49 protein-coding genes (1 of these 49 running past the window's edge) are annotated in these 55,505 nt (G+C 64.8%); 10 read left to right on the plus strand and 39 right to left on the minus strand.

Translation table 11 applies throughout. The features are described from left to right. The 9 genes from AC1RKI_RS26110 to AC1RKI_RS26150 all read right to left on the minus strand — a co-directional run. Positions 1-530 carry the 5' portion of a DNA-3-methyladenine glycosylase I gene (locus AC1RKI_RS26110; protein ID WP_061953551.1) on the minus strand. It extends 94 nt beyond the left edge of the window, so only the first 530 of its 624 coding nucleotides appear in the window; its start codon is at positions 528-530; its stop codon lies off the left edge, out of view. Positions 531-654: 124 nt separating this feature from the next. Beyond that, positions 655-2,457 carry a zinc-dependent metalloprotease family protein gene (locus AC1RKI_RS26115; protein ID WP_492797868.1) on the minus strand — a complete coding sequence of 601 codons (1,803 nt, stop codon included), beginning with the start codon at positions 2,455-2,457 and terminating at the stop codon, positions 655-657. A gap of 251 nt (positions 2,458-2,708) precedes the next feature. Next, positions 2,709-4,346, minus strand: coding sequence for a zinc-dependent metalloprotease family protein (locus tag AC1RKI_RS26120; protein WP_492797866.1), 1,638 nt, complete (start codon positions 4,344-4,346; stop codon positions 2,709-2,711). 404 nt (positions 4,347-4,750) lie between these two features. After that, a complete protein-coding gene (locus AC1RKI_RS26125; protein WP_492797865.1) occupies positions 4,751-6,388 on the minus strand; it encodes a carbohydrate-binding protein in 1,638 nt (545 codons plus the stop codon). Between the two features lie 77 nt (positions 6,389-6,465). Further along, a complete protein-coding gene (locus AC1RKI_RS26130) occupies positions 6,466-6,717 on the minus strand; it encodes a hypothetical protein (RefSeq protein ID WP_492797863.1) in 252 nt (83 codons plus the stop codon). A gap of 30 nt (positions 6,718-6,747) precedes the next feature. Further along, positions 6,748-8,499 carry a zinc-dependent metalloprotease family protein gene (locus tag AC1RKI_RS26135; RefSeq protein WP_492797861.1) on the minus strand — a complete coding sequence of 584 codons (1,752 nt, stop codon included), beginning with the start codon at positions 8,497-8,499 and terminating at the stop codon, positions 6,748-6,750. A gap of 244 nt (positions 8,500-8,743) precedes the next feature. Next, a complete protein-coding gene (locus AC1RKI_RS26140) occupies positions 8,744-10,606 on the minus strand; it encodes a M12 family metallo-peptidase (RefSeq protein ID WP_492797859.1) in 1,863 nt (620 codons plus the stop codon). A 326-nt stretch (positions 10,607-10,932) separates the two neighbouring features. Next, entirely contained in the window at positions 10,933-12,243 is a 1,311-nt protein-coding gene (locus AC1RKI_RS26145) for an MFS transporter (RefSeq protein ID WP_061953565.1), read from the minus strand. 121 nt (positions 12,244-12,364) lie between these two features. After that, complete coding sequence (locus tag AC1RKI_RS26150; RefSeq protein WP_492797944.1) at positions 12,365-12,646, minus strand: hypothetical protein; 282 nt, start codon at positions 12,644-12,646, stop codon at positions 12,365-12,367. Positions 12,647-12,961: 315 nt separating this feature from the next. Between AC1RKI_RS26150 and AC1RKI_RS26155 the strand changes: the two genes are divergently transcribed. Further along, positions 12,962-13,843 carry a DODA-type extradiol aromatic ring-opening family dioxygenase gene (locus tag AC1RKI_RS26155; RefSeq protein WP_492797942.1) on the plus strand — a complete coding sequence of 294 codons (882 nt, stop codon included), beginning with the start codon at positions 12,962-12,964 and terminating at the stop codon, positions 13,841-13,843. Between the two features lie 78 nt (positions 13,844-13,921). Here AC1RKI_RS26155 and AC1RKI_RS26160 read toward each other — a convergent pair whose 3' ends face one another. The 6 genes from AC1RKI_RS26160 to AC1RKI_RS26185 all read right to left on the minus strand — a co-directional run bounded on the left by AC1RKI_RS26160 (position 13,922) and on the right by AC1RKI_RS26185 (position 21,441). Next, positions 13,922-15,037 (minus strand): MFS transporter, encoded by a 1,116-nt coding sequence (locus AC1RKI_RS26160; RefSeq protein WP_492797940.1) that lies wholly within the window; start codon positions 15,035-15,037, stop codon positions 13,922-13,924. 133 nt (positions 15,038-15,170) lie between these two features. Continuing rightward, on the minus strand, positions 15,171-16,424 hold the full coding sequence (locus AC1RKI_RS26165; RefSeq protein WP_492797857.1) for an MFS transporter: 1,254 nt from the start codon (positions 16,422-16,424) through the stop codon (positions 15,171-15,173). A gap of 94 nt (positions 16,425-16,518) precedes the next feature. Next, positions 16,519-16,929, minus strand: a complete 411-nt coding sequence (locus AC1RKI_RS26170) for a VOC family protein (RefSeq protein ID WP_492797855.1) — start codon at positions 16,927-16,929, stop codon at positions 16,519-16,521. 19 nt (positions 16,930-16,948) lie between these two features. Next, positions 16,949-17,299, minus strand: coding sequence for a GFA family protein (locus AC1RKI_RS26175; protein WP_150982537.1), 351 nt, complete (start codon positions 17,297-17,299; stop codon positions 16,949-16,951). Between the two features lie 38 nt (positions 17,300-17,337). Next, positions 17,338-17,757 carry a GNAT family acetyltransferase gene (locus AC1RKI_RS26180; RefSeq protein WP_150982542.1) on the minus strand — a complete coding sequence of 140 codons (420 nt, stop codon included), beginning with the start codon at positions 17,755-17,757 and terminating at the stop codon, positions 17,338-17,340. Positions 17,758-17,847: 90 nt separating this feature from the next. Further along, positions 17,848-21,441, minus strand: coding sequence for an indolepyruvate ferredoxin oxidoreductase family protein (locus AC1RKI_RS26185; RefSeq protein ID WP_222156962.1), 3,594 nt, complete (start codon positions 21,439-21,441; stop codon positions 17,848-17,850). Positions 21,442-21,756: 315 nt separating this feature from the next. Between AC1RKI_RS26185 and AC1RKI_RS26190 the strand changes: the two genes are divergently transcribed. Then, positions 21,757-23,142: an NYN domain-containing protein gene (locus AC1RKI_RS26190; RefSeq protein ID WP_492797852.1), complete on the plus strand. Its 1,386-nt coding sequence runs from the start codon at positions 21,757-21,759 to the stop codon at positions 23,140-23,142. Positions 23,143-23,190: 48 nt separating this feature from the next. On the opposite strand, the gene gspF is transcribed toward AC1RKI_RS26190, so the two are convergent. The 11 genes from gspF to gspG all read right to left on the minus strand — a co-directional run bounded on the left by gspF (position 23,191) and on the right by gspG (position 34,784). Then, positions 23,191-24,408, minus strand: a complete 1,218-nt coding sequence (gene gspF, locus AC1RKI_RS26195; protein WP_492797850.1) for a type II secretion system inner membrane protein GspF — start codon at positions 24,406-24,408, stop codon at positions 23,191-23,193. A 22-nt stretch (positions 24,409-24,430) separates the two neighbouring features. Continuing rightward, entirely contained in the window at positions 24,431-25,906 is a 1,476-nt protein-coding gene (gene gspE / locus AC1RKI_RS26200; protein WP_061953610.1) for a type II secretion system ATPase GspE, read from the minus strand. 88 nt (positions 25,907-25,994) lie between these two features. Next, complete coding sequence (gene gspD, locus AC1RKI_RS26205) at positions 25,995-28,379, minus strand: type II secretion system secretin GspD (protein ID WP_150982533.1); 2,385 nt, start codon at positions 28,377-28,379, stop codon at positions 25,995-25,997. Positions 28,380-28,408: 29 nt separating this feature from the next. Continuing rightward, positions 28,409-29,215, minus strand: coding sequence for a type II secretion system protein N (locus tag AC1RKI_RS26210; RefSeq protein WP_061953612.1), 807 nt, complete (start codon positions 29,213-29,215; stop codon positions 28,409-28,411). Beyond that, positions 29,215-29,796, minus strand: coding sequence for a type II secretion system protein M (locus AC1RKI_RS26215; RefSeq protein WP_061953614.1), 582 nt, complete (start codon positions 29,794-29,796; stop codon positions 29,215-29,217). Before AC1RKI_RS26215 ends, AC1RKI_RS26210 begins: the two co-directional genes overlap by 1 nt. Further along, the gene (gene gspL, locus AC1RKI_RS26220) at positions 29,793-31,403 is read right to left on the minus strand and encodes a type II secretion system protein GspL (RefSeq protein ID WP_492797847.1); all 1,611 of its coding nucleotides are present in this window, start codon (positions 31,401-31,403) and stop codon (positions 29,793-29,795) included. Before gspL ends, AC1RKI_RS26215 begins: the two co-directional genes overlap by 4 nt. A 248-nt stretch (positions 31,404-31,651) precedes the next feature. After that, on the minus strand, positions 31,652-32,635 hold the full coding sequence (gene gspK / locus AC1RKI_RS26225; protein ID WP_411800739.1) for a type II secretion system minor pseudopilin GspK: 984 nt from the start codon (positions 32,633-32,635) through the stop codon (positions 31,652-31,654). 68 nt (positions 32,636-32,703) lie between these two features. Continuing rightward, positions 32,704-33,429 (minus strand): PulJ/GspJ family protein, encoded by a 726-nt coding sequence (locus tag AC1RKI_RS26230; RefSeq protein WP_061953620.1) that lies wholly within the window; start codon positions 33,427-33,429, stop codon positions 32,704-32,706. Beyond that, the gene (gene gspI, locus AC1RKI_RS26235; RefSeq protein ID WP_492797845.1) at positions 33,407-33,805 is read right to left on the minus strand and encodes a type II secretion system minor pseudopilin GspI; all 399 of its coding nucleotides are present in this window, start codon (positions 33,803-33,805) and stop codon (positions 33,407-33,409) included. Before gspI ends, AC1RKI_RS26230 begins: the two co-directional genes overlap by 23 nt. Further along, entirely contained in the window at positions 33,805-34,317 is a 513-nt protein-coding gene (locus AC1RKI_RS26240; RefSeq protein ID WP_061953624.1) for a prepilin-type N-terminal cleavage/methylation domain-containing protein, read from the minus strand. Before AC1RKI_RS26240 ends, gspI begins: the two co-directional genes overlap by 1 nt. A gap of 14 nt (positions 34,318-34,331) precedes the next feature. Beyond that, complete coding sequence (gene gspG / locus AC1RKI_RS26245; RefSeq protein ID WP_061953626.1) at positions 34,332-34,784, minus strand: type II secretion system major pseudopilin GspG; 453 nt, start codon at positions 34,782-34,784, stop codon at positions 34,332-34,334. 161 nt (positions 34,785-34,945) lie between these two features. Here gspG and AC1RKI_RS26250 point away from each other — a divergent pair, with 161 nt between their 5' ends. The 5 genes from AC1RKI_RS26250 to AC1RKI_RS26270 all read left to right on the plus strand — a co-directional run bounded on the left by AC1RKI_RS26250 (position 34,946) and on the right by AC1RKI_RS26270 (position 39,023). Then, positions 34,946-35,398, plus strand: coding sequence for an Rrf2 family transcriptional regulator (locus tag AC1RKI_RS26250; protein WP_061953628.1), 453 nt, complete (start codon positions 34,946-34,948; stop codon positions 35,396-35,398). A gap of 93 nt (positions 35,399-35,491) precedes the next feature. Then, entirely contained in the window at positions 35,492-36,712 is a 1,221-nt protein-coding gene (hmpA, locus tag AC1RKI_RS26255; RefSeq protein ID WP_492797843.1) for an NO-inducible flavohemoprotein, read from the plus strand. A 96-nt stretch (positions 36,713-36,808) separates the two neighbouring features. Beyond that, on the plus strand, positions 36,809-37,498 hold the full coding sequence (locus tag AC1RKI_RS26260; protein ID WP_227458804.1) for a general secretion pathway protein: 690 nt from the start codon (positions 36,809-36,811) through the stop codon (positions 37,496-37,498). Between the two features lie 175 nt (positions 37,499-37,673). Continuing rightward, positions 37,674-38,276: an EF-hand domain-containing protein gene (locus AC1RKI_RS26265; protein ID WP_492797841.1), complete on the plus strand. Its 603-nt coding sequence runs from the start codon at positions 37,674-37,676 to the stop codon at positions 38,274-38,276. Positions 38,277-38,528: 252 nt separating this feature from the next. Then, a complete protein-coding gene (locus tag AC1RKI_RS26270; protein ID WP_061953669.1) occupies positions 38,529-39,023 on the plus strand; it encodes an Lrp/AsnC family transcriptional regulator in 495 nt (164 codons plus the stop codon). 105 nt (positions 39,024-39,128) lie between these two features. On the opposite strand, the gene AC1RKI_RS26275 is transcribed toward AC1RKI_RS26270, so the two are convergent. Further along, positions 39,129-39,827, minus strand: coding sequence for a GNAT family N-acetyltransferase (locus tag AC1RKI_RS26275; protein WP_061953633.1), 699 nt, complete (start codon positions 39,825-39,827; stop codon positions 39,129-39,131). Positions 39,828-40,154: 327 nt separating this feature from the next. On the opposite strand from AC1RKI_RS26275, the gene kefF reads away from it, so the two are divergent. Together kefF and kefC are read left to right on the plus strand one after the other, a co-directional pair. Continuing rightward, positions 40,155-40,745: a glutathione-regulated potassium-efflux system oxidoreductase KefF gene (gene kefF / locus AC1RKI_RS26280; protein ID WP_200898987.1), complete on the plus strand. Its 591-nt coding sequence runs from the start codon at positions 40,155-40,157 to the stop codon at positions 40,743-40,745. After that, positions 40,742-42,556: a glutathione-regulated potassium-efflux system protein KefC gene (gene kefC / locus AC1RKI_RS26285; protein WP_150982525.1), complete on the plus strand. Its 1,815-nt coding sequence runs from the start codon at positions 40,742-40,744 to the stop codon at positions 42,554-42,556. The genes kefF and kefC overlap by 4 nt, the downstream gene beginning before the upstream one ends. On the opposite strand, the gene AC1RKI_RS26290 is transcribed toward kefC, so the two are convergent. The 7 genes from AC1RKI_RS26290 to paaA form a co-directional block, all read right to left on the minus strand. Continuing rightward, on the minus strand, positions 42,553-43,173 hold the full coding sequence (locus tag AC1RKI_RS26290) for a TetR/AcrR family transcriptional regulator (protein WP_150982524.1): 621 nt from the start codon (positions 43,171-43,173) through the stop codon (positions 42,553-42,555). The genes kefC and AC1RKI_RS26290 overlap by 4 nt on opposite strands. A gap of 39 nt (positions 43,174-43,212) precedes the next feature. Beyond that, the gene (locus tag AC1RKI_RS26295; RefSeq protein ID WP_061953671.1) at positions 43,213-44,010 is read right to left on the minus strand and encodes a DUF1835 domain-containing protein; all 798 of its coding nucleotides are present in this window, start codon (positions 44,008-44,010) and stop codon (positions 43,213-43,215) included. A gap of 234 nt (positions 44,011-44,244) precedes the next feature. Continuing rightward, a complete protein-coding gene (paaE, locus tag AC1RKI_RS26300) occupies positions 44,245-45,330 on the minus strand; it encodes a 1,2-phenylacetyl-CoA epoxidase subunit PaaE (RefSeq protein ID WP_341249250.1) in 1,086 nt (361 codons plus the stop codon). A gap of 12 nt (positions 45,331-45,342) precedes the next feature. Further along, entirely contained in the window at positions 45,343-46,032 is a 690-nt protein-coding gene (paaD, locus tag AC1RKI_RS26305) for a 1,2-phenylacetyl-CoA epoxidase subunit PaaD (RefSeq protein WP_492797837.1), read from the minus strand. Between the two features lie 5 nt (positions 46,033-46,037). Beyond that, complete coding sequence (gene paaC / locus AC1RKI_RS26310) at positions 46,038-46,898, minus strand: 1,2-phenylacetyl-CoA epoxidase subunit PaaC (RefSeq protein ID WP_492797835.1); 861 nt, start codon at positions 46,896-46,898, stop codon at positions 46,038-46,040. Positions 46,899-46,909: 11 nt separating this feature from the next. Then, positions 46,910-47,200, minus strand: coding sequence for a 1,2-phenylacetyl-CoA epoxidase subunit PaaB (gene paaB, locus AC1RKI_RS26315; protein ID WP_061953645.1), 291 nt, complete (start codon positions 47,198-47,200; stop codon positions 46,910-46,912). Positions 47,201-47,217: 17 nt separating this feature from the next. After that, the gene (paaA, locus tag AC1RKI_RS26320) at positions 47,218-48,225 is read right to left on the minus strand and encodes a 1,2-phenylacetyl-CoA epoxidase subunit PaaA (protein WP_061953647.1); all 1,008 of its coding nucleotides are present in this window, start codon (positions 48,223-48,225) and stop codon (positions 47,218-47,220) included. 216 nt (positions 48,226-48,441) lie between these two features. On the opposite strand from paaA, the gene AC1RKI_RS26325 reads away from it, so the two are divergent. Beyond that, a complete protein-coding gene (locus AC1RKI_RS26325; RefSeq protein WP_150982518.1) occupies positions 48,442-48,912 on the plus strand; it encodes a universal stress protein in 471 nt (156 codons plus the stop codon). Positions 48,913-48,963: 51 nt separating this feature from the next. On the opposite strand, the gene AC1RKI_RS26330 is transcribed toward AC1RKI_RS26325, so the two are convergent. The 5 genes from AC1RKI_RS26330 to AC1RKI_RS26350 form a co-directional block, all read right to left on the minus strand. Further along, complete coding sequence (locus AC1RKI_RS26330) at positions 48,964-49,242, minus strand: DUF1488 family protein (protein WP_061953651.1); 279 nt, start codon at positions 49,240-49,242, stop codon at positions 48,964-48,966. A gap of 123 nt (positions 49,243-49,365) precedes the next feature. Beyond that, positions 49,366-51,480, minus strand: coding sequence for an FUSC family protein (locus AC1RKI_RS26335; RefSeq protein ID WP_492797831.1), 2,115 nt, complete (start codon positions 51,478-51,480; stop codon positions 49,366-49,368). Between the two features lie 377 nt (positions 51,481-51,857). Next, positions 51,858-53,102: a nucleoside recognition domain-containing protein gene (locus AC1RKI_RS26340; protein WP_492797829.1), complete on the minus strand. Its 1,245-nt coding sequence runs from the start codon at positions 53,100-53,102 to the stop codon at positions 51,858-51,860. A 73-nt stretch (positions 53,103-53,175) separates the two neighbouring features. Then, the gene (locus tag AC1RKI_RS26345; RefSeq protein ID WP_061953657.1) at positions 53,176-53,562 is read right to left on the minus strand and encodes a DUF488 domain-containing protein; all 387 of its coding nucleotides are present in this window, start codon (positions 53,560-53,562) and stop codon (positions 53,176-53,178) included. A 16-nt stretch (positions 53,563-53,578) separates the two neighbouring features. After that, entirely contained in the window at positions 53,579-55,270 is a 1,692-nt protein-coding gene (locus AC1RKI_RS26350) for an AMP-binding protein (RefSeq protein ID WP_492797827.1), read from the minus strand. Positions 55,271-55,505: the final 235 nt, after the last annotated feature.

Here is a 55,505-nt window from a genome sequence, read left to right on the forward strand (position 1 = left end):
ATCAGCGCATACATCGTGGTCGGGCCTACGAACTTCCAGCCGCGCTTTTTCAGATCCTTCGACAATGCCGTCGATTCGGGACTGATCGCCATCGTGCGTAACACCTCGGGCGTCAGCGTTTTCGGCCGGGTCTTGGGATCGGGCTCGAACTTCCAGAAATAGGCGGCCAGCGACGATTCGGTTTCGAGCAGTTCCTGCGCGCGTTTGGCGTTATTGATGGCTGCTTCGATCTTGCCGCGATGGCGCACGATGCCGGCATCGCCGAGTAGCCGTTGCACATCGCGTTCGGTGAAGCGCGCGACCTTGTCGATCTCGAAATTGTGGAAGGCCTTGCGGAACGCCTCCCGCTTGCGCAGGATGGTCAGCCAGCTCAGGCCGGACTGGAATCCTTCCAGGCAGAGTTTCTCGAACAGCCTCCGATCGTCGTCGACCGGAAAGCCCCACTCGTTATCGTGATAGTGGCAATAGTCTTCCAGGTCGCCACACCAGCCGCAGCGTACCTGGGTCTGCGGCGCGGACTTCGTTGTCATTGGTCTGGGCTCCGTGCAAACGTGGTTTCAATGCACGACAGCATAACGGAGCCCAGGCGCCAACGATGGCAGGAGTCATGGCAGCAGGCCCAAAGATGCTGCGGCAGACTCCGGATCGTCCCGACTATCGCCAGGTGGCGGCGGTTCCGCGCCGCTCCTCAAGCACGCGCGCGTTGTCGTGGAGGCTGTCACCGGTCGCTCGTCCCTGATAGAAGATGTTTGGCGACGACCAGTAGTTCACCCGCGGGCACTTGCCGCCAGAACTGCATTCGCCTGCCATGATCGTGCGCCACTTGCCCGGCACGATATAGCCGTACCCATAATCGAAGTACGGGTTTGTTTCTTGGCGCTCAGGGTTGTGCATGGCGCCCAGCAGATGGCCGATTTCATGGACGAAGGACAGTGTGCCTGTCGCACAGATGTTCCCCACGGTGGCAAACGCCCGTTCCGCATTCGCCTTAAGATATGCCCGGCCGCAGAGTTCCCGCGCATTCAGCAGCAGCACCACGATGTTGGCGTTGGTGTTTGCGCGTACCGTGTGCAGGTCGTCCATATAGCCGTCGCTCTTGTCGATGGCACGGAGCAGGTCGGTCAGGTACGAACCGGTTTCGGTGTAGTTCTTGACGACGTAGGTGCCTGCCAGTTCGAAGCGGATCTTGATCTTGCTGTTCTCGAAACCCTGGTTGGATTCCGCGATGGCCACCTGTGCGAGGCCGTCCAGATCGGCGATGTTGGCCTTGGCTTCCGGCGTGGCGGTGACCAGTATCCTGAGCGTGGTCAGATCTGATGAAGGCGAAGGCGCAGGCGCAGGCGCAGGCGAAGGCGAAGGCGAAGGCGAAGGCGAAGGCGAAGGCGAAGGCGAAGGCGAAGGCGAAGGCGCCGGGGTGGGCGACGGCGATGGCGATGGCGATGGTGCAGGCGCAGGTGCAGGCGCGGGGCTGGGCGCGCTGCACGCGCCGATATCCTTCCACGCGCCATATGGCCCGGCCTTGGACGGGTCGTCGCCGCGCGTCCACCATTTGCTCTCATAGTTCCGATTGCCCTGCGTCACCTTGATGCCCGCGCTGGCATAGGTCTGGCTGGACGACCACGCGCCGTAACACGATGCCGCTGGGGCTGGCGAAGGAGCTGGTGATGGCGATGGCGATGGCGATGGCGATGGTACAGGTGCCGGTGTTGGCGCAGGTGTCGGAGCCGGAGCTGGAGCTGGAGCTGGAGCCCCACCGGAGCACGGGCCCAGATCCTTCCAGGCGCCATACGGCTTGGTCGGATCCGGCGTCTCGCCGCGCGTCCACCACTTGTTCTCGAATTTGCGGCCGTTGTGGGTCACCTTGTTGCCCGGCTTGTCGTAGATCGTCGACGAAGACCACGCCGCAAAGCAGGCGTCGGTGCTGTTGGCATCCGCCTCTTCAATCGGCGGGCCGTCGGCAGGCAGCTTGGATTCGTCGATTTCGATCACGGCGTGATCGCCGTCGACCAGCGGCTGGATGGCGTAAAGCTTGGCGTTCAGGCGCACTGTTCCGGTCACGCGATTGCCGTTACGCACCAGAAACACCGCGTTGGCTGGATCGTCGGCCGGCGCATCCGCATCCTGCCCGGCGCGCAGCAGCTGCGGCCGGAAATTGCCGGTCCACGTCTGGGTGCCGTCGGCATTGGTTTGGAAGCGTGTGCGCCGCGCGGTGGCAACCACCCCTTTCGGAAGGTCCAGCGTGATCTGGTCGGAATCGGCGGATACGACATCGCTTTGTGCCGCCGCGACGCTGAAATCCTCGGTGGCGGGGTTTTCCGTAATCTGACTGACTGCGGGCGATGCTTTCAGAAGCGTTCGCTTTACAAACAGTCGATTTTCAGCGCAATAGGCGTGGGTAGAAACAGAGAATGCAATGACGCCCGAAATCACACGTAGCCTGCCGTATTTTTTTGCCATGGAATTTCCCCTTCTGCCGCAAGGCCGTGCTCGCGATGGCATCCAGATAAGGAAAATAGCGTTTTGATTTCAAGGGTCTCCATATTGGATTGGCGCATTCTGAAATAAACATGGCGGCTCGGAATTATCTCGTCGATAAAATTAAAAGAGTCGGTGAATGAAACTGGAAATAAAAAAAGCCAGCGCGATGGCTGGCTTTTGCGATGTGGCGGATCGCCGCGAGGCGGGGTCCTTGTTGGTGGCGCCGGCGGTTATCGCCAGGTGGCGGCAGTTTCTCGGCGCTCGTTCAGCACGCGCGCGTTGTCGTGGCCGCTGTCGCCTGTCGCGCGCCCCTGATAGAAGACGTTTGGCGACGACCAGTAATTGATGGTCGGGCACTTGCCGCCGGAGGTGCATTGATAGGACATGATCGTGCGCCACTTGCCCGGCACGATGGTGCCGTACCCGTAGGGGAAGTTCGGGTTTCTGCTGATCTCAGTGTTGTGCGTGGCGCCCAGCAGATGGCCGATCTCATGGGCGAACGAGTAATTGCCGACGGCGCAGGTGCGCCCCACGGTGGCAAACGCCGTTGCCGCGTCCGCTTTGAGGTACGCCAGCCCGCAGTATTGCCGCGAAGCCAGCAGCACGACGACGATATTGGCGTTGGTGTTTGCCCGGACGGTGTGCAGGTCGTCCATATAGCCGTCGTCCTTGACGCGGGCACGGTCCAGCTCGGTGTCGTACGATTCGGTTGCGGTGTAGTTCTTGACGACATAGGTGCCTGCCAGTTCGAGGCGGATATTGACCTTGCTGTTCTCGAAACCCTGGTTGGATTCCGCGATGGACAATTGCGCCAGGCCGTCCAGATCGGCGATGTTGGCCTTGGCATCCGGCGTGGCCGCGACCAGTATCCTGAGCGTGGTCACCGCTGACGAAGGCGCAGGAGCCGGCGCAGGAGCGGGCGAGGGCGAAGGCGAAGGCGAAGGCGATGGTGCAGGTGCAGGTGCAGGTGCAGGGCTGGGCGCGCTGCATGCGCCGATGTCCTTCCACGCGCCATATGGCCCGGCCTTGGACGGGTCGTCGCCCCGCGTCCACCATTTGCTCTCATAGTTCCGATTGCCATGCGTCACCTGGATGCCGGCCTTGGCATAGGTCTGGCTGGACGACCAAGCGCCGTAACACGATGCCGCTGGTGCTGGTGCTGGTGTTGGCGCTGGTGTTGGTGTTGGAGTTGGTGTTGGTGCTGGCGACGGCGACGGCGACGGCGACGGCGACGGCGACGGACCGGGCGCGGGAGCTGGAGCCGGAGCACCCCCGGAGCACGGGCCCAGGTCCTTCCAGGCGCCATACGGCTTGGTCGGATCAGGCGTTTCGCCGCGCGTCCACCACTTGTTCTCAAACTTGCGGCCGTTGTGGCTCACCTGCTTGCCCGGCTTGTCGTAGATCGTCGACGAGGACCACGCCGCATAGCAGGCATTGGCGCTATCGGCTTCCGCCGCCTCAATTGGCGCGCCACCGAGAGGCAGCTTTGATTCATCGATTTCGATCACGGCGTGATCGCCGTCGACCAGCGGCTGGATGGCGTACAGCTTGGAGTTCAGGCGCACCGACCCGGTCACACGGTTACCATTGCGCACCAGGAACACGGCGTTGGCCGGATCGTCGGCCGGTGCATCCGCATCCTGCCCGGCGCGCAGCAGCTGCGGCCGGAAATTGCCGGTCCACGTCTGGGTGCCGTCGGCATTGGTTTGAAAACGGGTGCGCCGCGCGGTGGCGACCACGCCTTTCGGGAGGTCCAGCGTGATCTGGTCGGAATCGGCGGATACGACATCGCTTTGTGCCGCCGCGACGCTGAAATCCTCGGTGGCGGGATTTTCCGTAATCTGACTGACTGCGGGCGATGCTTTCAAAAGCGTTCGCTTTACAAACAGTCGATTTTCAGCGCAATAGGCGTGGGCAGAGACAGAGAATGCAATGACGCCCGAAATCACACGTAGCCTGCCGTATTTTTTTGCCATGGAGTTTCCCCTTCTGCCGCGAGGCCGTCCTCGCGATGGCATCCAGATAAGGAAAATAGCGTTTTGATTTCAAGGGTATCCATATTGGATTGGCGTATTCTGAAATAAGCATGGCGGCTCGGAATTATCTCGTCGATAAAATAAAAGCGTCGGTGAATGAAACTGGAAATAAAAAAAGCCAGCGCGTTGGCTGGCTTTTGCGATGTTGCGGATCGCCGCGAGGCGGGGTCCTTGTTGGCAAGGAGTCTATGGCAGCCGTCCCGACGACGCCTGCGCGGGATTCCCGGTGGTTCCGGCTATCGCCAAGTGGCGGCGGTGCCGCGGCGCTCGTTCAGCACGCGCGCATTGTCATGGAGACTGTCTCCGGTTGCGCGTCCCTGATATAAGACGTTTGGCGACGACCAGAAATTGACGCGCGGACAACTGCCGCCGGAGGTGCACTCATACGCCATGATCGTGCGCCACTTGCCAGGCACCGCGTAAGCGTACCCATATTCGTAGTAGTAGTTTTTGCTGACCCCATCGTTGTGCGTGGCGCCCAGCAGATGGCCGATCTCGTGGGCGAACGAAAGATTACCAGTCGCACAGGTGTGCCCCACGACGGCAAACGCCGTTGGCGAGCTTGCCCTGAGTCCCGCCATGCCGCAGTATTCCCGCGAGTCCAGCAGCAGGACGACGACGTTGGCGCTGGTGTTTGCCCGCACCGTGTGCAGGTCGTCCATATAGCCGTCGTCCTTGACGCGGGCGTTGTACAGGTCGGTGTTGTACGAACCGCTTTCGTGGTAGTCCTTGACGACGTAGGTGCCTGCCAGTTCGAAGCGGATTTTGACCTTGCTGTTCTCGAAGCCCTGGTTGGATTCGGCGATGGCCAGTTGCGCCAGCCCGTCCAGATCGGCGATCTTGCCCATGGTTTCCGGCGTGGCCGCGACCAGTATCCTGAGCGTGGTCAGATCCGACGAAGGCGCAGGCGCAGGCGAAGGCGCAGGCGAAGGCGAAGGCGAAGGCGAAGGCGAAGGCGAAGGCGAAGGCGAAGGGGTGGGCGCAGGTGCGGGGCTGGGCGCGCCACATGCGCCAATGTCCTTCCACGCGCCGTATGGCCCGGCCTTGGACGGGTCGTCGCCCCGCGTCCACCATTTGCTCTCATAGTTCCGATTGCCATGCGTCACCTTGAGGCCCGCGCTGGCATAGGTCTGGCTGGACGACCACGCGCCGTAACACGATGCCGCTGGTGCTGGTGCTGGTGCTGGTGCTGGTGCTGGCGATGGCGATGGCGATGGCGATGGCGATGGTACAGGTGCCGGTGTTGGCGCAGGTGTCGGAGCCGGAGCTGGCGCACTCCCGGAGCACGGGCCCAGATCCTTCCAGGCGCCATACGGCTTGGACGGATCCGGCGTTTCGCCGCGCGTCCACCACTTGTTCTCGAACTTGCGGCCGTTGTGGGTCACCTTGTTGCCCGGCTTGTCGTAGATCGTCGACGAAGACCAGGCGGCATAGCAGGCGTCGGCGCTGTTGGCATCCGCCTCTTCAATCGGCGGGGCGTCGGGAGGCAGCTTGGATTCGTCGATTTCGATCACGGCATGATCGCCGCCGGCCAGCGGCTGGATGGCGTAAAGCTTGGCATTCAGGCGGACCGTTCCGGTCACGCGATTGCCATTGCGCACCAGGAACACGGCGTTCTCCGGATCGTCGGCCGGTGCATCCGCATCGTGCCCGGCGCGCAGCAGTTGCGGGCGGAAATTGCCGGTCCACGTCTCGGTGCCATCGGCGTTGGTTTGAAAGCGTGTGCGCCGCGCGGTGGCGACCACGCCTTTCGGGAGGTCGAGCGTGATCTGGTCGGAATCGTTGGATACCACATCGCTTTGTGCCGCCGCGACGCTGAAATCCTCGGTGGCCGGATTTTCCGTAATCTGACTGACTGCGGGCGATGCTTTCAAAAGCGTTCGCTTTACAAACAGTCGATTTTCAGCGCAATAGGCGTGGGTAGAAACAGAGAATGCAATGACGCCCGAAATCACACGTAGCCTACCGTATTTTTTTGCCATGGAATTTCCCCTTCTGCCGCAAGGCCGTGCTCGCGATGGCATCCAGATAAGGAAAATAGCGTTTTGATTTCAAGGGTCTCCATATTGGATTGGCGCATTCTGAAATAAGCATGGCGGCTCGGAATTATCTCGTCGATAAAATTAAAAGCGTCGATAACTGAAACGGGAAACAAAAAAGCCAGCGCGATGGCTGGCTTTTGCGATGTAGCGGGTAACCGCAAAGGCGCGGTTCTTATTGGTGACGCTGGCGCCTATCGCCAGGTGGCGGCGGTTTCTCGGCGTTCGTTCAGCACGCGCGCGTTGTCATGGAGGCTATCTCCGGTCGCGCGTCCTTGATAGAAGACGTTTGGCGATGACCAGAAATTGATGCGAGGGCAGCTGCCGCCGGAAGTGCACTCATACGCCATGACAGTGCGCCACTTGCCCGGCACGATGGTGCCGTACCCGTAGGGGAAGTTCGGATTTGTGCTGATCTCATTGTTGTGCGTGGCGCCCAGCAGATGGCCGATCTCGTGGGCGAACGTCAGTACGCCGGTCGCACAGTTGCGCCCCACGGTGGCAAACGCCGATGCCGCGTTCGCCTTGACGTACGCCATGCCGCAGTATTCCCGCGAGTTCAGCAGCACGACGACGATGTTGGCGCTGGTGTTTGCCCGTACCGTGTGCAGGTCATCCATATAGCCGTCGCCCTTGACGCGGGCGCGGCTCAGCTCGGTACTGTACGAACCGGTTTCGGTGTAGTTCTTGACGACATAGGTGCCTGCCAGTTCGAAGCGGATCTTGATCTTGCTGTTCTCGAAACCCTGATTGGATTCCGCGATGGCCAATTGCGCCATGCCGTCCAGATCGGCGATGTTGGCCTTGGCTTGCGGCGTGGCCGTGACCAGTATCCTGAGCGTGGTCAGATCCGACGCAGGTGCAGGTGCAGGTGCAGGTGCGGGGGTGGGCGATGGCGATGGTGCCGGTGCCGGCGCGGGGCTGGGCGCGCTACATGCGCCAATATCCTTCCACGCGCCATATGGCCCGGCCTTGGACGGGTCGTCGCCGCGCGTCCACCATTTGCTCTCATAGTTCCGATTGCCATGCGTCACCTTGAGGCCCGCGCTGGCATAGGTCTGGCTGGACGACCACGCGCCGTAACACGATGCCGCTGGTGCTGGTGCTGGTGCTGGCGATGGCGATGGCGATGGCGATGGCGATGGCGATGGCGATGGCGATGGCGATGGCGATGGCGATGGCGATGGCGATGGTACAGGTGCCGGTGTTGGCGCAGGTGTCGGAGCCGGAGCTGGCGCACTCCCGGAGCACGGGCCCAGATCCTTCCAGGCGCCATACGGCTTGGTCGGATCCGGCGTCTCGCCGCGCGTCCACCACTTGTTCTCGAATTTGCGGCCGTTGTGGCTCACCTGCTTGCCCGGCTTGTCGTAGATCGTCGACGAGGACCACGCCGCATAGCAGGCGTCCGCGCTGTCGGTGTCCGCCTCTTCAAGCGGCGCGGCGTCGGCAGGCAGCTTGGATTCGTCGATTTCGATCACGGCGTGATCGCCGTCGGCCAGCGGCTGGATCGCGTAAAGCTTGGCGTTCAGGCGCACTGTTCCGGTCACGCGATTGCCGTTACGCACCAGAAACACCGCGTTGGCCGGATCGTCGGCCGGTGCATCCGCATCCTGCCCGGCGCGCAGCAGCTGCGGCCGGAAATTGCCGGTCCACGTCTGGGTGCCGTCGGCATTGGTTTGAAAACGGGTGCGCCGCGCCGTGGCAACCACGCCTTTCGGGAGGTCCAGCGTGATCTGGTCGGAATCGGCGGATACGACATCGCTTTGTGCCGCCGCGACGCTGAAATCCTCGGTGGCGGGATTTTCCGTAATCTGACTGACTGCCGGCGATGCTTTCAGAAGCGTCCGCTTTACAAACAGTCGATTTTCAGCGCAATAGGCGTGGGTAGAAACAGAGAATGCAATGACGCCCGAAATCACACGTAGCCTGCCGTATTTTTTTGCCATGGAATTTCCCCTTCTGCCGCGAGGCCGTGCTCGCGATGGCATTCAGATAAGGAAAATGGCGTTTTGATTTCAAGGGTCTCCATATTGGATTGGCGCATTCTGAAATAAGCATGGCGGCTCTGAATTATCTCGTCGATAAAATTAAAAGCGTCGGTGAATGAAATCGAAAATAAAAAAGCCAGCGCGTTGGCTGGCTTTTGCGATGTTGCGGATCGGTGCGCGGCGAGGGCCTTATTGTTCCCGGCTATTGCCAGGTTGCCGCGGTCTTGCGGCGTTGGTCCAGCACCCGCCGGTTATCGTGCTTGGTCGCGTCGCCCAGTGGCACGCCCCGGAAGCTCAGTGTTGGCGAGGACCAGTAATTCAAACGCGGGCAGTCTCCACCACTGGAGCAGGAATACGCCATGATCGTGCGCCATTTGCCCGGCAGCTTGTAGCCATAGCCGTATGGATAGTTCTTGTTGGTGCTGGTCTGCTCGTCATGCGTGGCGCCAAGCAGGTGGCCGATCTCGTGCGCGAACGTGTAGTTGCCGATGGCGCACGTGCGGCCGACGGCGGTGAAGGCCGTGCTTGCCGTGGCATTGACGGCAGCGAGGCCGCATTCGCCGCTTGAATTCAGGAGCACGGTGACGATGTTGGCTCTGGTGCTGGCGCGGACAGCGTGCAGATCGTCCATGGCGCCATCGTTCTTGCTCCTGGCACGGGCTAGCTGATCGTGGAAGGTGCCGCTTTCGACGTAGTCGGGAATGACATAGGTGCCCGCCAGTTCAAACCGGATCGGCAGGTTGCTGTTCTCGAAGCCCTGGTTGGATTCGGCGATGGCCAGTTGCGCCATGCCATCCAGATCGGCGATGTTGGCTTTTGCCTGCTTCGTCGCAGCCACCAGAACGCGTAGCGTGGTCATATCCGATACGGGCGCGGGAGCTGGCGTTGGAGTCGGAGCCGGAGCCGGAGCCGGAGCTGGCGTTGGTGTCGGAGTCGGAACGGGAACCGGCGATGGTGTCGGAGCGGGAGCTGGCGTTGGTGTCGGAGTCGGAACGGGAGCCGGCGATGGTGTCGGAGCGGGAGCTGGCGTTGGTGTCGGAGCCGGAGCGGGAGCTGGAGTTGGTGCCGGAGTCGGAGTCGGAGTCGGAGTCGGAGTCGGAGCCGGAGCCGGAGCCGGAGCCGGAGTCGGAGTCGGAGTCGGAGTCGGAGTCGGAGTCGGAGTCGGAGCGGGCGATGGTGTCGGAGCCGGAGTGGGCGCTGGGGATGGTGTCGGCGCCGGAACGGGAGCCGGAGCCGGGGGGGCCTCGCAGGCGCCGATATCCTTCCACGCGCCATAGGGCCCGGCCTGGGACGGATCGTCGCCGCGCGTCCACCATTTGCTCTGGTAGTTTCTGCCGGCATGCGTGACCTTGATTCCGGCCGTCGCATAGGTCTGGGTCTTCGACCATGCGGCGTTGCACGTCGCGGCCGAAGGGGATGGCGACGGCGACGGCGACGGTGAGGGCGATGGCGATGGCGATGGCGAGCCGCATGCCCCCAGGTCTTTCCATGCGCCGTACGGCTTGGTCGGGTCCGGCGTTTCGCCGCGCGTCCACCACTTGTTTTCGAAGCTGCGGCCGCCGTGCGACACCTTCGCTCCTGGCTTGGCGTATATCTCCGAGGCCGACCAGGCCGTGTAGCACGAGGCATCCGACGCTTCCTCGTCATTCGCTACTTCGGGCTCGGATTCTGGCGGAAGACTGGACTCGTCGACTTCGATCACGACGTGATCGCCACCTTCCAGCGGCTGGATCGTGTAGAGCTTGCTGTTCAGGCGCACCGACCCGGTGACCTGATTGCCATTGCGCAGCAGGATCACGGAATTGGCAGGGTCCTCGGTGGCCTCGCCAGAATCCTGTCCGGCTTTGAGCAGCTTGGGACGGAACGAGCCTTTCCAGATCTGCGTGCCGTCAGGGTTGGTCTCGAACTGAACGCGCCGCGCCGTAGCCACCACGCCCTTGGGCAATTCCAGCGTGATGCTGTCCGATTCTTGCGCGACGATGTTGCTCTGCACTGCCGTGACGCTAAGGTCTCCGGTGCCGGGGGATTGCAGCATCGCGCCAACCGTGGGGGAGGCTTTCAGCAAGGAGCGTTTGACGAATAGTCGATTATCTTCGCTGTGAGCATGTGCCGAAACCGATAAAAGAATGGCACTGGAAATAACGCGTAGTATCCCGATTTTTCTTGCCATGGAGATTCCCCTTCTTCTGCGGGAAACATCCCGCAGTCGCAATCCAGAAAAGAAAAATAACCTGTGCAATACAAGGGTGTTATTTTTTTAATATGCAGTACTGCAATGTATCGAATGACCGAGTGTTTTCGCAAATAACAATCGCGATTATTTGAATCGGCGGACCATATAAAAAAGCCAGCCCGGAGGCTGGCTTTTTTTGCTGGCGGAGGGATTGTCGCTCAGGCCAGTTTCTTGCCGGTGCGGTCGTGCATGAAAAGCAGCGCGACAAAGCTGATGGCGGCGGCGGCAATCACATAGAACGCCGGCGCCAGCTTGTTATGCGTCGACTCGATCAGCCACGTCACGATCAGCGGAGCGAAGCCGCCGAAAATGGTCACCGCGAAGTTGTACGCCAGCGACAAGCCGGTGGAGCGCACTTCGGTCGGGAACTGCTCTGCCAACACGGCCGGCGCCGGTCCCGTAAATGCAGCCAGCAGAATGCCCAGCACGATCTGCACCTGCAGCAGCGTCGATGTGGTCGGCGATACGTTGAGCCAGTGGAACAGCGGGTAAGCCAACGCCAGGATCAGTAGCGCCACGACGCTGAGCATGCGCTTGCGGCCGACGCGGTCAGACAGCATGCCCATCAGCGGGCACAGCACCAGGATGATGGCGCCGCAGATCGCGGTCGACTGGAACGTTGCACCCAGTGGCAGTCCCAGTTGCTGCTTGGCGTACGACGGCATGTAGAACACCAGCACGTAGGTGCAGACGGTCCACAGGATGGTGACGCCCAGGCCAGCCAGCACTTCGCGCGGATGGTCGCGCAGCACTTGCGACAGCGGCGAGAACTTGACCTTGCTGGCGCGGCGTTCGGCTTGGCGCGCCTCGAACTCGGGCGGCTCTTCCAGGTGGGATCGGATATACATGCCGACCGGGCCGATCAACAGCCCGAACAGGAACGGGATGCGCCAGCCCCATGCGTCGATCTGGGCCTGGTCGAGGCCGTTGGTCACCAGTGCGCCCATCGCGGCGCCCAGCATGAAAGAAATCCCCTGGCTGGCCTGCTGCCAGCTTGCGTAGGCGCCGCGTTCGGCGTCAGGGGCGTGCTCGATCAGGAAGGCGGTCGCGCCGCCGACTTCGCCGCCGGCCGAAAAACCCTGGATCAGGCGGGCCAGCACGATCAGCGCCGGGGCCCACAGGCCGATCGACTGATAAGTGGGCGCCAGGCCGATGATCGCGGTACCCAGCGCCATCAGCAGAATCGTCAGCGTCAGCGCCGCCTTGCGGCCGACGCGGTCGGCATAAACGCCCAGCACGATTGCGCCGACCGGGCGCATGAAAAAGCCTACGCCAAAGGTGGCGACGGTCAGCAGGAACGAAGTCAGATCATCGCCGGTGGGAAAGAAAAGCTTGGCGATAATGACGGCAAAGAAGCTGTAGACGGTGAAGTCGAACCACTCCAGGCCATTGCCGATGGTGGCGGCGATGATCGCGCGTCGTCGGGTGGCTCTGGAGAGATCGTTGGCAGTTGTTGCGGTAACGGACATGAGGCGAGAACAACGAGGAAAGAACCGGTGGATGCCCCCGCCGATGTGTCCCGGCGGTGACGCAAGCCGCCATATTAAGCGATTCCTTACAGATGGGACGAAAGCGGCGGACGGGTCCGGCCTAGCTCTGGCCGACGTTGGACTGCGATTCGGCGGGCGCGCCCATGTCGAGCGGCTGGAGCGCTTCAAGCGTCTTGCGCGGGGGCGGCCGCTTGCGCGTGAACCAGAGCCACGCGCCGCTGGCGAGCCAGCCGGTCATGAAAACCGTGTCGCCCGCGTGATTGATCAATGCCGAGGCACCGGGATGGCCAACCACTTCGGCCAGCATGTCGGCTGGCAGCCGGGCCACGATCCACAGCAGCAGGGCAGGGCCGCTCCCATAGACGCCGGGCTGCCACCACAGCGCGTGGGGCAGGGCGTGCAAGGGATCGAAACGCTTCGACACAGGGCTCTCCGGCTGGATGCATTCATGGCATCCGAGCCAATATCATAGGCCGATTCGCCTTGCGGCTGTCGTCGCCGTGGACAAACGGCCATGCCAGTGTGTGCCGGATCCCACGCTTGCGCATCGCGGACGCTGGGCCCGGTGTGAAGTAAGCGTCCGAGGTTCAAGTTTTTTGCACGAGGTGTCCGCAAATGGCTACGCCCACGGCGCGCCATCGTTGCCAGACTGATGTCATTGCATAAAACAGCTGAACGGCTTGCCGCCATGACTACCCTGCTTCCCGCCATTTATGTGTCCCACGGATCGCCCATGCTGGCGATCGACCCCGGCCCGACCGGCGCCGCGTTCGATGCGCTCGGCGCACGCCTGCGCGCGCTCAAGCCGAAGGCCGTGCTGATCGTGTCCGCGCACTGGATCTACAGCACGCTGGCGGTCGGCACGCGCGCGCGACAGGAAGCGTGGCACGACTTCGGCGGTTTTCCGCGCGAGCTCTACATGCTGCGCTACGACGCGCCGGGATCGCCGGAACTGGCCGTGCGGGTCAAGACGTTGATCGAGGCGGCGGCAATCCCCGGCGCGGGCTTCGTCGCCGAGGACGAAGAGCGTCCGCTGGACCACGGCGCGTGGATGCCGATGCGGCATTTCTTTCCGGACGCCGATATGCCGGTGGTGCAACTGGCCTTCAATCCGTATCTGACCCCAGCCACGCAGATCGACATCGGCCGCGCGCTGGGGCCGTTGCGCGAGGAAGGCGTGCTTGTGATCGGCTCGGGCAGCTTTACGCACAACCTCCAGGAAGTGTTCGGCGGCGGCGAGCGCCGCGCGCAACACGGTCCGGCAACCGAGCCCTATGTCGATGCGTTCCGCAACTGGATGATCGACGCGCTCGACGAGACGCTGGCCACGGGCGATGTCGGTCGCATTGCCGATTACCGCGCGCAGGCGCCGTATGCGCGCCGCGCGCATCCGACCGACGAGCATCTGCTGCCGTTCTACGTCACGCTGGGTGCGGCGCTGGGACCGGCCGCCACGCCGGGCGAGGCGGCCCGCGTCACGCGCGTGGCCGACGAGGTGACGTACGGCGTACTGGCGATGGATACCTTCGTCTTCGACGGCATGGGCGCCGGGCGCGCAGCGGCGTCGCGCGCGGCATAGGCCGCGGGATTGGCGCGACATCGGCGCCGGTGCGCAACCATCGCGGCCGGCTCAGCCGTCGGGCGGACCCGATGGTGATCAGGTCGTGAGATAGCGGCGCGCGGCGCGTGCGCCGAACAGCGCGATATAGCCCATCGTCAACGCCACCAAGGCAATGCCGAGGCGCAGGTCGGACAGGTGGGCCACACCGCCGATCAGCACCGGCCCCAGCAGAAGTCCCACATAGCCAAAGCGCGCCACGCGCGAGATCGCTTCGGCCGCGCTGACGCCGGGCAGCCGCGAGGCGGCCACGAAGAAGATCGGCACCATATTTGCGGCGCCGAGCCCCATCAGCGCAAAGCCGACCAGCACCGCCAGCGGCAGCGGCGCGGCGATGGCCAGCGCGATGCCGGTGAAACCCAGCCACGCGCTGCCGGTGAGCGTGCGCGCATCGCCAAACCGCGCGCGCAGTCGGTCGCCGCCGAAACGGCCGCACGCCATGCCGCCCGAGAACGCCGCGTAGCCAAAGCTGGCCCAGTCCAGCGGCGCCATGGCCACGTCGCGCATGTAGACCGCCGTCCAGTCGTACATCGCGCCTTCGCCGATCAGTCCCAGGAAAGCCAACAGGCCAAGCAGCCACAGCGCGCGCGTGGCTTGGTCGCGATGATGCGCGGCCGACGGCGACACTGGATGGTCGGCCAACAGTCCGCGCGTCGTGCCCGCAGCGACGGCGGCCGTCATCGCCGCGATCATCGCCGCGTGCGCCAGTGGCGGCACGCCCAGCGACAACATCAGGCCGCCGAACGCTGCCCCGATCATGCCGCCCAGGCTGAACATGCCGTGCAGCGCCGACATCACGGGCCGTGTGCTGCGGCTGGCTTCTACAGTGGCTGCCTGCGCATTCATGGCGACGTCGAACAGGGCGTTGGCCATGCCGAAGATCAGCAAGGTGGGCAGCAGCAGCGCAAAGCTGGGAATCGCCAGGATGGCCAGCGTCATGGCCGCAAAGGCCACGCCGCCGATCATCGACGCCCGCGCGCTGCCCAGCCTGGCCACCCATCGGCCCACCGGGCCCATGGCGACGATGGCGCCCCCGGCCACGGCCAGCATCGCCAGCGACAACATGGCGTCGGACAGCTCGAAGCGCGCCTTGATGGTGGGAATGTGCACGCCCCAGGTGGCGAAGGTTGCGCCATTGGCGAAGAACAGCGCCATGGTGCCGCGCGTGGCGCGCGAAACCGCCGTCGGCGACGGCGCAGCAAGAACGGTAGAGGAATCGGTTTCGATCGAATATTCAGACATCAAGTACAGCCAGACAACGATTCAGGGACGGACTTCGTGGCGCCGATCAGGCGGGCACCGGCGCGTGCCGCAGCAGTCCGCGGCGATGCAGCGCGAAAGCGAATGCGCCAAGCGCGCCCACGGCCAGCGCCACCATGACCCACAGCATCAACCAATAGCCGCCGGCGGCGCGCCACAGCAGCGCGCCGAACCACGGCGCGGCGGCCTGCATCAGCAGCACCGGCGTCATCATTAACCCATTGAGCGTTGCATAGTGATGACGCGAAATCAGTTCCGGCATCGCCATCGCGCGCAGCATCGTGTTCACGCCGTTGGCGCAACCGTAGCAAATGGCCGCAACCATCAGCCAGTAGCCGTGGCCCAGGGTCAGGCACAGCAGGCCGATGCTCATGACGATATACACGGGCAGCGACAGCCGCACGGGATGACTGATCGGCAGGCGCGCCATCGCCAGCCGTCCGGCCACCTGCGCCGGACCGATCAGCGCGGCCACCGCCAGCTGCTGCGCCACCGGCATGCCTTTCTCGGTCAGCATCGGAATCAGATGCGCACCGAGCAGCGACGCGATCACGGCCGTCGCGGTGAACGCGATCACCACGGCCCAGAACACCGGCTGGCGCAGCGTGCTGCGCGCGATGCCCGACGACGCCGCGCCGGCAGGCGACGCACTGGCATGCGCGCTGGCCTGCAGGTACGTGGGATGCACCGCGTAGCGCAGGCGCGCATGCAGCGGCGCGCAGACAAACAGGTTCAGCGCGGCAAATATCAGCAGCGTCTCGCGCCATCCCAGATGAAGCGCGAGCCATTGGCCCAACGGGATGAAGATGGTACTGGCAAAGCCCGCCAGCAGCGTCACCTGCACGATCGGCTTCTGATAGCTGTCGCCATAGGCCTGGCGCAGCACGACGAAAGCGGGCTCGTAGAGCGTGGACGCCATGGCCAGCCCCAGCGGTATCCACATCAGCAGGAACATTGCCGGCGATGGGCACCACGCCCACAACACCAGTCCGATCGCCGCCAGCACGGACCCGCTGCTCATCACCTTGTACGCCGGCACGCGATCGAGCAGCCGACCCACCGCGAACGAGCACATCGCCCACACCAGCAGCCCCAGCGAAAAACCGCCCGCCAGGAACGGCTTGCCGAAGCCGAGCGACTGCTGCATCGGGTCGATAAAAACGGTGAATGTGAAATACAGCGTGCCCCAGCTGATCACTTCGGTTACGCCGAGTGTCCAGACAATGTGACGGGGCGGCAACGCGGCGGAGGGCGGACAGTGGGGGGCGGCGGAGGCGGTCATGGCGCGCCCGGCGCGAAGGGGGGCGCCGGCAGCGAGGCTTGGTCGAGGAAGCACAAATTGTATCGGCCTCGCCCCGCCTGCGGAAATGCGTACTTCAGGGGGTGTTTGGCGGCCCCTTCAATTCCACGGTGTTGCCGTCGGGGTCCTTCAGATAGACCGATGGGCCTTGGCCTTCGGCGCCGTAACGTTGCTCCACGGGCCCGATATCGATGCGATGAATATCAAAATGCGATCGTAGCGAGTGGATATCGAACGGATCGATGCGAAGGCAAAAATGGTCGAGATTTCGGCCTTCGGCGCCCGGGCCCGCGCCGCCCGCACGTCCAAGCGGGCCGTCGAGCGACACGAGGTCGATCAGCGCGCTGCCCGCGCGCAGTTGGGTCAGCCCAAAGGCGGGCTGTTCCTTTTCGACCACGCAGCCGAGCACATCGACATAAAAGCGCACCATCCTGCCGACGTCGGCGGTGCGCAGCACGAGATGATCGATTCCGCGAATGGCGAACATGATGGGCGCGGTGATTGGGTTACCTGTGCAGGCCGTCGTACTCGATCACCTTCAGGCTTGCGAGGTCGATGTCGTCGACGCAGCGCACGTTGACCGCCGCGGTCGGATTGCCTTGGGGGTCGCTGGCCTCGGCATAGGGACCGCAGCCACAGACCGGGCAGAAGCGGTGCGCGATTTTCATGGTGTGGAAGCGATAGGTGGACGCGTTTTCATCGGGCGTCTTCAGCCGGAACTGGGCTTTGGGCACAAACCAGAGCAGGTGGCCGCGCCGGCGGCAGATCGTGCAATTGCATTGCAGCACCTGCGTGATCTCGCCGTCGGCCTCGAAGGCGATGCGGCCGCAGTGACAGCTTCCGTGATAGGTCGTCATGGCGTCTCTTGTCGGGTTGAGTGTCTTGCCGCCGGCTGCTACTGGTCCGGGATCAGCCGCTTGCCCAGACTGACCGCCGCGTCGCGGCCGTAGCCGAGTCTGTCGTAGAAAGCCAGCACGGCGTCGTTAGTGTCGCGTACCAACAGGTTGATCTTCGGGCAGCCGCGTTCGATCAGCAACGCCTCGGCGCGGGCCATCAGCATACGCCCGTAGCCGCGCCCCTGGTACTGCGGATCGACGGCCAGGTAATAGACCCAGCCGCGGTGCCCGTCGTAGCCGATCATCGCCGTCGCCATCAGCCGGCCGTCGATCTCGCCAACCTGGAACAGCTCGGGCTGCGTGGTCAGCTTGCGGGCGATGTCCTTGTGCGGATCGTTCCACGGACGTGTCAGGCCGCAGGCTTGCCACAAATCCACAACGGCGGTTTCGTCAGCGGGGCGATAGGGGCGCAATAGCATGGCTACCTTGTGGGTTGAGAGGTCCACAGTGTAGCCATGCGGGGGCCGATGATGAAGCGCCCGGCCCGGCGATCGCAATGCCTCGGCTGGTCAGGCGGCCTGCTGCCCACTATGCGGATGCCGGAACTGCTCCAGCAGTTTCGACCACCTGCCGCGCGCCGCCTTGAGATTGTTTTCCTTGACGTGACCGAAGCCGCGGATGTCGTCAGGCACATTGGCCAGCGCAATCGCCGTCTCGTGGTTGGCGGCGGTGAGGCCCGCCGACAATTCGTCGAGCAGCGCGCGATATTCGCCGATCAGTGCGCGTTCGGTGCGCCGTTCCTCGGTCCTGCCGAAGACATCGAGCGGGCCGCCGCGCAATCCCTTCAGCCTGGCAAGCAAGCGGAACAGCGTCATCGTCGACGGACCGAAACGGCGCTTGACCAGATGGCCCTTGCTGTCGCGCTTTGCCGTGGCGGGCGGCGCGAGCCAGAAATTGAGCTGGTAGTCGCGTCCCGGTTCGCCTTCGAATTGGGCGCGCAGCTTGTCGAGAAAAACCGGATCGGTGTACAGACGCGCCACTTCGTATTCGTCCTTGTACGCCATCAACTTGGCCAGGTTGCGCGCGGCGGCTTCGGTCAGCGGCAGCGGCTTGCCCGCGCCCACCAGCGCGCTTTCGGCGGTGCGCACGCGATTGACGGCCTGGCGATACTGTTCGGCGTAGGCGGCGTTCTGGTACTGCGTCAGCAATTCCGCACGATTGGCGATCAGCTTTTCCAGCAGCGCGCCGCTCGATGTCGGCAGCTTGACCACGTCGGCGCCCTGCATCTGCGTCTTCAGCTTGCCGGTCAGCGACAGCACATGCTCGGGATCGTGCGCCATGTGCCGGCCCCACTCGAACGCGGCGCGGTTCTTGTCGACGGCCACGCCATTGAGTTCGATCGCGCGCTCCAGCGCCTGCAGCGACAGCGGGATCCAGCCTTTCTGCCATGCGTAGCCGAGCACCAGCGGATTGGTGTAGATCGTGTCGCCGAGCAGCGCCACCGCCAGCGCGCTGGCGTTGATGAAATCGCACGCCTCGCCCACCGCGTTGCGGATGTCCGTTTCGGCCGAAAGACCCGGGAACTGCCATTTCGGGTCCTTGATGAACGCGGCCGTCGGCGTCTGCGCGGTGTTGACCACGGCGCGGGTGCGGCCCGGCTGGGTCTTGGAAATTACCTCGTCGGTGGCCGACACAATGGCGTCGCAACCAATCACCAGATCGGCTTCGCCGATGGCGATGCGCGTGGCGTGAAGGTCGTCGGGCTTCTCCGCAATCTGCACGTGCGACAGCACGGCGCCGCCTTTCTGCGCCAGGCCGGCCATATCGAGCACGGTGACGCCCTTGTTTTCAAGGTGCGCGGCCATGCCGAGCAGTCCGCCGATCGTCACTACGCCGGTGCCGCCCACGCCGGTGACCAGGATGCCGTAGGCGCGGCGGATGGCTGGCAACGCGGGATCGGGCAGGGCAGGCAGGCCATTCATGGCGATGCCCAGCGCCTGCGGCTTGCGCACCTGCGCGCCTTCGGCCGTCACGAAGCTCGGGCAGAAACCGTTCAGGCAGGAGAAATCCTTGTTGCACGACGACTGGTTGATCTGGCGTTTGGTGCCCAGTTCGGTTTCCAGTGGTTCCACCGACAGGCAGTTCGACTTGACCGAGCAATCGCCGCAGCCTTCGCAGACCGCGTCGTTGATAAACGCGCGGCGTGCCGGATCGGGGAACGTGCCGCGCTTGCGGCGCCGACGCTTTTCCGTGGCGCAGGTCTGGTCGTAGATCAGGATCGTGCAGCCCGGCACTTCGCGCAGCTCGCGCTGGATGTCGTCAAGCTGTTCGCGCGGATGTACGGTCAGCCCCTCGGGCAACTTGATCGCGCTGTTGTACTTCTCGGGCTGGTCGGTGACGATGACGATCTTCTTCGCGCCCTCGGCGGCCACCTGATACGCGATGTCCTGCACCGACAGCTGGCCGTCGACCGGCTGACCACCGGTCATCGCCACCGCATCGTTGTAGAGGATCTTGTAGGTGATGTTCACGCCGGCGGCGATCGACGCGCGGATCGCCAGCAGGCCGGAATGGAAATAGGTGCCGTCGCCCAGATTGGCGAACACGTGCTTGTCGCCCGCAAACGGCGCCTGGCCGATCCACGCCACGCCTTCGCCGCCCATCTGGCTGAAGGTGCTGGTGTTGCGGTCCATCCAGACCGTCATGTAGTGGCAGCCGATGCCGGCCAGCGCGCGCGATCCTTCGGGCACGTTGGTCGATGTGTTGTGCGGGCAGCCGGAGCAGAACCACGGCTTGCGCTCGGCCGTCACGCGCGGCGTGGCCAGCGCCTTTTCCTTGGCATCGATGATGGCCAGGCGCGCCGCGATGCGCGCGCGCGCATCGGCAGGCAGGTCGAATTTTTCCAGCCGCGTGGCGATGGCGCGGGCGATCAGCGCCGGCGACAGTTCGTAGTGTGCGGGCAGTAGCCAGTTGTTCTGCGGGATCGACCATTCGCCGCCCGCGTTGTCGCGCTCGTCGAACTTGCCGTAGACCTTGGGACGGACGTCGTCGCGCCAGTTGTACAGCTCTTCCTTGAGCGCGTACTCCATGATCTGGCGCTTTTCCTCGACCACGAGGATTTCCTGCAGCCCTTCAGCAAAGGCGCGCGCGCCGTGCGCTTCCAGCGGCCACACGCAGCCCACCTTGTACAGGCGGATGCCAAGCTGCGCGCAGGTCTGGTCGTCCAGGCCAAGGTCGGACAGCGCCTGGCGCGTGTCGAGATACGCCTTGCCGGCGGTCATGATGCCGAAGCGCGCGTGCGGCGAATCGATCTCGATGCGGTCGATGCCATTGGCGCGCACGTAGGCCAGGCCCGCGTACCACTTGTAGTCGAGCAGCCGCGCTTCCTGTTCCAGCGGCGGATCGGGCCAGCGAATGTTGAGGCCGCCCGGCGGCAATGCGAAATCGTCGGGGATCACGATGCGCACGCGGTGCGGATCGAGTTCCACCGATGCGGACGATTCCACCACATCGGTCACGCACTTCATCGCCACCCAGAGGCCCGAGTAGCGGCTCATGGCCCAGCCGTGCAGACCGTAGTCGAGATATTCCTGCACGTTGGACGGATACAGCACCGGCAGCCCGCATGCCTTGAAGATGTGTTCGGACTGGTGCGCCAGCGTCGAGGATTTGGCCGAGTGGTCGTCGCCGGCCAGCACCAGCACGCCGCCGTGCTGGCTCGATCCTGCCGAATTGGCGTGCTTGAACACATCGCCGGTGCGATCGACGCCCGGGCCCTTGCCGTACCACATGCCGAACACGCCATCGAACTTCGCATCCGGATACATGTTCACCTGCTGCGAGCCCCACACCGCCGTGGCGGCGAGATCTTCGTTCAGCCCGGCCTGGAACACGACGTTGTGCGCGGCAAGATGCTTCTTGGCCTTCCAGAGCGACTGGTCCAGCGCGCCGAGCGGCGAGCCGCGATAGCCGGAAATGAAACCGGCGGTATTCAGTCCCGCGGCGCGGTCGCGTTCCTGCTGCAGCATCGGAAGCCGAACCAGCGCCTGCGTGCCGCTGATGTAGATGCGGCCACGCTCCAGCGTGTATTTGTCTTCCAGGGAAACGTTTTCGAGCGCGCGGCGGATGGCGTCGCTGACCGGTGGGGTCAGGGGGGCGTTCATGGGGGCTCCTCTAGGGGCATGCTGTCGGGATCACCGACACATCTGTTTTGGGCAGTCGTTCCGGCAACCTCTTGTGGAGGCGCTGGAGGACTGTGTCTCTGCGCGGCATGGTAGCACCGGCGTGCAGACCGCGGTACCGTGCGATGCAGCATAAAACGCGCCAGATACCCCCGTGATTTCCCGTATACAGTGGCGCGGCGCGTGTACACTGCGGTGCATCCAAATGGCGCACGCGACCGGTTCGCGGCGTCCCACGCAGCACACGCCCGGGGCATCGAGATGGTGCAACCGGCATCCATCCAACCTGATCCGACCATGACCAATTCCCCTCGCCAGGGCGCAACCCTGGCCGTGCTGATCGACGCCGACAACGCCGCTCCGGCCATCGTCGAAGGCCTGCTGGCCGAAGTGGCGAAATACGGCGTCGCCGCCGTCAAGCGCATCTACGGCGACTGGACGCGCCCGAACCTGTCGGGCTGGAAGGACCGCCTGCTGGCGCATTCGATCCAGCCGATCCAGCAGTTCCGCTACACCGTCGGCAAGAACGCGACCGACAGCGCGATGATCATCGACGCGATGGATCTGCTCTACACGGGCCGCTTCGACGGCTTCTGCATCGTATCCAGCGACAGCGACTTCACGCGCCTCGCCTCGCGCATCCGCGAGCAAGGCCTGACCGTCTACGGTTTCGGCGAGCGCAAGACGCCCAAGCCTTTCGTCACCGCATGCGACAAGTTCATCTATTCCGATGTGCTGCGCGCCGCAGAAGGCGACGGTGAAGGCGACGGCGACACCGATGCGGAAACCGGTGCCGCGCCGGCGCGACGCCGCAGCTCGCAGGAATTGCGGCAGGATTCGCGCCTGGTGCGGCTGCTGCAAAGCGCCTCGCAGGCGGTGTCCGACGAAGACGGCTGGTCCACGCTCGGCGGCATCGGCAACTACATCGCCAAGCAGGCGCCCGAATTCGATTCGCGCAATTACGGCTACGGCAAGCTTTCCGAGCTGGTGGCGGCGACCAACCTGTTCGAAGTCGAAACGCGCAACGGCGGCAACAACAAGACCATCTGGGTGCGGCTGAAGAAGCGCCGGAGCGAGGGCGGCCAGCCGCAGCAACCGCAGCAACCGCCGGCGCCGCAATCGTCGCAACAGTCGTCGCAACAGTCGTCGCAGCGCCCCGCGCCGGCAAGGCCGTCGCCTGCGCCGCAGCCCGCGCATACGGTCGCGCAAGCGGTGCCGCCGGTGGAGACCCCCGCGCCGGTGGTTGACCTCGATGCTATCGACGAACCCGCGCCGGCGTTGTCGGCCGCGCTGGAAGATGAATCGGCCGGCACGGCTTCGACGCTGATCTCCGAAACCGTGGACATGGACGCGGACGACGCGCCGAAGAACCGGGGCCGACGCACGCGGCGTCCCGACGTGAAGCTCAGCGAAACGCCGTGGCCGATCGATCAGTCGGTATTTGCTGCGCCGGGCTCGACGGTGCTGTCTGCGCAAGTGACGCAGGACACCGCGCCGGCCGCCGCCCGCGCGACGGCGAATCCGGTTGCTGAGCCGACCGCAGAGGCGGTTGCCGAACCCGTGACCGAAGCGTCCGCCGAAGCCGATGCCGCGCCCGCCGCGAAACCGGCCGCCAGGAAAAAGCCCGCCGCCAAGAAGGCCGCGCCGCGCAAGCGTGCGCCGGCCAAGAAGGCGAGCGCCTGAGCCGCGCGCGGCCGGCTTGCGGGCCGGGTGCGTTGGCGCGCGATTGCGCTAGCGCACCAGCTGGTTGATCTCGATGATCGGCATCAGCACGGCCAGCACGATCATCAGCACCACTACACCCATCGTCAGGATCAGCAGCGGCTCCAGCAGGCTGGTCAGGAACAGCGTGCGGCGTTCCAGTTCCTGGCCTTCGCCGGTGGCTGCGCGTTCCAGCATGACGGGCAGGTTGCCCGTCGCTTCGCCGGAGCGGATCAGGTGCACCAGCACCGGTGGAAACTGGTTCTGCGCGGCCAGCGCGCGCGCCAGCGAGGCGCCTTCGCGCACGCGCGTGGTGGCGTCGTCGACATTGGTCTTGAGCGCGACGTTGGTCAGCGTTTCGCCGGCCGCCTGCAGGCTGCGCAGGATCGGCACGCCGGCCGATACGAGAATCGCCAGCGTGCTGGCAAAGCGCGCGGTGTTGTAGCCGCGGATCAGCTTGCCCACCAGCGGCGCGGTCAGCAGCCAGCGATGCCACGAGAGCCGGATGTCGGGCTGCTTGAGCAGGCTGCGCAGGATCGCGACGATTATGCCGATCAGGATCAGCCCGGCCCACCACCAGTTGCGCACGAAATCCGACAGCCACAGCATCACGATGGTCAGTGTCGGCAGCTTCTGCTTGGTGTTGGCGAACACACTAACCACCTGCGGCACCACATACGACAGCAGGAAGATCACGATCGCAAACGCCACCACGGTCACGATGGCCGGATAAGTGAAGGCGAGGCGGATCTTGGACGTCAGCGCGTTGCGCGTTTCGATATACGTGGCCAGACGCTCCAGCACCACGCCCAGATGGCCGGAATGTTCGCCGGCCGAGACCAGCGCGCGATAGATATCGGGAAAGTCCTTCGGATGCTGGGCCAGCGCCACCGATAGCGAACTGCCGCCCATCACCTCGGCGCGAATACCGGCCAGCAGTTCATGCACGTACTGGCGTTCGGCCTGGTCGGCCAGCGCGCCCAATGCTTCGTCCAGCGGCAGTCCCGAGACGATCAGGCTGGCCAGCTGGCGCGTGAACAGCGCCTGTTCCTGCGTGGACAGCCGGCGCACGAACATGCTTCTGCCGCTGCGCTGGGCCAGTCCCGCGCCAGCCAGCGTATCGACCGTGATGGGCGTCAGACCCCGTGCGCGCAATTGCGAGCGCGCCTGCTTCGGACTGTCGGCTTCGATCACGCCGCGGTCGACGCGGCCTGCGGCGTCGGCGGCTTCGTAGCGATAGGCGGGCATGCTGCGTCAGGTTCCTTGCTTCTTACTCGCGCGTGACGCGCAGGACTTCTTCAAGCGCCGTGGCGCCACTGTCGATCCAGCGCTGTGCGTCGGCGCGCATCGTGTGCATGCCCTTGGACAGCGCCACCTGCTTGATCTCGGATTCCGGCTGCTGGCGGTGGATCATCGTCTGGATGTCGCTGTCGACGGTCAGCAGTTCGTACACGCCCATGCGCCCCTGATAGCCCGAATGGCCGCATTTGTCGCAGCCCACCGCGTGCCAGACGCGCTGCAGCGGCTTGCCCTGCGCGTGCAGCACTTCGGCTTCGGCGGCGGTCACCTCGATCACTTCCTCGCGTTTGCAATGCGGACACAGGCGGCGTACCAGCCGCTGCGCCAGCACGCCGAGCAGCGACGACGACAGCAGGAACGGCTCGATCCCCATATCGACGAGCCGCGTCACGGCCGACGCCGAATCGTTGGTGTGCAGCGTGGCCAGCACCAGGTGACCGGTCAGCGACGCCTGCACCGCGATCTGCGCGGTTTCGAGATCGCGGATTTCGCCGATCATCACCACGTCCGGGTCTTGCCGCAGGATGGCGCGCAGCGCCTTGCCGAACGTCATGTCGATGCGCGGATTCACCTGCGTCTGGCCGATGCCGTCGAGGTCGTACTCGATCGGATCTTCCACGGTCATGATGTTGGTGGTGTGCGAATCGAGCCGCGACAGCGCCGCGTAGAGCGTGGTGGTCTTGCCCGAACCGGTCGGGCCGGTCACCAGCACGATGCCGTGCGGCTGCCGGATCAGGTGGTCGAAGCCGGCCAGCGTGCCGGGCGCCATGCCCAGCTTGGCCAGATCGAGCCGGCCCGCTTCCTTGTCGAGCAGCCGCAGCACGGCGCGCTCGCCATGGCCGGTCGGCAGCGTCGACACCCGCACATCGACGGGACGCCCGCCCACGCGCAGCGTGATGCGGCCGTCCTGCGGCAGACGCTTTTCGGCGATATCGAGCTGCGCCATGATCTTGATCCGCGAAATCAACGCGCCGTGCAGCGCCTTCTTCGGACGCACCACATCGCGCAGCGTGCCATCCACGCGGAAGCGCACCACCGATGCGGATTCGAACGGTTCGATGTGGATGTCCGATGCCTGCTCGCGCGCGGCCTGCGTGAGCAGCGCGTTGATCATGCGGATGATCGGCGCGTCGTCCTCGGATTCGAGCAAGTCTTCCACGGCGGGAATGTCCTGCATCAGCCGCGACAGGTCGACTTCGCCCTCGACTTCGCCCACCACCTGCGCGGCCGAGCCGTCCTGGCGGTTGTAAGCGTCGGACATGGCCGCCTCCAGCGCCGCCGATTCCAGCACGCGCAGGTGCAGCGCGCCGTGCACGCGCGCCACTTCGGCCAGCGCCGCCGGCGAGGTCTTGCGGCTCACCCACACCTCGAGACCGTCGGGGCGCTGGTGGGCGATCAGCAGCGGCGCTTCGCGCGAGAACGAATAGGACACCAGCCGAGCCGCCATCGGCGACGGCGGCTCGAGCGGGGCGTCGGGCCCGGGGGCGGGATGGGCGAGAGTTTCGATTGCCATGGCGATGCGTGTGTCCTGCGCGTCAGCTCTGCGGCGCCTGGCGCTTGCCAAACGACTGGTCATCGAGCGACAGCGGCCGAGGCGCGGTCGATCGCGGCGCGCCTTGCGGCGCTGGGGCAGGCGTGGCCGGCGGCGTTGGATCGAGCGGCAGCGGCGATTGCACCGGCCCGTTGTAGCGCGGATCGACAAACGGCGCGCCCGGCGAATCGGCCGGCGGCAGCACCGGCGTGTCCTTGTCCCGCACGATCATGTTAGGCGACACGAAGCCCTGCTGCTGGCCGCGGATGAATTCGTAACGGTCCTGCGTGAGGCGGTCGGTCGCGCTCGCCGTACGCATCACGTACGGACGCAGGAACACCAGCAGATTGGTCTTCTTGCGATTCTTGTTCTCGTAACGGAACAGGGATCCGAGGTAGGGAATGTCGCCCAGCAGCGGCACCTTCTGCACGCCGTCGCCATAGCTGTCTTCGATCAGCCCGCCGAGCACGATGATCTGGCCGTCGTCGACCAGCACGTTGGTTTCGATCGATCGCACGTTGGTGGTCGGCCCCTGGATCAGGTTGGCCGTGTTGGCCACCACCGACGACGATTCCTGGTAGATCTGCATCTTCACCAGGCCGCCTTCGGTGATCTGAGGGCGCACGCGCAGCGTGATGCCGACGTCCTTGCGGTCGAAGGTCTGGAACGGCGAGACGGTCGACGTGTTGCCGGTCTGCGCGTACGAACCGGTCGTGATCGGGATGTTCTGGCCGATCAGGATCTTCGCTTCCTCGTTTTCGAGCGTGATCAGGTTCGGCGTCGACAACAGGTTCACGCTGTCGTTGGAGCCCAGCGCGCTGAGCAGCGCGCCCAGTCCGGCCGACTTGTTGACCACGCCGATATTGAGGCCGCCCAGGTCCGGCACCAGTTGCTGCGCGGCGGCGATACCAGCCGTGTTGTTGTTCCGGTACAGCAGGCCCGCCAGCGTCAGGTTCAGGATGTTCTGGCCGCCCGTGCCGAAGTTGGTGCCGATCACGCCGAGCGTGTTGCCCGCCTGGTTGACGATGCCCTGCCACTGGATGCCGAGCTGCTCGGCCTGCGATGCCGTGACTTCGACGATCATCGACTCGATATACACCTGCGCGCGGCGCGCATCGAGATCGTCGATCACGCCGCGCAGGTTGCGGTACACCGGCTCGCTGGCCGTGATGATCAGCGAATTGGTGGACGGATCGGCCTGGATGGTGCCGCCGGTGGTGGGCTGCTGGTTCACGGCAAACGATGCGGAAAACGCGTTGGAGCCGCTCGTGCCGCCAAAGCCGCCCGAGCTTGAGCCGCCGCGGTTGTAGCCGGCGCTGCTGCCGCCGGTGTACTGCCCGCTCTGCGGCAGCGTGGTGTTCTGCGCCGCGGTGCCCGCGGCGACACCCGGTTGTCCGCCGGGCTGGGTGGTGCTGGCAAACGAGGCGTCGGCGGCGACGATGGCGCGCAACGTGGCCGCCAGCTTGACGGCATCGGCATTCTTCAGCGGCACTACCCAGATATTGCCGGGCCGTGCAAACGGCTGGTCGATCTTCTCGATCAACTGGCGCGCCTGCTGCACACGCGCGCGGCTTGAGGCGCGAACCATCAGCGAGTTGCTGCGCGGCTCGGCCACCACGGTGGTGCGCAGCGTGGCGTCGCCAGGCGCGCCACCGCCGGCCCCGCCCGCCGCGGACGGGTCGAGCAGCTTTTGCAGCACCACGGCGGCGTCGCTGGCCACGGCGTTCTTGAGCGGAATCAGTTCCACCTCGCCCGAAGCCGGCGCGTCGACGGCAGCGATGATGCGGGCCAGCCTGCGCAGGTTGTCGGCATAGTCAGTGATCACCAGCGTGTTGTTGGCCGGGTATGCCGTGATGGTGTTGTTCGGCGCGATCATCGGGCGCAGCACCGGCACCAGGTTGTTGGCCGATTCATAGTTCAGGCGGAACACCTGCGTCACGACCTGATCGCCGCGGCTGCTTCCCGCGCCGATCACGGTCGGCGATCCCTGGAGCTTGGCGTCGGCCTCGGGCACCACCTTGGTGAAGCCGTTGGATTCGACCATCGCGTAGCCCTGCATGCGCAGCACGGACCCGAGCGTTTCCAGCGCCTGCGCGCGCGACACCGGCTGCTCGGTCACGAGGTTGACGGTGCCCTTCACGCGCGGATCGATCACGAAGTTCTTGCCCGTGGCCTGTCCCACCGCCTTGACCACCGATTCGAGGTCGGCATTGACGAAGTTCAGCACCACCTGGTCGCGATTGCGCGGCGTGATGTCGTTGGGCTGTGGCGCCTGCTGTTGCGGCTGCGCCCACAAGGTGGCGGGCGCCAGCAGCGACAGGCTGCACAACAGCGCCGTGGCGCGGGCGCAGGCGGTACGGTAGAAGTGGTGGTGTGCTTGCGTTTTCATCATCGGTTCCAAGCGTGCGGCTTCGCGTTTCAGAAGCGCAGCCTCGTAACGTTGTTTTCTGTTCGTCCCAGCAGGCTTAGCAGGCCTGCCAGCTGGGTGGCGGCATCGGGCGCGGCATGCGCCGTGCCTTCAAAGCGCGCCTGTCGGCCCAAGGTGCCGCTGCCCTCCAGGTACAGCGGCCCCGCCGTGGTTTTCAACTGCAGTTTGCCGCCGGCGCCGGTGAGGTCGACGTCCGCGCGATAGCTGCCCAGCGGGCGCAGGCGGCTGACCGCGGCGGACATCTGGTCGAGCTGCACGCTCAGATGTCCGTACTTCTGATTGCCGGCGAAACGGCCTTGCAGCGCGGTCCAGTCGATGCGCATCGTGCCGTCCGGGCGCAGCGTGTTGAACGGCGCGCCGACGCCTTCCAGCAGCGATGCCGGCAGACGCATGCTGCCGGGCTGCACGGTCCAGCCGGCGGGCGACACCGACACGGTGACGGGCGCGGCCATGGTGGCGTCCTGTTCCAGCACCACGCGCAGCGTTCCGCCAAGCAACGGCCAGAACGCCACGTTCCAGGACAGTCGGCCGGGCAGGACAGTGGCCGTCTGGCTGCCCGCCCCCGCCGACAGCGCCAGCGTGGCACTGCCTTGCCACATCGTGCCGGCCGCATCCGCCAGGAGGACGCGGCGCTGCGTTTCGGCGGCGACGCGATCGGCCATCCAGGCGGCAGGCAGCGAAGCGACAATCGTCACGATGACCGTGACGATGCCCAGCAACGCCCAGCGCAGCCGCTGCCAGCCGCGCGGCGTACGCGCGCGGCGGCGGGGCAGGCGCAGTGCTTCGAGGCGCGCCATCAGTTGCGGCCGCCAGCGCCGGGACCTTGCAGCGTCGCCGTGACATTGACCAGCGCGGTGGCGCCGACGTAGCTGATGCGTGCGTCCGTGACCTTCAGCCGCTGCTGGGCGCGCACATCCTGCAGCCAGCCCGCGACGGCGCCGAACGCCGCCTTGTCGAGCTGGACCTGGATGGCGTTGTCGCCGGTGGCGGCCAGCCGGGTGGCCTTCAGGCCGTGCTGGCCAAGGCTGTCCTGCAGCGCCTGCGTCAGCGCTTCACCACGCAGCGAGGGCGCCGGACTGGCCTGCAGCCCGCGCGCCTCTTGCGCCAGCGTTTCCATTTCGGCCAGGTCCGCGCGTTGCGCGGGCAGGTTGCGCATCAGGCGATCGCGGCCGCTGGCGGCCGGCTCCCACAGCACCAGATAGCCGAATACGAGTACCAGAATCAGCGTGCCGCCGCCCAGAATGGCCTGCTCGCGCGGATTGCGCGCGCTCCAGAATGCGCTGAAGCGCTCGCGCCATGGCTCGGGAATGCGCGGACGCAGGCGGCTCAGGCGCGCCGAAAGCGGGCTGGCGGAAGCGGAGCGGATGACGGGTTTCATGCGCCGGCCCTGCCTTGCGCCTTGCCGTCGGCGCGCGATTCCGCCTTGACCGTCCAGCGCGATCCCGGTGGTGTGGCGGCGCCGCCGGCGCGTACCGCCGCGTCGGGTGGGTTCTTGTCTTCGTCCATCTGCAGACCAGCCTGTCGCACGCTATCGCGCAGCGCATTGGTGTTGGTGCCGGGTTTGAGGGTGACGTACAGCGTGCCGGCGCGGTAGTCGAGCTGCTGCAGCGCGTCCGGCGCAAGGTCGCGCGCGGCGTGAGCGAACGTATCGGCCAGCGGCAGGAAGTCGCTGGGCGTGCTGCGTCCGCTGGCGGTGCGCAGCTGTTCCATCTGGCGGCGCATCAGCAGCGCCGGCTCGGCCACGGGCGGCACATTGGGAAACGCGGCGTGCAGCACATCGATCTGGGCCTGTTCCAGGCGCTTCGATTCCTGGCGCAGCATCAGCCATTGCACGTTCATGCCGATGATCTGCACCAGCACGATCGCCACGGCCAGTGCCGCGGGCGCGCGCCAGGCGAGCACGTTCCAGCGATCCATGCGGCCCTGGGCAAACTCGAACTGGGCCAGGTCGATCTGCGGTTCGCGCAGGCAGGCTTCGGCGCCCGCCAGCCATACGCGCCAGTCGTCGGAGATGCGCGAGGCAGAGGGCACCGGGCGTTGCGTACGCAAGGCCTCGATCGGCGCATGGCGCAACGCGGCCTTGTCGCCGTGCCACTGGCCGGCCGGCGCCAGCACCTGCCACGCCGCCAGCGCCTGATCGTTGAGCAGCAGGCCGTAGCCATCGTAAGGGCCGGTGCGCACGGTCAGTTGCCAGAGCCGGGCCGATTCGGCCGAGGTGGGCGGCGGCGCGACGGCGTCAAGCAGCGATGCCGATTGCGCCAGCGCCGAAGCGGCCAGTTCCACCATCAGCGTCGCGGGCTGGGCCTGCTCGTCGGCCGTGGCCGGGGCGGCCGGAATCGACGGCGCTGGCGCGGCAGCCATGTCGGCGGCAGCGGCAGGCACGTCGGCAGCATCGGCAGCATCGGTGGCAGCGGCCAGCGCAGGCTCGGCGGCGGGCGTCTGGTGCGCGGGCGTAAGCGGGGCCGGCGCAGGCGCCGCGGCGGCATCCACCAGCGGCAGGCACAACTGCGCGGGAACGACGTTGCGGCGACGGTGTTTGTGTTCGGCGAATTGGTCGAGCGCCGCGCGCAGCCAGGCGCGATCGGTGACCATCAGCAGGCGGCGGCGCGGCCCGCGTGGCAGGGCCGCGCTATCGAGCGCCGGGCCGAGCGCGATGTGGCACGGTGCCGCGTCCGTGGCCAGCATGTCTTCCACGAGATTCGGCAGCGCCAGGCGCAGGCGGGCGGGCGGCAGCGGCGGCACCATGGCGGCCGTCAGCAGCACGTCGCTGGCTGCGACGATCAGCACAAGACGATCCGCCGCGGGCATTGCCGCGGGCAGTGCGTGGCCTTCGCGCAACAGCTCGGGCGCGTGCGGCAGGCCTGCACGGCGGTTCTTTTCCCCGACGGACGCGCGTACCAGCGCAAAGGGCATCTCGCCAAATTGCCACGGTTGCGGCTGGTCATGCGGCCGGTGCGGCAGGCGGACGTAGAGCGTGGTACTCAAGATTTCCCTGTTTTCATCAAGAATGTCGCGTCGAACGCGCGTGGCGGGCTTGGCATCGCCAGCCGGTCTTTCCGGAGCGGCCTGCTGGCGGAGGGCGCAGTGAAACCAGCCCGCAGCCTGCCGGGCTGGCACAGCAGCATACCTTGCCTGTGTGACTTACATGCGTCAATAGGCGTCACATCCGATTCTGTGAGAGCGTTTGTCCGACACGCGATCCAGTCGGCAACGGCTTGCGGTGCCGCGATTTTTCAGCGTTGTTCCGGCATTGCGTCGGTATCGCGCGTCCAGAGGATCCGCGTGGTGTTGCCACTGCCGAGCACATCGGCGCGCTTCACCAGCGACACCTTGAGGCGTCGCGCGCGGTCGTGCCGGACCAATCCATAGATCAGGAAATAGTGGGTCAGCACATCGAGCGAATTGGGCGTTACCGACGCCTGGGGCGCGATGCTCTGCAGCTGCGAAGTGAGATCGCCGACATTGTTGAAATACGAGCGGTCGCGCTGGCGCACCAGTTCGCGCGCGCGATCGACCGGCAGCTTGTCGATCACGGCGGACAGCACTTCGGCGTCGGCCGTGTTGGCGTTGACCGCCGTGCGCTCGGGTAGCACCGTGACGAATGGTTCCAGCACCGCGACCATGGCGGGCGTGTAGCCCGGGATCGCCAGCAGGTCGTCGGCGCTGTCGGGCGGACGCGGCGCGGGCTGGCCGTTGGTCGGCACGCCCCGGGCGGCGCGCAGGAAATACTGCGCGGTCGGTTCGGCCAGTCCGGCATCGAGGCCCAGCGTTTGAAGCAGACGCCTGTACGCCGTTTGCCACTGCACGTCGATATTGGCTGCACGGCCGGCGCCGTCGGCCTGCCAGGCATAGAGGTTGGTCAGGTTGAAGCGCGCCTGGGCATCGAGGATGCGGCCGGAAACGAACGAGGTCTCGCCGGATTGATCGGTACTGACGCCGGCGCCCAGAAAATCGGACAGACGTGTTTCGGCCACCGGCACCGACCACGGCTCGCCCAGGTAATCGACGCGCGAGCGCCGCTGGTCATCGCGCAGGATCAGGCGCGACCAGTCCACGGCGGCACGTTCGATCCACGCCGCCTGCGCCACCAGCCGCTGGTTTTCGATCGAGCGGATCTGCACCTGCTGACGCCACAGCATGCCCGATACCACCACGACGGCCAGCGCCACGATCAGCAGCGCCGTGACCACGGCGGCGCCGCGCTGCCGCCGCGACAGGCGGGCGGCCAGCAAACGAGAAGCCGGGGAGGGCAAACGCGAGAGAGCGGGGCGGGCGTGGCGATGCATCACATCCCCGTCATGCAGATTTTCTGGAACTGGCGCGGCGCGTCGCCGTCGCCCATACGGGCCAGCACGTTCAGCTCCACGGCGCGGATGGCCGCTGACGAGCTGATGTTGTTGCTGGCCTGCGCGTCGCTGGCGCCGGCGGATTCGATCGCGTTGATCATGGCGCCGCCTTGCGCGAGGGCCACGCGCACGCGGCCCGAATCGATCAGCCAGCCGGCAGGCTCCACCCACGCGCGCGCGGCAAGGCGCTCGGCATCGTTTAGCAACGGACGCACCTGCACGCTCTGGCCGCTCGGGTTGCCGCTCTGGCGCAGCGCGACGAGCGCATTCTGTACGTCGTTGCGCGTCATGGCGGGCCGGCTGGCCAGACGGACCAGGGTGTTGCCGTCCAGGCGATAGGCGACCACCTGCCAGGCAGGCGGCTGGCCCTCGTTGCGGCGATCGCGCACCATCAGCAACTGGTTCGCGGCGAATTCCACGGGACTGGCCTGCAATTGGCCCGGCAGCGCCAGATGTTCGCAATCGGACTGGAACTGGCCGTACAGCACTTTTAGCGCATCGAGCCGTGCATCGTGGTCAGTCAGCCGCTCGCGCGTGCGCGTCAGCGAGTCGAGCGCGCGCCAGCCGATCACGGCCATGACCGCCAGCAGCGTGATGGCTACGAGCATTTCCAGCAGCGTGAAGCCGGCGCGCGCGTGGCGCTTAGAGGGCGTTGCGCGTTTCATTGGGTACCAGGGTGACCAGCCACGCCAGGCGCACGGATTTGTTCGTGGCCGACGGGTAGACCGCAATTTCCACGCGGCGGAATGTCGGATTGGGCGTGCCGGAAACCGATTCCTCGCACCACAGCGGCACGCCGCCCTGCGGGCAGTCGTAGCCGCGCGAGCCCGATTCGGGCCATGTCTTCGACAGGCGCAGCGTGGCCAGATGGTTTTCGGCGCTGAATTCGGCCAGCATGCGTTGCTGTAGCGATGCGCTCGACTCGGTCATCGATCCCATCGCGCGCATGGCGGCGGTCAGCGCCACGGCGAGGATCGTCAGGGCGACCAGTACCTCGATCAGCGTGAAGCCGATCTCGAGGCGGCGGGGGACAGTGCGCATTATGGCGTCACCGTCGCCACGTAGCGGCCGCTGCCGTCGCCTACGATATCGACGCGGATGTCGCCGCGCGTGAGCACCAGCCGCTGCGGCTCATCGATCAGCTCGCGTCCAAAGATCAGTCGCACGGGGCCGGTGCCGAGCTGGCGTCCGCCCTGCACGATTGCGGCGCCGTCGAGCGGCAGCCGCCATTGGCCGGGCGCAAACACGTCGGTGCGGATCGGTAACCAGCCCTGCGGCGTCGATTCCAGGAAGCGCCAGCCGCTGGCGTCGCCCTCCCATGCCAGCGGGCGGGCGCCAAGTTGCGCATCTTCCTGGGCGAGTTCGAACAGGCGGGCAATGCGCTGGCCGTCGTCGAGCACGCGACCGCGGTCGTTTGGCGTGGCGTTGACCGCCACCAGTGAGATAACGATGCCGGCGATCACCATGACCACCAGCAGTTCCAGCAGCGTGAAACCGGCGCGCCGGCGACGCGCGGGCAGGGCGGCCATGCCGCGCAACGTCGCCGGATTCATGGGATCAGGTCGCCTTATTCCCAGTTGCCGATATCGGCATCGTTGCCGCTGCCACCGGCCTGGCCGTCCGCGCCGAAGCTGAACACGTCGATTTCGCCGCGTACGCCCGGGTTCAGATATTGGTAAGGATTGCCCCACGGATCCTTGGGCAGTTTTTCCAGGTAACCGCCGCCCTTCCAGTTGTTGGGGATCGGCTCGGTGGTGGGCTTGTTGACCAGCGCGGCCAGGCCCTGCTCCGTGGTGGGATAGCGGCCGTTGTCCAGGCGATAGAGCTTGAGCGCCTGCATCACCGACGAGATGTCCTGACGCGCCGCGACAATGCGCGCTTCGTCGGGCCGGCTCATGATTTTGGGCACCACCAGCGCAGCCAGCACGCCAAGAATCACGATCACCACCATGATTTCGATCAGCGTGAAGCCGCGAGTGCGGCGGCGAAGGGTTTCGGGCTGCTTGGCGAGTCTGCGCATCGTGTTTGTGCCTGGAGTCTGGGTATGGCCGGAAAGTATAACTCTCGCGGCGTGACTGTTTCGTGTGCAGCACTCTTGGTCGATTCTGACTGGCGACTGATATGTGCGACGCAACAAAAATATTGCATTAGAAATGCACCTTATCTATCATCCGACTCACGATGCAACTGACACGATTTTCCGACTACGCGCTGCGCCTGCTGATGTACGTATCGCGAGGCGACGGCAGCCGGCCGATCACGATTGCCGAGGTCGGCCAGCAATTCGACATCTCGCACAACCATCTTGTGAAAGTGGCGGCGCGTCTGTCGAGGCTTGGCTGGATTGCGGCCACGCGTGGCCGCAATGGCGGACTGCAGCTCGGTCCCGGTGCGGCGCAATTGTCGATCGGCACCATTCTGCGCGAGTTGGAAGGGCACAAATCCATCATCGATTGCGCCGATCCGCCGTGCGCGCTGAACGGCAATTGCCGCCTGAAGCGCGCACTCGATGACGCGGAAGAGGCGTTTTATCGCGCACTCGATGGGATTACCCTGGCCGATGTAGCAGGCAGCCGCACGGCCGAGTCGATCATCCGTCTGCATCGCGATTTCCTGAGCCGGCGAGCGGCTTGAGGTGCGAAGCACACTGCTTCGCCCAAAGGCCGTGCCGGCTTTTTCATGCCCTAAAACATGCATTTAATATGCATTAAAACAGGAGTTTCATTCATGTTGTCCGCTGCTTCCCGCCCCTACATCGATGCCAGCGTACCCGTGCTGCGCGAGCACGGTCTTGCCATCACGACGCATTTCTACCGGGAAATGTTCGCCGCGCGCCCGGAACTGAAGCAACTGTTCAATATGGGCAACCAGGCCAATGGATCGCAGCAGCAATCGCTCGCTTCGGCCGTGTTCGCTTACGCCGCCAATATCGACCGCGCCGATGCGCTGGCCCCGGTGATCGAGCGCATCGTCCACAAGCACGTGGCCGTGGGACTGACGCCGGCGCACTATCCGATCGTCGGCAAATACCTGCTCGAAGCGATCGCCGCGGTGCTGGGCCAAGCCGCCACGCCGCCGCTGCTAGCCGCCTGGGATGAAGCGTACTGGCTGCTGGCCGGCGACCTGATTGCCGCCGAGGCGCGGCTTTACGAGCGCCATGGCGTGGCCGCCGGCCAGTTGCTGCGCGTGCGGGTGGTCAATCGCGAACAGGAGAGCGAACAAGTAGTGGCGCTGTCGCTAGCGGCCGACGACGGATCGCCGCTGCGGGACTTCAAGCCGGGGCAGTACATCAGCGTCGAGGCAATCTTTGCCGACGGCCATCGCCAGTTGCGTCAGTACTCGCTGTCGCAGGAGCGCGGCCTGCCGACGTGGCGCATATCGGTCAAGCGCGAGGCCGGCAATGCGCAGACGCCGGCCGGCGCGGTGTCGAACTGGCTGCACGACAACGCCCATGTGGGCGCCACGCTCAAAGTCAGCACGCCGTGGGGGGAATTCGCGCCCAGTCTCGATGATCGGCGCCCTATCGTGCTGATGTCGGCAGGCATTGGCGTGACGCCGATGGTGTCGGTGCTGCGTACACTGGCGCGTGAAAATCCGCATCGCCCGGTGCTGTTCGCCCACGCCGCGCGCCATGGCGGCCATCACGCGCATCGCCGCGACGTTGCCTGGGCGCGCGAGCGGATGCCCAACCTTCATACGCATGTCAGTTACCAAACGCCCCAGGCCGACGACGTGGCCGGCCGCGATTTCGACCACGCCGGCGAGATGCCGATCGACGCCTTGCTGAAGGCCGAGCGGACCGCCGGGTTCAACGACGCGCAGTTCTACCTGTGCGGCCCGATCGGCTTCATGCAGGCGCAGCGCCGGGCGCTGATTTCCGCCGGCATTCCGGTCAGTCATATCCACCGCGAAGTGTTCGGTCCCGACCTGCTCGACGATCTGCTCTGATCGGTATCGCCGCGGGGTGGCGCGACTGACAGACAATCGACGCATGCGTCTGGTACGCTAGGCGATCCTTGTTCAAGCCGCCTGGCGTACCCGTCCGTGCCCACCCTGATTCGGCCCGCTTTTCGCTTCGATCTTTCCGCCGCCTGGCTGCCGCGCGTGGCCAGCCTCGTGTTGTTTGTGGCGCTGTGCGCGCTGGTCACCCATTGGTTTCTGGTGTTCAGCGCCATGCGCACGATCCCCGTGCCGAAATCCGCGCGCGTGGCCCAGACCGATGCGGTCGAAACCGGGGCCGTTGCCACGTTGTTCGGCGGCAGCGCGCAGGCCGGCGTACGCGACGTGCAGTTGATCGGCGTGGTGGCGGATCTGGACGGCGTCGGCCCGGCCGCGGCCATCCTCTCGCTCGACGGGGGGCCGCCGAAGGCAGTGCGCGCGGGCGCGTCGCTGTCGCCGCAAATCCGGCTCAAGGAAATCCACGGCCGCAATATCGTGATTGAACGAAACGGCGTGCGTCAGGAAATCGCGCTGCCGTTGCAGAACGCTGTCTCGCTGGCGCGCCCTGGCGCGTTGCCGGCCACGCCGCCTGCGGGCGCGGCCGCGCCTTTGTCGACGCCCATGCCGGCGCCGGTGCAAGCCGCGCCGCCGCCGGTCGCCAGCAATCCCGACACGGCGCAGCATGACGAGCCGCCGGGCTTTCCGGCGCCGAATGGCCAGCCGCAGCAGCAATTCCAGCCCGCGCAGCAGGGGCAGCCGCGTCCGATTGGCGAGAATCTTCCGCCGAAACAATGATCCAATCGACGAAACGTGTGTTGCAAACCGTTGCGCAATATTTGACTGTCTTGCGCATGTTTACGCCCCAAGTCGAATCTGTGAGCCCCGTAACATCGTATTAAAAGTGCCAACTTTGAGCGGTTGCCTGCGTTCTAATCCGTACATGCCCAACGTGATGAAAAGGAGCACAGACATGCAACGCAATCACAAGTCGCAGATCTTCAAGAGCTTTATCGCAGCTTCGGCCGCTTTCCTGATGGTGGGCGGCGCCTTCGCCCAGACCGCGGCGCCAGCGCCCACGCCGGCACCGAAAGCCGGCATGCCGGGGCCGCACCATCATATGGGCGGTCCGGGTGAACGGGGCGAACATGGCATGGGCTGGCTGAAGTCGGTCGACACCGACAACGACGGCTCGGTCTCGAAGGCGGAATTCGACGCGCTGTTCAACAAGATCGACAGCAATCACGACGGCAAGCTCGACAAGTCGGAAATGGCGGCCTACCGCAAGACGATGTGGGAGCAACGCCGCACCGAGATGAAGGCCGAATTCGAAGCCAAGTTCAAGGCAGCGGACAAGAATAACGACGGTGCGCTGACGCGCGACGAGTTCAAGGCGGCGTTCCCGCGCATGGCCGATCGCTTCGACAAGCTGGACGCCAACCGCGACGGAAAGGTGACCATGGCCGAGATCCAGGCCGGCATGGAGAAGATGCACAAGGAGCGTGGTGACCGCATGCATCGTCGCGGTCCGGACGGCGCATCGACGCCCGCCGTGCCCTCGCCGAGCGGCAACTGAGTCGGCCACTGATCGCCAACTCAGCCGCAGTCACTACGGCGGCGCGGGGATCCACTCGCAAACAGAACGCGGCTTTCGGGCCGCGTTTTTTATTGGGGCTGGCACCATCCTTGCCTGTGCAACGTGATGCATGCGTCCGCTGCATTCCGTCGCCACACCCGTCTCTAGATGAAATAAATTGCGGAGTTGTGCACGACTTGATAAATTTGCGCAAAAAAATTGCTGACAAACTTATTGCGGAGCAACAAAAACGTGAGCAAGGTGGAGCTGGACAAGATCGACCGAAAAATTCTCGAGGTCCTGCAGACCAACGGGCGGTTGACCAACCTGGAAGTTGCGGAGCGCGTGAACCTGTCGCCAAGCCCTTGCCTGCGCCGGATTCGTCGGCTCGAGGAAATCGGCGTGATCCGCCAGTACGCGGCGCTGCTGGAACCCTACAAGATCGGGCTTGGCCTGCTGGCCTATATCAATGTGCGGCTGGAAAAGCAGGGCGGCACGCCCAAGGGCAAGGCGCCGTTGGACTTGTTCCGTGCGGCGATCCAGACGTGGCCCGAGGTGGCGGCGTGCCACGCCATGACCGGCGAAATGGACTTGCTGCTCAAGGTCTATGTCGAAGACATGGAGCACTTCGCGCGATTCATGCAGGAGCAGTTGCTGGCGCATCCGTCGGTCATCGACGTGCGGTCGAGCTTCGCGCTGGAATCGATCAAGGACACCACGGCACTGCCGGTCGGCAACGGCGCCTGACGGGCAGGCAGCAGGCGACGGCGGCTGACGGGAGCCAACGGGAGCCGGAAAGCAAAACGGCGCACCTATGCGGTGCGCCGTTTTCGTTGGAACTGCCAGCGTTGGTCAGGCGGTGCCCTTTTGCGGCACCAGCGAGCGCCAGAAGCGCAGGCCGAAGCGTCGCGCATCGCGCAGATTGCGGCGCATCAGGTAATCCAGATCCGCAACCTGCTCGTCGATGGCTTCGGTCAGGCGGCTAACGGTGTCTGCGGGCGGCAGTTCAAGGTACGCATCGGCCTCGCCATACGCGTACTGGACCTTCATGCCGGCCTTCTTGGCGATGTGCATCATCGCGGCATTGCGCGAGAGGCAGTGCATGTACAAGGTGCGGACGTTGCTGTTGCGGCCGTGCATGGCGGCGCGCTGGAACAGGGCGCTGCCGACGCCGCGGCCGCGCGCGCTCTTGGAAACCGACACGCCGAACTCCGCCACGCGGCCCTGGGCGTTGTCGCGCAGGTTGGCGAAGTGGCCGACGCCGGCCAGCTCCAGGTGTTCGTCGTACACGCCGAAGACGCTGTCGTGGTCGAAATCGATGCTTTCCACGTACGCTTCGATCACGTGATCGCCCACGGACTGGCCAAAACGGAGCAGGCGATCCTCCTCGCCGAGGGCGAGAAAATGCTTCAGCAGCCGCGAGCGATGGTGGGCTGCCAACTCCCGCACCAGAATGGTGTGGCGTTGGACAGCCTGGCTTGCCTCGGCGGCTCGGCGCAGATCTTCGTCGGTAACGGCGCCGACGGCCTTGCTCAGTTCGAGCGGGTTCACTTGGTTTCCTTCTTTGGGATCAATATAAAAATAGCACTGTCGTGATGATCGGCCTGCCATCGTTGTGATGCAAAATGCCGGATCCGGACAGGGTGCGGGCAAACACTAGGTTGCTGCAACGCGAAAAGTATTGTAGTGGAATTGTCAGTCTGGCGTAAGTATTGCCGTGGACAAACCGGCTCCCGGCATCGACGTGCCGGAAAAAATTCAATCGATTCAATAGTTTGGCGGAATAATGCACACATCACAGCGACCCCGGCTGTGGATTTGCTGCAACGCCGCACGGTTTTGGTGGTCTCCTTTCTGACTCACCCATTAGCTTCCTACATGAACGAGCCACCGATTGTTGTGATCTATGCGCACCCCACGCCGCGACGCTCGCGCGTCAATCATCCGCTTGCCGAGGCGCTGGCCGCCTTGCCGCACGTCGAGGTGCGCGAGCTTTACCGGCTCTACGTCGATTACGACATCGACGTCGTCGCCGAGCAGCGCCTGCTGTCCACCGCTGAAACCGTTGTGCTGCAGTTCCCGGTGCGCTGGTACAGCGTGCCGGCGCTGATGAAGCTCTGGCTGGACGACGTGCTGGAAAGCGGCTGGGCATACGGGCCGGGCGGCACGGCGCTGCGGGGCAAGTCGATGCTGGCGGTGGCCAGCGCCGGCGGCCATGCCGACGCCTACGGTCCCGATGGCGCGCACGGCCACCCGATCGAAGACTTCCTGCTGCCGCTCGAACAGACCGCGCTGCTGTGCGGCATGACGTGGCTGCCGCCAGTGGTCCTGCACGATGCCGATAACGCCGACACCGACGCCGTGGCGCGGCACATCGAGCATGTGGCGCGGCACCTGACGCCGCCGCCGTTGCCCCCCGAGACGCAGGAATGGCCAGCGACCGAGGCGGCCGAGGAGGATGCGTCGTGAATCAGCATGATTTCCTGATCGCGCTACTGGTATTTCTGGTGGCGGCGGTGGTGGCCGTTCCGGTGGCGCGACGCTTCCAGCTGGGCGCTGTGCTTGGTTACCTGATTGCCGGCGCGGCGATCGGTCCGTTTGCGCTGCGACTGGTCACCAACGTCGAATCGATTCTCCATTTTTCCGAGTTCGGCGTGGTGCTCATGATGTTCGTGATCGGCCTCGAACTCGAGCCGCGCAAGCTCAAGGCGCTGCGCAAGTCGATCTTCGGATACGGGTCCGCGCAGATGGTGGCTTGTGCACTGGCCATCGGCATCGCCGCCGCGCTGTTTGGCGCGCCGTGGCAGATCGCGCTGGTGGCCGGTCTCGGGTTGGCGCTTTCCTCGACGGCAATCGCCTTTGCCACGCTGGCCGAGCGCAATCTGATGAACACGGGCGCTGGCGCGGCCAGCTTCGGCATCCTGCTGTTCCAGGATATTGCGGCGATCCCGATGATCGCGCTGCTGCCGTTGCTCGGGGCCGATGCGGTGGGCGCGGCCGCGCATGGCCCCGAGAACTGGCAGACCGCCGGCAAGGCGGTGGCCGTGATCGGCGCCGTGGTGGTCGGGGGTCGTTATCTGGTGCGGCCCGCGCTGCGCATCATCGCCCGCACGGGCATGCGCGAGATGTTCACGGCGTTTGCGCTGCTTTTGGTTGTGGGCATCGCGCTGATGATGGACGCGGTGGGTTTGTCGATGGCCCTCGGCACGTTCGTGGCCGGTGTGCTGCTGGCCGATTCCGAATACCGCCACGCGCTGGAGGCAGATATCGAGCCCTTCAAGGGCCTGCTGCTCGGACTGTTCTTCATGGCCGTGGGGATGTCGATCGACTTTGGCATTCTGGCGCAGGCGCCGGGCAAGGTGCTTGGCCTGGTGGCAGCCTTCGTGCTGATCAAGACATTGGTGCTGACGCTGCTGGCGCGGCGCTTTGGCGTCGCGCGCGGACAATGGCTGCTGTTCGGGCTGCTGATTTCGCAAGGCGGCGAGTTTGCATTCGTGGTGTTCTCCGAAGCCCGGACCGTGGGGCTGCTGCCACCGGAAACGGAGGCGCTGCTGGTGCTGATCGTGGCGCTGTCGATGGTGGCCACGCCGCTGTTGCTGCTGCTGTTCGACCGCCTGCTGGCGACGCGCCTGAACGCGATGTCGCAGCGTCCCGACGATGAGATTACCAACCAACACAACCCTGTGATCATTGCCGGATTCGGCCGTTTCGGCCAGATCATCGGGCGCTTGCTCTATGCACAGGGCATCGGCGTGACGGTGCTCGACCATGATCCGGATCAGATCGAATTTCTGCGCCAGTACGGCTTCAAGATTTTCTATGGCGACGCCACGCGCATCGACCTGCTCGAAGCCGCGGGCGCTGGCGAGGCGAAGATCCTGATCGTGTCGATCGAGGACATGGACGACAACCTCGCGCTGATCGACAAGGTGCGCCACCGCTGGCCGGACCTGAAGATCTACACGCGCGCGCGGCACGTGTCCCATGTCTACCAGCTCAAGGACCGGGGTATCGAGAACTACGAACGCGAGATGTTCGAAGGCTCGCTGATGCTGGGCCGCCGCGTGCTGGAAGGGCTCGGCTTCGACCGTGTCGAGGCGCGCAGCGTGGCGCTGCGCTTTCGCCGCCACAACATCCAGGGGATCGACCGCTTCTACCCGTTCTACAAGGACCAGAAGAAGTTGGTCTCGCTGGCCAAGCAGGCGCGCGACGAGCTCGAGGAGATGTTCCGGCAGGACCGGGAACAGCGCCAGAAGCGCGAAGAGGCGGAGTGGTCCTAGCGTGCGGCGCCGGGCTTGCCGGGCGCCAGGCCATGTTCGAGGAGATCGACCACCATGTCGGCAAACTGCGCGTAGGACAGCTTGCCGCCCGGCTTTAGCCAGGTGAACGTCCAGTTGATCATGCCGAAGACGGTCATGGTCAACGCGGTCTGATTGTCGTGTGTGACGCGATCCGGGTATGCCAGGCGCAGCAGGCGCGAGAACGCGGCCACCACATCGCGCTCGCGCATCAGAATCTGATCGCGCTGCTCGTCGGCCAGGAACTTCACGTCGTTGATCAGCGCGATATGGCGCGTCTGCGAGGTTTCGTATTCGGCCAGAAAAGCGCGAAGCAGGTGCCCGAAGGTATCGCGATGGCTGCGGCCCTGCCGCTCGCCCGCCGACTCCACGTCGAGGACGATCTGCATCAGCTGCCGCGTATAGCGGTCCAGCAGATCGAAAAGAATCGCTTCCTTGCTTTCGTAGTAGTGATAGAGCCGCGCCTTCGACGTGCCGCAAGCTGCGGCGAGGTCGGACATCGAGGTGCTCGGATAGCTCGTGGCGGCGAATGCAGCGGCCGCCAGGTCAAGGATCTGCTCGCGTTGCGCCTCGAAGTCGGGCGCTTTGGTTCTGGCCATAAGGGTCGGATCGGTCCGCCTGTTGAAACTGCTGGGGTATCACCCCGCGCTGGCGGAGAGATGATTGCGACGGATTTCGCAGGATTCGAGGCTTTCCGGGTTGCCGCGCAGCACCAGCTGGCCAGTGCTGACCAACTCGCGGCAGCGCCAGAAAACGAACCAGTCGCTGGTCAGAAGGCCTTCCACGGCCCCCATCACGCTGCCCACCACCTGCGCCGCCGGCGTCCAGTCCGCGGGCGCACGTTCGAGGATGACATCGTCCACGTTGTGGTAGGCGGCCGGCACCAGCGTGTTGCCCTTCCACAGGCGCACGTCGGCATTTTCCTTCACGTTCTGTTGCCACTCGTACCCGAGCCGGCCCAGCCGCAGCACCGACACCGGCGCGATCGTCGAAAAGCGGCGCGCGAGGCGGGAGGCCGGATACATGCCGATGGCGGTGAGGCTCCCATGCGCCGGCGTTTCCAGCTCGCGCAGGTCCATCGCCACTTCGTTGATGCGTTGGGGCGTCTGGTAGAGATGGAACACGACACGACGCAGCATCAGTTGATCCGACGCACTCTGACCGTGCCAGATCGCCACTTCCATATCGTCGCGGCGCAGTTGCTGGAACTGGTCCAGCGCCTGGCGCATTTCGGCCGCGAAGTCGATGTCCGAATGCGGCGCCACCCGCTGCCAGAATCCGGAGCGAATCAGGCCGGTGCTGTCGATATCGGCGATCGGACCGACGGCAAGGTCGTCGCGCAGGACCACCACCGGATCGGGCCGGGCCGCTTGGGCCAGCGCCTGGCGCAGCGTGTTGCCCGCGACATCGCCGTTGACGACATGGATATATTGCATGACCGTGATTGTATAGGGTGCGACGGGTCCCGGACCGTCGGTCGCGGCCGCCAGCACCGCCGGCAGGCGGTCGCCTGGCAGGGCGATGCGACGCATGAAGCGTGTTCCGCCATTGTAATCACGGCATGCGGTTCATCGGACATCGGCGCCTGTCCGACATGTGGGGTTCCCGCCATAGCGGTGCGATGCGGCTTGACACCCTTGCGGGACTGCCGCAAGGCCGTGCCCCACGGACTATCGTTCGTCGTAGCTAACCACCACGCGCGGGGTCAACGCGCGCGCCTGACAGGTCAGCACGAAGCCCTTCTCCATTTCCCACGGCTCCAGCGTGTAGTTCTTCTCCATTTCTACCTTGCCTTCCAGGACCTTGGCGCGGCAGGTGCAGCAGACCCCGCCCTTGCAGGCGTAAGGCAGGTCGAGCCCCGCGGCCAGCGCGGTGTCCAGCACGTTGGCGTCGGCCAGCGGCAGGCGCATCTTGTGCTGCTTGCCGTCCAGCACCACCACCAGTTCCGCGGTGCCGGCCAGGTCCGTGTGCACGGGCGCGGCGGGCCGCGGCTGGCCGGTCGGCACGCCGAAGCGCTCGGCGTGAATCTTGTGCGGGTCGACGCCGGCGTCTTTCAGCGCGCCTTCCACCTCATCGATCATCGAAGCGGGGCCGCAGACGAAAGCGGCGTCGATATCGTCCACCGGCAGCAGGGTTTGCAGGAAGGCGGCGACGCGCTCCCGGTCCAGCCGGCCGTGCAGCAGATCCACTTCCTGCGGCTGCCGCGACAGCACGTGATAAAGCGTGAAGCGCGACAGATACTGGTTCTTCAGATCTTCGAGCGCTTCGGAAAAGATGATGGTGTCGACGCTGCGGTTACCGTAGACCAGCGTGAAACGGCTGTTCGGCTCGACGGCCAGCGTGGTGCGGATCAGCGACAGCACCGGCGTGATGCCGCTGCCGGCGGCAAACGCCACGTAATGGCGCGCCGCGTCCGGGTCCAGCGGCACATGGAAGCGGCCGTCCGGCGTCATCACATCGAGCATCTGGCCCACCGACACATGGTCGTGGATCCACGTCGAGAACACGCCGTCGTCGACCAGCTTGACCGCCACCCGCAGCTCGCCGCGCTGGTCGTAGTCCTGCACGCCGCAGCAGATTGAATAGGACCGGCGGACGTCCTTGCCGTCGACCGGGGCCTTCAACGTGAGGAACTGGCCCTGCGTGAAACGGTAGGCGTCGCGCAGGTCGTCCGGCACGTCGAACGCGATCGATACCGTATCGGAAGTTTCCGGACGAATGTGCGCCACGCGCAGCGGATGGAACTGTGGGGTCATGGTCCGTCGGGCTCAATAGGGTTTGAAGTAATCAAACGGCTCGCGGCAGTCGAGGCAGCGATAGAGCGCCTTGCAAGCGGTGGACGCAAAACGCGACAGCTCCTGTGTGTGAACGCTGCCGCAACGCGGGCATGCGACCGATTCGGCTGCGACGGCCGCGCGCGGCACAAAGCGCAGCGGACGCCCGCGATCGGCATGGGCGGCGGGGGCGGCGGGGGCGGCGCACTGCTGTGGCGGTGCGATGCCGTAGGCGCGCAGCCGGGCGCGGCCGGCTTCGGTAATCCAGTCGGTGGTCCAGGCGGGCGCCAGCACGGTGCGCACGCGATATGGCGCAAGCGCCGCCGCGGCGAGCGCCGCGCCAACGTCTTCCTCGATCTGCGACATCGCGGGACATCCGGAATAGGTCGGGGTGATGATGGCTTCGATGGTGACGCCATCGGCGGCAATCGTCAGGTCGCGCAAGATGCCAAGATCGCGGATCGACACGACGGGGATTTCGGGATCCGGCACGGCCTCCAGTACCTGCCAAGCGCGCGCGATCCGGTCCTGCGGCGTCGCCGTGGCGGCCGGATGCGATCGTGGGCCAGTCTGCGCAGAAGTAGGTGCGGCAGTGGGCGCAGTGGGCGCAAAGGTCGGCGCAAACGGCGAAGCTGGCGACGCTCCAGCAGCCGATGCCGGGGTGCAGGCCGGTGCGCGATTCATGGCGGTCACCATTGGGCGCCAGGATGAGCCCGCGCGAGGCTTTGCATTTCGGCCAGCAGATAGCTCATGTGCTCGGAATGCAATCCGTGCTTGCCCGTCGAGACAAAGGCGCTTGGCGCCGGCCGCTGCAGCGTGGCGTCTTCGAGCGTGGCGTCGAGCGTTGTTTCCCAGACGTCGCGCAGATCGGCCGTCGGCACGCAAACGCCCTGCGCGGCGGCCTCGCGTTCCACGTCGTCGGCGGCGAAGCATTCGTTCATGTAGGGAAGCAGATGATCGAGCGCGCGTTGCATGCGGTCGTGCGATTCGTCGGTGCCGTCGCCCAGGCGCACCACCCAGTCGGCCGCATGGCGAAGGTGGTAGCGCACTTCCTTTGCCGACTTGGCCGCGATGGCCGCAAGCTGCGGATCGCTGCTGTGTTCGAGCGCGGGCCACAACTCGGCCATCAACGCGCTGTACAGGAAATTGCGCATGATCGTCACCGCATAGTCACGGTCCGCACGCGCGGTGCCGGCCAGGGCGCCGTGATGCGGCAGTTCCTGCAGCGTCCAGTTACGGAAATCGCGCTCGTTGCGAAAGTACGCGTAGTCGTCTTCGTGACGCTCGCGGCCCGTCAGGCGGCCTTCGAGCACGCCCGCGTGGCCGTAGAGCAGGCGCGCCTGGCCGATCAGGTCGAGGCTGATATTGGCCATGGCGATATCTTCCTCGAGCGCCGGGCCGTGTCCGCACCATTCGGCATTGCGTTGTCCGAGGACCAGCGCGTTGTCCGCCAGCCGCAGCACGTATTGCAGCGGCGCGGTGCGGGCCAGCGGCAGGCTGGCGATCGCGTCGTGAAGTGCGTCGTCGCGGGCATCGATCGGTTGCGTCATGGTGCGCGGCCTTACATGTGATTGACTTCGTCTGGAAGCTGGTAGAACGTGGGATGCCGGTAGATCTTGTCGGCTGCGGGATCGAACAGCTCGGACTTTTCGGCCGGCGCGCTGGCGGTAATGGCCGACGACGGCACCACCCAGATCGACACGCCTTCCTGCCGGCGCGTGTACACGTCGCGCGCCATATGGAGCGCCTGCTGCGCGTCCGCCGCATGCAGGCTGCCGCAGTGCTTGTGTTCCAGGCCCTGCTTGCTGCGGACAAAGACTTCCCACAGCGGCCATTCCCTTTGTTGTGTCATGGTGGTTCTCCTGCGGCTTATGCGGCCTTGGCCGATGCGTCGCGCCGTGCGCGCTTGCGGGCGTGCGCCAGCGCGGCGTCGCGCACCCAGGCGCCGTCCTCGTGCGCCTTTACGCGCGTGGCCAGGCGTTCCCGATTGCACGGGCCGTCGCCATTGATCACGCGCCAGAATTCGTCCCAGTCGAGCGGGCTGTAGTCGTAGTGCCCGCGCTCGGCATTCCAGACCAGGCCTGGATCGGGCAGCGTCACGCCCAGCACCTTGGCCTGTTCCACCGTGGCGTCGACGAATTTTTGACGCAGGTCGTCGTTCGAAATGCGCTTGATTCCCCAGGCCATGGTCTGCGCGCTGTTGGTCGATGCCGCATCGGGCGGACCGAACATCATCAGCACCGGAAACCACCAGCGATTCACGGCGTCCTGCACCATGTCGCGCTGGGCCTGCGTGCCGCGCATCATCGCCAGCAACGCGTCGAAGCCCTGGCGCTGATGAAACGACTCTTCCTTGCAGATGCGGATCATCGCGCGCGCATAGGGCCCATACGAACACCGGCACAGCGGGATCTGGTTCATGATCGCCGCGCCGTCGACAAGCCAGCCGATCACGCCCACGTCGGCCCATGTCAGGGTCGGATAATTGAAGATCGACGAATACTTGGCGCGGCCGGCGTGCAGCGCATCGACGAGGTCATCGCGCGACGCATTGAGCGTTTCGGCCGCGCTGTACAGGTACAGACCATGGCCGCCTTCGTCCTGCACCTTGGCCAGCAGGATCGCCTTGCGCTTGAGCGAAGGGGCACGGCTGATCCAGTTGCCCTCGGGCTGCATGCCAATGATTTCCGAGTGGGCGTGTTGCGAGATCTGGCGGACCAGCGTCTTGCGATAAGCGTCAGGCATCCAATCCATCGGCTCGATCTTGGCGTCTTCGGCCATGCGCGCATCGAAGGCCGCCTGACGTTCGTCCGGGGTATCGACCGACGCCAACGCGGCAGGGGTCTGGCCTGGCAGGTCTAGGCTCTGTGTGTACATCACGTCTCCTTGGCTTTTCGTCTGTCTGGACGGGGCGGCCTGTCGAGGCTGTATGGCATTTGGGGGTGTAGCGGTGCGGATACTATATATATAAACCGACCGGTCGGTCAATTTAATGGCGCTCTGCTCCGGAGGATTTTTGAGAATCGGCTCACGACGTGAGGCCGGCGTCATGTGTAGTATCGAGCTTCAATCTTCTACCGGAGGGCATTGGAAATGGCGAGCAACACTTACAGCAAGATCGTGGTGGCAGTGGATGGCAGCAGCACTTCGGATCTCGCCCTGCAGGAAGCGATCCGCGTGGCCAGCGGCAGCGGCGCCACGGTCCTGGCTCTCTACGTGGTCGATAACGGCGTGATGCTGTTCGACGCCGGCTTCTATGATCCATCGCAGATCGAGCGCGCCTATGTGGACAGTGGCAAGAAATCGCTCGAAGCGGCAGGGCAAGTGCTCGGCGCAGCAAACGTGAAGTTCGAAACCAGACTGGTGACGGAGCCGGCCGTGATCGGCGATATCGCCGGTTCGATCAACGCCGCAGCGAAGGAATGGGGCGGCGATCTGCTGGTGATCGGCACGCATGGCCGCCGCGGCGTGCGGCGGCTGGTGCTGGGCAGCGTCGCGGAAGCGGTGATTCGTCAGTCTACGATGCCGGTGTTGCTGGTGCGCGGCCGGGAAACCGACGCCTGAAGCAGGCGCCGGCCGATCGGTCTCGGGCTACCCTGGACTCGCTTGCCGATGTCAGCCTGCAAAGCGGAAATGACCGCCGCGCAGGACGATCTCGCGCGCTTCGGTCAGCTCGAACATGGTTTCAGCGAGCTGTTCGATGCGCGTGCGATTGTTCGTGAACGCGTGGACCAGATCCTCCTCACGCGCGGAACGTGCCCCGCAATACGCCTCCAGAGCTTCCGCGGTGACTGAATACTGGGACCGATTGCCGTTGACGGTGGCCGGACACGACAGTGTCAGGCTGGCGCCACAGTAGGTGGGATTGCTGTTGGGAAAGGTGATATCGACCATGGCGCACCTCGTCTTGCCGGAACGGGGAAACGGCGAATATCCCTTCAATATAGGCAATCGCCGCCATCCGGCAAGGCGCAGCAGCTGTATGTCGACAAGACCTCCTGGCCGCTTGCCCTGAGTCTAGCCGGCGCGCAAGCCGGTAAGACGCCCGCGGTTGGCCGCTGCCTGCCTTGCCGCGAGGGTGCGTAACGCAGCGACCGTCCGGTGCGCCGTATCGATATGGGAATCGGCGTAGACGGCTTGTTCCGCCAGAAAGTGCTCGAGCGGAGCGTTGTCCGGTGTGAGCGGCGTGAGGCGAAGGGGTGCGACTACGGTGGTAACGCCGGTACTGCCCGGCCGCACGGCGACTTCGGCCAGCCGCGCCTCAAGGTCGACGAGCAACGCCTGGATCGCCGCTCCGGGGCTTGAAGGGTGTTCGCCCGATTCGACCGCTGCCCGCACCAGGCCGGCCAGTGACGCCATCTTCCGGGTCAGGATGAGCAAGGCGTTGTGGCTGCTGGCAAGGCCGGGATCGAGCTCTTCCGCACATTGTGCCAATGTCATCTCGGCTTGCGTGGAAGCACGACCGGCAGAAATGCGTAACGCCTCAAGTCGCGCATGTGACGGGGAAATTGCCCGTGCCGCACTGAACGACGCGCGCAGATACACCGCGTTGACGGCCAGGGCATCGAGACTATGACGGAAGGCGCGGGACAATTCGGCGCGCGGCGCCAGCACATAGTAGCTAGCCAGCGCGATCAGGCAGCCGATTGCCGTATCGAGCCCGCGCAAGGCTGCGACATGGCTGCTGCTGGACGCGGGCTCCCCCAGCCACGAGAACAGGATGACAGCCGGCGTCAAACAAAACGCAAAGCCGCCCGCATTGCCTGCCAACCGCAATGCATAGGCCCCGGCGAGGAACAAGGTGCTGATGCCAAGCGCAAGCGTGGGCGTGAGGTGGGCAAGGCCGATGGCGCACGCCAGCAGCGCACCGGCGAGGGAGCCTGCAAACCGGTGGAACGAGATTTGTCGCGTGGTTTGCAAGCGTGGACTGAGCACCATGATCACGGTGACTGCGACCCAGTAGCCATGATCAGCCTGGAGCAGTTGCGACGGCAGGAGGCTGAGCGCGCCAGCCAACGCCAGGCGTATGGCGTGGCGCGACACCCGTGCGTCGCGCGCCGCCACATCGGCCAATGCGTGACCAAGCCGGTCCACCATGCGCGCAAGGCCGCTACTTGGCCAGACAAAGGTGTCGCGCCAGCGATCGAAGGATGGCTGCTTCGCCAGCGCCGCCAGCGCGGACTGATAGGTGGGCGGCGCGCTCGCGTTGGCGCGCTGGGCGACGAGGCGCCGCAGATCCGCGCCCAGCATCGCGCTGAGTGCCGGTAAATCCGGCGCATGCGGGGCAAGCGCCTGTTGAACTTGCTCTAGCGTGTCGGCCAGGCACCGCGCGGTATAGGCCAGCGGCAAGCCGTGTCCGGTGCTGCAGCCGGCACGGTCGCGCAGTTCGCCTGCGACGATCAGCAGGCCAAAGATTGCGTCCGCAACGTGCACCGCATAGGCGTAGTGGAGCAGGCCGATGGGATCGAACATGCCGCGGCGGGCGATGACGGCCGCACGCGCGGTTTCGATGCGTAGCCGGATTTCCTGCTTGTAGGCCGCGGTGTCCTGCGTGGGCGACGTGGCGAGACATTGCGCAAACCGCAGGAGCACGCTGTAGACGGCGATGATTTCCATACGCGGTCGCGTATCGCGCTGCGAGGGAATCAGCACAAGACTCACCAGACACGCAAACAGTCCGCCGCGCAGGAAGTCAACGCCGGCCATCCAGACATGAGCCGGCGTCGATGCACTGAGCGTCGGCTGCAGGCATGCCGCGATAAGCACCACGTAAAGCAGCTTGGCGCACAGCGCAGCCGCCGGACCCCGGATCTCTGCCAGTCCCGCAACCAGTCCCGCGGCGATTACGACGGCCAGCGCGGTCAGCGGCGACGCCGACAGGCTCGCCCCAAGCATGCTGGCAAGCGCACCGCCGACACCCACGGTGCCGAGCGCGCGAATGCGCGAAGCCGCCGTGCCTTGTCGGTCGGCCAGGCATGTCCAAATTGATGCCGTGGCGGACCACAGGTAGCCGGCGTCGGAGGTCAGCCAGGCGGTGCCGGCCAGCGCGAAGAAGGAGAGCGCGTAGACGATGCCCCGGCGGGTTGCTGCAGAGTCGGGGCAATAACGAAGGGAGCGCGGGGCGCGGCGCATGGTGAAGAGTGCGAGACCTGAGGTCTCAGGGTGAGTACCGATAGCACTCTAGATTGACCATTGCTGCATTGCAACAATGGCGACCGAAACCGTTGTTTTGCGCCTCACCGGTGCCCCGTTGCACCAGAAGGGAGAATGCGGGTGCGGAACGGGGCAGGTGCCCTATTCGTGAGGTGTTTGAAACCAAAACCGCCGCTCTCTGCGACGATTCCGCAAATTTTGGGTAAAAAAAACCCGCGCAGGTTGTGCGCGGGTTGGAATCCACCGAGGTGGTGGAGGAGACAGACTTCAATATACACGACTTGCTGCGACGCACCAAGTGCTGCGCATATAAATGTATTGGAAAGCGCGCATTGATGTTGTCGTCGTACAACAAGTCACCGGAACAGGTATCCAATCCACACCGCCGATATCAATCCGACACCATCCGCGAATAGCGCACACGCGAGCGCATGGCGTGTATTGCGCACATTAACGCTGCCGAAATAGACGGCGAGCACATAGAACGTGGTTTCCGTGGATCCCTGGATGATCGCGGCCAGCCGGGCCTGAAAGGAATCGACGCCATAGGTCGCCATGATGTCCACCATTAATCCGCGCGCGCCCGCGCCTGAGAGGATCTTCATCAACCCCACCGGCAGGGCTGGAACGAATGCGGTGTCCACACCCAGCCAGGTAAAGGCGGAGGTCAGGCCGCGCAGGACCACATCCATGCAACCGCTGGCGCGAAACAGTCCGATGGCCACGAGAATTGCGACTAGATACGGAATGATCTGTACGGCAACGCCGAAGCCTTCCTTTGCACCGTCTATGAAGGCGTCGTAAACATTCACCCCGCGGATGGCGCCGCAGACCAGAAACAAAATAATCAACGAGAGAAGGAATCCGCTTCCTGCCAGGGCGGCCAATTGGCTGACCTGATCGGGCGGCGCGTGCCGCAGCCAGACAAACAGGCCGCCCACCGCCGCACACATCACGGAAAAAGCCGCAAGCACGGGAAGTTTGAAGAGATTGAGCCGCTGCACCCACGCTACCGCGAGCAGGCCGGCCAGGCACGATGCACCGGTTGCCAGCAAGGTTGGCAGGAAAATATCCGCCGCATTGAAATTCACCAACCCCTGCTTGACTGCCATCGCCTGGCGGATGGCAATTACCGAGGTCGGAATCAACGTCAAGCCGGCGGTATTCAGCACGATGAACATAATCTGCGCATTCGTGGCCGTAGCGGGTTGACGGTTCAGTGTCTGGAGCTCGCGCATGGCTGTCAGACCGAGTGGGGTAGCCGCGTTATCGAGCCCCAGCATATTGGCGGAAACGTTCATCATCATCGCGCCCTGGGCCGGGTGGCCAGCTGGTACCCCGGGGAAGAAGTGGCGCAATAGTGGATTGACGCAGCGTGCAAACAGGTCGATGACACCTGCGCGTTCGCCAATGCGCATAATGCCGATCCATAGGCTCATTACGCCGACGAGTCCAAGCGAGATCTCGAACGCAGTGCGCGAACTGTCGAAAAGAGACGTCAGCATGGCGGGAAATACCGTGGTATCGCCGCCAATAAGCCGCACGCAGGCGGCTACAAAGGAAACCAGGAAGAATCCGAGCCAGACGAAGTTCAATGCCATCGACGTAGGAGAGGCTGTTAGGAGGCTTCGCCGCAACGTCCGCGGCGAAGCTTCGCATCATAGCCTGCATGTCTCAGGCGATATCGGCGCCGCGTTCCGCCAGTAGTGCTCGCAGGATTAAGCGATGGCAGCGGGCTTCGTCCTCGCAATAACAACCGAGCGAAAAGTTTGTCTGGTGCGAAAACGCAGCGAGCAGGTCAAGCGTGCGGTTTGGGTCTGGCTGCGCCATCTCGGCGCGAAAATGCTTTTCGAATGCGCGCCAGGCCTTCTCGTCTTTCGCGGACTGCGCCTGGGCGACCAACTCGGCCGAAGGGGACAGGACCGGATACCAGACGTCATAAAAATCTCGGCTTGCAAACTCTGCCTTCGGCACTCCGCGCGGCGGACGGCGCACCGTACCGAGGCGCAACCCTTCGTGTTCTTCACGCGGCTCCCCGAGCCTGACGATTCGAATGGTCATTTTTTGCTGCCCCGGGTCAGGCCGTTTCAGCGGGCGATAAGCCCAGATCGTGAATCATGGTGTCGCGCATCACGAACTTCTGGACCTTGCCGGTTACCGTCATCGGCATCTCCTCCACGAATCGTATATAGCGCGGGACCTTGTAATGGGCGATCTGGTCGCGGCAGAAATCGCGGATCTCGCCCTCCGTAGCATGCTGGCCGGGTTTGAGGACGATCCACGCGCACACCTCTTCGCCGTATTTGGAATCGGGCACGCCAAACACCTGTATCGCCTGCACTTTGGGGTGGCGAAACAGGAATTCCTCGATTTCACGCGGGTAGATGTTCTCCCCACCTCGAATCAGCATGTCTTTCACGCGACCCACGATGTTGCAATAACCCTCGTTGTCGAGGGTGGCCAGATCGCCGGTATGCATCCATCCGTCACGAATCGCTTCGCGCGTGCGGGCGTCGTCGTCCCAATATCCGAGCATCACCGAATAGCCGCGCGTACAAAGCTCACCGGTTTCCCCGCGTGTCACGATCTCACCTGTGGCGTCGACGATCTTGCATTCCAGATGCGGCTGCACACGTCCCACGGTGGCAACCCGCTTGTGGAGTGGATCGTCCGTGGCGCTTTGAAATGAAACCGGGCTAGTTTCGGTCATGCCGTAGGCAATCGTCACTTCCGCCATATGCATATCGGTAACGACGCGCTTCATGACCTCGATGGGGCATGGTGCGCCGGCCATGATTCCGGTGCGTAATGTGGAAAAGTCGAACTTCCCAAAATCGGGATGGTCGAGTTGGGCAATAAACATCGTCGGCACCCCGTGAAGCGCCGTGCAACGCTCTTCGGACACGGCGCGCATGGTGGCCAGTGGGTCAAATGCTTCGCCCGGGAAAATCATGCAGGCCCCGACCGAAACGCAGGCCAGTACGGAAAGCACCATGCCGAAACAGTGATAAAGCGGAACGGGAATACATAGTCGGTCGGACGCGCCCAGTTTCATTGCCATTGCAACGAAGCGCCCGTTGTTGACAACGTTGTGGTGCGTAAGCGTGGCGCCTTTGGGATTTCCCGTCGTTCCGCTCGTGAACTGAATGTTGATCGGGTCATGGGCATCCAATTGCCGCGAAATGGCGTCGAGGTCGGCTTGCGATGCGATTTTCAGGAGATCGTTGTAGCTGAGCATCCCGTCGGTGCGCTCAGTTCCCATTCGCACCACGAACCGAAGGTGCTGCAGCCTCGCTGCGCGGAGCTGGCCAGGTGCGCACTGCGCGAGTTCCGGCGCCAATGCAAGAAGCATCCGCAAATAGTCACTCGATTTGAAGTTGGCGGCGGTGATGAGCATCTTCACGCACGCCTTGTTCAGCGCATACTCGAGCTCGGCCTGCCGATAGGCCGGGTTGATATTCACGAGGATGGCGCCGATACGGGCGGTAGCAAACTGTGTAACCAGCCATTCGGCGCGGTTTGGCGACCAGATGCCCACTCGGTCGCCTCGGGCAATCCCGTGCGCAAGCAAGCCGGTGGCGAGTCTGTCGACCTGATCGGCAAACTGGCGCCATGTCCAACGAATTCCCTGTTCGCGGAAGGCTACAGCGTCACCTTCGGGATTTGCCTCGACAGCGCGAGCCAATAACGCGGGAATGGTGTCGTCGGATAGCGGAATATCGGTCGCACCGGTCACTAGCGAGCGATCGGCGGCCACGGACTGATTCATGGTGTCTCCTTCAACTGCGTCTTTTCATAGTAGGAGTCGACTTCTTGCCGCCCTCCGGTTGGCAGCTTAGGACAGTTCCCTGCGCAAAGTTGTCCCCGCCGCGACAGTTGCCACGGTTGGTATTCGGGCGCATTGGAAAGCAATGACGATCTTTTTAAAGAAAGCGCTTGCGCAGACGGCGGTAGTCCACTAATATTCGCCCCCTCGCAACACGAAGCGCGCTGCCAAGGCAGTG

Source organism: Cupriavidus sp. GW822-FHT06G04, from assembly GCF_058799075.1.

Coding starts and splice junctions, on each gene's coding strand:
- AC1RKI_RS26210 (WP_061953612.1), bottom strand. CDS start 29,215: ATGGCGCGCCTCGAAGCACTGCGCCTGCCCCGCCGCCGCGCGCGTACG.
- AC1RKI_RS26175 (WP_150982537.1), bottom strand. CDS start 17,299: ATGACGACCTATCACGGAAGCTGTCACTGCGGCCGCATCGCCTTCGAG.
- AC1RKI_RS26325 (WP_150982518.1), top strand. CDS start 48,442: ATGGCGAGCAACACTTACAGCAAGATCGTGGTGGCAGTGGATGGCAGC.
- AC1RKI_RS26145 (WP_061953565.1), bottom strand. CDS start 12,243: ATGTCCGTTACCGCAACAACTGCCAACGATCTCTCCAGAGCCACCCGA.
- gspD (WP_150982533.1), bottom strand. CDS start 28,379: ATGAAAACGCAAGCACACCACCACTTCTACCGTACCGCCTGCGCCCGC.
- AC1RKI_RS26215 (WP_061953614.1), bottom strand. CDS start 29,796: ATGAAACCCGTCATCCGCTCCGCTTCCGCCAGCCCGCTTTCGGCGCGC.
- gspI (WP_492797845.1), bottom strand. CDS start 33,805: ATGCGCACTGTCCCCCGCCGCCTCGAGATCGGCTTCACGCTGATCGAG.
- AC1RKI_RS26170 (WP_492797855.1), bottom strand. CDS start 16,929: ATGTTCGCCATTCGCGGAATCGATCATCTCGTGCTGCGCACCGCCGAC.
- AC1RKI_RS26165 (WP_492797857.1), bottom strand. CDS start 16,424: ATGACCGCCTCCGCCGCCCCCCACTGTCCGCCCTCCGCCGCGTTGCCG.
- AC1RKI_RS26330 (WP_061953651.1), bottom strand. CDS start 49,242: ATGGTCGATATCACCTTTCCCAACAGCAATCCCACCTACTGTGGCGCC.
- AC1RKI_RS26185 (WP_222156962.1), bottom strand. CDS start 21,441: ATGAACGCCCCCCTGACCCCACCGGTCAGCGACGCCATCCGCCGCGCG.
- AC1RKI_RS26160 (WP_492797940.1), bottom strand. CDS start 15,037: ATGGCGCTGTTCTTCGCCAATGGCGCAACCTTCGCCACCTGGGGCGTG.
- paaA (WP_061953647.1), bottom strand. CDS start 48,225: ATGTACACACAGAGCCTAGACCTGCCAGGCCAGACCCCTGCCGCGTTG.
- AC1RKI_RS26135 (WP_492797861.1), bottom strand. CDS start 8,499: ATGGCAAAAAAATACGGCAGGCTACGTGTGATTTCGGGCGTCATTGCA.
- AC1RKI_RS26340 (WP_492797829.1), bottom strand. CDS start 53,102: ATGGCATTGAACTTCGTCTGGCTCGGATTCTTCCTGGTTTCCTTTGTA.
- paaC (WP_492797835.1), bottom strand. CDS start 46,898: ATGACGCAACCGATCGATGCCCGCGACGACGCACTTCACGACGCGATC.
- hmpA (WP_492797843.1), top strand. CDS start 35,492: ATGTTGTCCGCTGCTTCCCGCCCCTACATCGATGCCAGCGTACCCGTG.
- AC1RKI_RS26345 (WP_061953657.1), bottom strand. CDS start 53,562: ATGACCATTCGAATCGTCAGGCTCGGGGAGCCGCGTGAAGAACACGAA.
- gspF (WP_492797850.1), bottom strand. CDS start 24,408: ATGCCCGCCTATCGCTACGAAGCCGCCGACGCCGCAGGCCGCGTCGAC.
- AC1RKI_RS26180 (WP_150982542.1), bottom strand. CDS start 17,757: ATGCTATTGCGCCCCTATCGCCCCGCTGACGAAACCGCCGTTGTGGAT.
- gspE (WP_061953610.1), bottom strand. CDS start 25,906: ATGGCGGCTCGGCTGGTGTCCTATTCGTTCTCGCGCGAAGCGCCGCTG.
- paaB (WP_061953645.1), bottom strand. CDS start 47,200: ATGACACAACAAAGGGAATGGCCGCTGTGGGAAGTCTTTGTCCGCAGC.
- AC1RKI_RS26230 (WP_061953620.1), bottom strand. CDS start 33,429: ATGAAACGCGCAACGCCCTCTAAGCGCCACGCGCGCGCCGGCTTCACG.
- AC1RKI_RS26190 (WP_492797852.1), top strand. CDS start 21,757: ATGACCAATTCCCCTCGCCAGGGCGCAACCCTGGCCGTGCTGATCGAC.
- AC1RKI_RS26350 (WP_492797827.1), bottom strand. CDS start 55,270: ATGAATCAGTCCGTGGCCGCCGATCGCTCGCTAGTGACCGGTGCGACC.
- AC1RKI_RS26115 (WP_492797868.1), bottom strand. CDS start 2,457: ATGGCAAAAAAATACGGCAGGCTACGTGTGATTTCGGGCGTCATTGCA.
- paaD (WP_492797837.1), bottom strand. CDS start 46,032: ATGAATCGCGCACCGGCCTGCACCCCGGCATCGGCTGCTGGAGCGTCG.
- AC1RKI_RS26290 (WP_150982524.1), bottom strand. CDS start 43,173: ATGGCCAGAACCAAAGCGCCCGACTTCGAGGCGCAACGCGAGCAGATC.
- AC1RKI_RS26295 (WP_061953671.1), bottom strand. CDS start 44,010: ATGCAATATATCCATGTCGTCAACGGCGATGTCGCGGGCAACACGCTG.
- AC1RKI_RS26335 (WP_492797831.1), bottom strand. CDS start 51,480: ATGCGCCGCGCCCCGCGCTCCCTTCGTTATTGCCCCGACTCTGCAGCA.
- AC1RKI_RS26265 (WP_492797841.1), top strand. CDS start 37,674: ATGCAACGCAATCACAAGTCGCAGATCTTCAAGAGCTTTATCGCAGCT.
- gspG (WP_061953626.1), bottom strand. CDS start 34,784: ATGCGCAGACTCGCCAAGCAGCCCGAAACCCTTCGCCGCCGCACTCGC.
- kefF (WP_200898987.1), top strand. CDS start 40,155: ATGAACGAGCCACCGATTGTTGTGATCTATGCGCACCCCACGCCGCGA.
- AC1RKI_RS26250 (WP_061953628.1), top strand. CDS start 34,946: ATGCAACTGACACGATTTTCCGACTACGCGCTGCGCCTGCTGATGTAC.
- paaE (WP_341249250.1), bottom strand. CDS start 45,330: ATGACCCCACAGTTCCATCCGCTGCGCGTGGCGCACATTCGTCCGGAA.
- AC1RKI_RS26240 (WP_061953624.1), bottom strand. CDS start 34,317: ATGAATCCGGCGACGTTGCGCGGCATGGCCGCCCTGCCCGCGCGTCGC.